Origin of the sequence: Phenylobacterium sp., from assembly GCF_013822795.1 — a bacterium.
In the GTDB taxonomy this organism is placed as follows: domain Bacteria; phylum Pseudomonadota; class Alphaproteobacteria; order Caulobacterales; family Caulobacteraceae; genus Phenylobacterium.
Genome location: NZ_PNLB01000005.1, coordinates 165,193 through 217,649, shown reverse-complemented (window position 1 = coordinate 217,649; position 52,457 = coordinate 165,193). Strand labels below are relative to the sequence as shown.

Annotated in this window: 52 protein-coding genes, 1 tRNA gene and 1 pseudogene (1 of these 54 running past the window's edge); 17 read left to right on the top strand and 37 right to left on the bottom strand. The window is 69.1% G+C overall.

Going from position 1 to position 52,457, the window contains the following annotated elements; genetic code table 11:
- The 5 genes and pseudogenes from C0481_RS06695 to C0481_RS06675 form a co-directional block, all read right to left on the bottom strand.
- Positions 1-417 (bottom strand): annotated as a pseudogene (locus tag C0481_RS06695) (ferritin-like domain-containing protein); the annotation flags it as partial.
- A 113-nt stretch (positions 418-530) separates the two neighbouring features.
- Complete coding sequence (locus tag C0481_RS06690; protein ID WP_293401916.1) at positions 531-854, bottom strand: YnfA family protein; 324 nt, start codon at positions 852-854, stop codon at positions 531-533.
- 297 nt (positions 855-1,151) lie between these two features.
- On the bottom strand, positions 1,152-2,282 hold the full coding sequence (locus C0481_RS06685) for a ferritin-like domain-containing protein (RefSeq protein ID WP_293401915.1): 1,131 nt from the start codon (positions 2,280-2,282) through the stop codon (positions 1,152-1,154).
- A gap of 141 nt (positions 2,283-2,423) precedes the next feature.
- Positions 2,424-2,831, bottom strand: a complete 408-nt coding sequence (locus tag C0481_RS06680) for a metallopeptidase family protein (RefSeq protein WP_293401914.1) — start codon at positions 2,829-2,831, stop codon at positions 2,424-2,426.
- Positions 2,824-3,414 (bottom strand): hypothetical protein, encoded by a 591-nt coding sequence (locus C0481_RS06675; RefSeq protein WP_293401913.1) that lies wholly within the window; start codon positions 3,412-3,414, stop codon positions 2,824-2,826. The genes C0481_RS06680 and C0481_RS06675 overlap by 8 nt, the downstream gene beginning before the upstream one ends.
- Positions 3,415-3,505: 91 nt before the next feature.
- On the opposite strand from C0481_RS06675, the gene C0481_RS06670 reads away from it, so the two are divergent.
- Positions 3,506-5,824 carry a PAS domain-containing sensor histidine kinase gene (locus C0481_RS06670; RefSeq protein ID WP_293401912.1) on the top strand — a complete coding sequence of 773 codons (2,319 nt, stop codon included), beginning with the start codon at positions 3,506-3,508 and terminating at the stop codon, positions 5,822-5,824.
- Positions 5,825-5,998: 174 nt separating this feature from the next.
- Positions 5,999-6,580 (top strand): sigma-70 family RNA polymerase sigma factor, encoded by a 582-nt coding sequence (locus C0481_RS06665; RefSeq protein WP_293401911.1) that lies wholly within the window; start codon positions 5,999-6,001, stop codon positions 6,578-6,580.
- Positions 6,581-6,843: 263 nt separating this feature from the next.
- On the opposite strand, the gene C0481_RS06660 is transcribed toward C0481_RS06665, so the two are convergent.
- From C0481_RS06660 to sdhC, 6 genes are all read right to left on the bottom strand, one after another.
- Entirely contained in the window at positions 6,844-7,164 is a 321-nt protein-coding gene (locus C0481_RS06660) for a 2Fe-2S iron-sulfur cluster-binding protein (RefSeq protein WP_267230849.1), read from the bottom strand.
- A gap of 20 nt (positions 7,165-7,184) precedes the next feature.
- The gene (locus C0481_RS06655; protein WP_293401910.1) at positions 7,185-8,414 is read right to left on the bottom strand and encodes an FAD-dependent oxidoreductase; all 1,230 of its coding nucleotides are present in this window, start codon (positions 8,412-8,414) and stop codon (positions 7,185-7,187) included.
- Positions 8,415-8,494: 80 nt separating this feature from the next.
- Complete coding sequence (locus tag C0481_RS06650; protein ID WP_293401909.1) at positions 8,495-9,277, bottom strand: succinate dehydrogenase iron-sulfur subunit; 783 nt, start codon at positions 9,275-9,277, stop codon at positions 8,495-8,497.
- 62 nt (positions 9,278-9,339) lie between these two features.
- On the bottom strand, positions 9,340-11,127 hold the full coding sequence (gene sdhA, locus C0481_RS06645; RefSeq protein ID WP_293401908.1) for a succinate dehydrogenase flavoprotein subunit: 1,788 nt from the start codon (positions 11,125-11,127) through the stop codon (positions 9,340-9,342).
- Positions 11,127-11,525 carry a succinate dehydrogenase, hydrophobic membrane anchor protein gene (gene sdhD, locus C0481_RS06640; RefSeq protein WP_293401907.1) on the bottom strand — a complete coding sequence of 133 codons (399 nt, stop codon included), beginning with the start codon at positions 11,523-11,525 and terminating at the stop codon, positions 11,127-11,129. Before sdhD ends, sdhA begins: the two co-directional genes overlap by 1 nt.
- Positions 11,525-11,947, bottom strand: coding sequence for a succinate dehydrogenase, cytochrome b556 subunit (gene sdhC, locus C0481_RS06635; RefSeq protein ID WP_293401906.1), 423 nt, complete (start codon positions 11,945-11,947; stop codon positions 11,525-11,527). Before sdhC ends, sdhD begins: the two co-directional genes overlap by 1 nt.
- Before the next feature lie 188 nt (positions 11,948-12,135).
- Here sdhC and C0481_RS06630 point away from each other — a divergent pair, with 188 nt between their 5' ends.
- A complete protein-coding gene (locus C0481_RS06630) occupies positions 12,136-13,020 on the top strand; it encodes a LysR substrate-binding domain-containing protein (protein WP_293401905.1) in 885 nt (294 codons plus the stop codon).
- Here the strand turns inward: C0481_RS06630 and zapE are convergent.
- Positions 13,017-14,135 (bottom strand): cell division protein ZapE, encoded by a 1,119-nt coding sequence (gene zapE, locus C0481_RS06625; RefSeq protein WP_293401904.1) that lies wholly within the window; start codon positions 14,133-14,135, stop codon positions 13,017-13,019. The two genes, C0481_RS06630 and zapE, sit on opposite strands and share 4 nt — an antisense overlap.
- 95 nt (positions 14,136-14,230) lie before the next feature.
- Here zapE and C0481_RS06620 point away from each other — a divergent pair, with 95 nt between their 5' ends.
- The gene (locus tag C0481_RS06620; protein ID WP_293401903.1) at positions 14,231-14,458 is read left to right on the top strand and encodes a hypothetical protein; all 228 of its coding nucleotides are present in this window, start codon (positions 14,231-14,233) and stop codon (positions 14,456-14,458) included.
- Here the strand turns inward: C0481_RS06620 and C0481_RS06615 are convergent.
- Both C0481_RS06615 and C0481_RS06610 read right to left on the bottom strand, forming a co-directional pair.
- A complete protein-coding gene (locus C0481_RS06615; protein ID WP_293401902.1) occupies positions 14,455-15,096 on the bottom strand; it encodes a hypothetical protein in 642 nt (213 codons plus the stop codon). The two genes, C0481_RS06620 and C0481_RS06615, sit on opposite strands and share 4 nt — an antisense overlap.
- 37 nt (positions 15,097-15,133) lie before the next feature.
- On the bottom strand, positions 15,134-16,645 hold the full coding sequence (locus C0481_RS06610) for a CoA-acylating methylmalonate-semialdehyde dehydrogenase (protein WP_293401901.1): 1,512 nt from the start codon (positions 16,643-16,645) through the stop codon (positions 15,134-15,136).
- A 117-nt stretch (positions 16,646-16,762) separates the two neighbouring features.
- Between C0481_RS06610 and C0481_RS06605 the strand changes: the two genes are divergently transcribed.
- The 7 genes from C0481_RS06605 to trxA all read left to right on the top strand — a co-directional run bounded on the left by C0481_RS06605 (position 16,763) and on the right by trxA (position 26,913).
- Positions 16,763-17,638 (top strand): 1-acyl-sn-glycerol-3-phosphate acyltransferase, encoded by an 876-nt coding sequence (locus C0481_RS06605; protein WP_293401900.1) that lies wholly within the window; start codon positions 16,763-16,765, stop codon positions 17,636-17,638.
- Positions 17,635-18,117 carry a tRNA (adenosine(37)-N6)-threonylcarbamoyltransferase complex ATPase subunit type 1 TsaE gene (gene tsaE / locus C0481_RS06600; protein WP_293401899.1) on the top strand — a complete coding sequence of 161 codons (483 nt, stop codon included), beginning with the start codon at positions 17,635-17,637 and terminating at the stop codon, positions 18,115-18,117. Before C0481_RS06605 ends, tsaE begins: the two co-directional genes overlap by 4 nt.
- A complete protein-coding gene (amgK, locus tag C0481_RS06595; RefSeq protein WP_293401898.1) occupies positions 18,101-19,192 on the top strand; it encodes an N-acetylmuramate/N-acetylglucosamine kinase AmgK in 1,092 nt (363 codons plus the stop codon). The genes tsaE and amgK overlap by 17 nt, the downstream gene beginning before the upstream one ends.
- On the top strand, positions 19,189-19,899 hold the full coding sequence (locus C0481_RS06590; RefSeq protein WP_293401897.1) for a nucleotidyltransferase family protein: 711 nt from the start codon (positions 19,189-19,191) through the stop codon (positions 19,897-19,899). Before amgK ends, C0481_RS06590 begins: the two co-directional genes overlap by 4 nt.
- A gap of 154 nt (positions 19,900-20,053) precedes the next feature.
- Complete coding sequence (gene addB, locus C0481_RS06585) at positions 20,054-23,041, top strand: double-strand break repair protein AddB (protein ID WP_293401896.1); 2,988 nt, start codon at positions 20,054-20,056, stop codon at positions 23,039-23,041.
- Positions 23,038-26,508, top strand: coding sequence for a double-strand break repair helicase AddA (gene addA, locus C0481_RS06580; RefSeq protein ID WP_293401895.1), 3,471 nt, complete (start codon positions 23,038-23,040; stop codon positions 26,506-26,508). Before addB ends, addA begins: the two co-directional genes overlap by 4 nt.
- Before the next feature lie 81 nt (positions 26,509-26,589).
- Positions 26,590-26,913: a thioredoxin gene (gene trxA, locus C0481_RS06575; protein ID WP_183771157.1), complete on the top strand. Its 324-nt coding sequence runs from the start codon at positions 26,590-26,592 to the stop codon at positions 26,911-26,913.
- Positions 26,914-26,946: 33 nt separating this feature from the next.
- Here the strand turns inward: trxA and C0481_RS06570 are convergent, their stop codons facing one another.
- The 13 genes from C0481_RS06570 to aroA all read right to left on the bottom strand — a co-directional run bounded on the left by C0481_RS06570 (position 26,947) and on the right by aroA (position 39,912).
- Entirely contained in the window at positions 26,947-27,630 is a 684-nt protein-coding gene (locus tag C0481_RS06570) for an MnmC family methyltransferase (RefSeq protein ID WP_293401894.1), read from the bottom strand.
- The gene (locus C0481_RS06565; RefSeq protein ID WP_293401893.1) at positions 27,627-28,946 is read right to left on the bottom strand and encodes a folylpolyglutamate synthase/dihydrofolate synthase family protein; all 1,320 of its coding nucleotides are present in this window, start codon (positions 28,944-28,946) and stop codon (positions 27,627-27,629) included. Before C0481_RS06565 ends, C0481_RS06570 begins: the two co-directional genes overlap by 4 nt.
- A 136-nt stretch (positions 28,947-29,082) precedes the next feature.
- Positions 29,083-30,012 carry an acetyl-CoA carboxylase, carboxyltransferase subunit beta gene (gene accD, locus C0481_RS06560; protein WP_293401892.1) on the bottom strand — a complete coding sequence of 310 codons (930 nt, stop codon included), beginning with the start codon at positions 30,010-30,012 and terminating at the stop codon, positions 29,083-29,085.
- 6 nt (positions 30,013-30,018) lie between these two features.
- Entirely contained in the window at positions 30,019-30,852 is an 834-nt protein-coding gene (gene trpA, locus C0481_RS06555; protein WP_293401891.1) for a tryptophan synthase subunit alpha, read from the bottom strand.
- Positions 30,849-30,983 carry a hypothetical protein gene (locus C0481_RS06550; protein ID WP_293401889.1) on the bottom strand — a complete coding sequence of 45 codons (135 nt, stop codon included), beginning with the start codon at positions 30,981-30,983 and terminating at the stop codon, positions 30,849-30,851. Before C0481_RS06550 ends, trpA begins: the two co-directional genes overlap by 4 nt.
- A gap of 8 nt (positions 30,984-30,991) precedes the next feature.
- Positions 30,992-32,212 (bottom strand): tryptophan synthase subunit beta, encoded by a 1,221-nt coding sequence (gene trpB, locus C0481_RS06545; protein ID WP_293401887.1) that lies wholly within the window; start codon positions 32,210-32,212, stop codon positions 30,992-30,994.
- A gap of 14 nt (positions 32,213-32,226) precedes the next feature.
- Positions 32,227-32,871 (bottom strand): phosphoribosylanthranilate isomerase, encoded by a 645-nt coding sequence (locus C0481_RS06540; RefSeq protein ID WP_293401885.1) that lies wholly within the window; start codon positions 32,869-32,871, stop codon positions 32,227-32,229.
- 41 nt (positions 32,872-32,912) lie between these two features.
- Complete coding sequence (gene mscL / locus C0481_RS06535) at positions 32,913-33,317, bottom strand: large-conductance mechanosensitive channel protein MscL (RefSeq protein WP_293401883.1); 405 nt, start codon at positions 33,315-33,317, stop codon at positions 32,913-32,915.
- An 82-nt stretch (positions 33,318-33,399) separates the two neighbouring features.
- Positions 33,400-33,681, bottom strand: a complete 282-nt coding sequence (gene ihfB / locus C0481_RS06530; protein WP_293401881.1) for an integration host factor subunit beta — start codon at positions 33,679-33,681, stop codon at positions 33,400-33,402.
- A 225-nt stretch (positions 33,682-33,906) separates the two neighbouring features.
- Positions 33,907-35,868 carry a DUF3857 domain-containing protein gene (locus tag C0481_RS06525; RefSeq protein WP_293401879.1) on the bottom strand — a complete coding sequence of 654 codons (1,962 nt, stop codon included), beginning with the start codon at positions 35,866-35,868 and terminating at the stop codon, positions 33,907-33,909.
- A gap of 173 nt (positions 35,869-36,041) precedes the next feature.
- The gene (gene rpsA / locus C0481_RS06520; protein ID WP_293401877.1) at positions 36,042-37,751 is read right to left on the bottom strand and encodes a 30S ribosomal protein S1; all 1,710 of its coding nucleotides are present in this window, start codon (positions 37,749-37,751) and stop codon (positions 36,042-36,044) included.
- Positions 37,752-37,942: 191 nt separating this feature from the next.
- On the bottom strand, positions 37,943-38,593 hold the full coding sequence (gene cmk / locus C0481_RS06515; protein ID WP_293401875.1) for a (d)CMP kinase: 651 nt from the start codon (positions 38,591-38,593) through the stop codon (positions 37,943-37,945).
- A complete protein-coding gene (gene aroA / locus C0481_RS06510; protein WP_293401873.1) occupies positions 38,590-39,912 on the bottom strand; it encodes a 3-phosphoshikimate 1-carboxyvinyltransferase in 1,323 nt (440 codons plus the stop codon). The genes cmk and aroA overlap by 4 nt, the downstream gene beginning before the upstream one ends.
- A gap of 122 nt (positions 39,913-40,034) precedes the next feature.
- Here aroA and C0481_RS06505 point away from each other — a divergent pair, with 122 nt between their 5' ends.
- Both C0481_RS06505 and C0481_RS06500 read left to right on the top strand, forming a co-directional pair.
- Positions 40,035-40,502: a TIGR02300 family protein gene (locus C0481_RS06505; protein WP_293401871.1), complete on the top strand. Its 468-nt coding sequence runs from the start codon at positions 40,035-40,037 to the stop codon at positions 40,500-40,502.
- Between the two features lie 118 nt (positions 40,503-40,620).
- Positions 40,621-40,696, top strand: a tRNA-Ala gene (locus C0481_RS06500).
- A gap of 64 nt (positions 40,697-40,760) precedes the next feature.
- Here the strand turns inward: C0481_RS06500 and C0481_RS06495 are convergent.
- Both C0481_RS06495 and C0481_RS06490 read right to left on the bottom strand, forming a co-directional pair.
- Positions 40,761-41,162: an aldehyde-activating protein gene (locus tag C0481_RS06495; RefSeq protein WP_293401869.1), complete on the bottom strand. Its 402-nt coding sequence runs from the start codon at positions 41,160-41,162 to the stop codon at positions 40,761-40,763.
- 77 nt (positions 41,163-41,239) lie between these two features.
- Positions 41,240-41,833 (bottom strand): hypothetical protein, encoded by a 594-nt coding sequence (locus tag C0481_RS06490; RefSeq protein WP_293401866.1) that lies wholly within the window; start codon positions 41,831-41,833, stop codon positions 41,240-41,242.
- A 176-nt stretch (positions 41,834-42,009) separates the two neighbouring features.
- Between C0481_RS06490 and C0481_RS06485 the strand changes: the two genes are divergently transcribed.
- Positions 42,010-42,426: an Hsp20 family protein gene (locus C0481_RS06485; protein WP_293401864.1), complete on the top strand. Its 417-nt coding sequence runs from the start codon at positions 42,010-42,012 to the stop codon at positions 42,424-42,426.
- Between the two features lie 45 nt (positions 42,427-42,471).
- Positions 42,472-42,726 (top strand): DUF1150 family protein, encoded by a 255-nt coding sequence (locus tag C0481_RS06480; protein ID WP_183772404.1) that lies wholly within the window; start codon positions 42,472-42,474, stop codon positions 42,724-42,726.
- Between the two features lie 50 nt (positions 42,727-42,776).
- On the opposite strand, the gene ptsN is transcribed toward C0481_RS06480, so the two are convergent.
- The 3 genes from ptsN to C0481_RS06465 all read right to left on the bottom strand — a co-directional run bounded on the left by ptsN (position 42,777) and on the right by C0481_RS06465 (position 44,596).
- Positions 42,777-43,241 (bottom strand): PTS IIA-like nitrogen regulatory protein PtsN, encoded by a 465-nt coding sequence (gene ptsN / locus C0481_RS06475; RefSeq protein WP_293401860.1) that lies wholly within the window; start codon positions 43,239-43,241, stop codon positions 42,777-42,779.
- Positions 43,242-43,311: 70 nt separating this feature from the next.
- A complete protein-coding gene (gene raiA, locus C0481_RS06470; RefSeq protein WP_293401858.1) occupies positions 43,312-43,950 on the bottom strand; it encodes a ribosome-associated translation inhibitor RaiA in 639 nt (212 codons plus the stop codon).
- 31 nt (positions 43,951-43,981) lie between these two features.
- Positions 43,982-44,596, bottom strand: coding sequence for an exopolysaccharide biosynthesis protein (locus C0481_RS06465; protein ID WP_293401856.1), 615 nt, complete (start codon positions 44,594-44,596; stop codon positions 43,982-43,984).
- A gap of 294 nt (positions 44,597-44,890) precedes the next feature.
- On the opposite strand from C0481_RS06465, the gene C0481_RS06460 reads away from it, so the two are divergent.
- A complete protein-coding gene (locus tag C0481_RS06460; RefSeq protein WP_293401854.1) occupies positions 44,891-45,934 on the top strand; it encodes an aspartate-semialdehyde dehydrogenase in 1,044 nt (347 codons plus the stop codon).
- A 316-nt stretch (positions 45,935-46,250) separates the two neighbouring features.
- On the opposite strand, the gene C0481_RS06455 is transcribed toward C0481_RS06460, so the two are convergent.
- The 4 genes from C0481_RS06455 to C0481_RS06440 form a co-directional block, all read right to left on the bottom strand.
- Complete coding sequence (locus C0481_RS06455; protein ID WP_293401852.1) at positions 46,251-47,054, bottom strand: MetQ/NlpA family ABC transporter substrate-binding protein; 804 nt, start codon at positions 47,052-47,054, stop codon at positions 46,251-46,253.
- Positions 47,055-47,071: 17 nt separating this feature from the next.
- The gene (locus C0481_RS06450) at positions 47,072-47,728 is read right to left on the bottom strand and encodes a methionine ABC transporter permease (RefSeq protein ID WP_293401850.1); all 657 of its coding nucleotides are present in this window, start codon (positions 47,726-47,728) and stop codon (positions 47,072-47,074) included.
- A gap of 3 nt (positions 47,729-47,731) precedes the next feature.
- Entirely contained in the window at positions 47,732-48,703 is a 972-nt protein-coding gene (locus C0481_RS06445; RefSeq protein WP_293401848.1) for a methionine ABC transporter ATP-binding protein, read from the bottom strand.
- Between the two features lie 84 nt (positions 48,704-48,787).
- Positions 48,788-50,113, bottom strand: a complete 1,326-nt coding sequence (locus tag C0481_RS06440; protein ID WP_293401846.1) for an oxygenase MpaB family protein — start codon at positions 50,111-50,113, stop codon at positions 48,788-48,790.
- Positions 50,114-50,224: 111 nt separating this feature from the next.
- On the opposite strand from C0481_RS06440, the gene C0481_RS06435 reads away from it, so the two are divergent.
- Positions 50,225-50,821, top strand: coding sequence for a TetR/AcrR family transcriptional regulator (locus C0481_RS06435; protein WP_293401844.1), 597 nt, complete (start codon positions 50,225-50,227; stop codon positions 50,819-50,821).
- Between the two features lie 147 nt (positions 50,822-50,968).
- Here C0481_RS06435 and rpoN read toward each other — a convergent pair whose 3' ends face one another.
- On the bottom strand, positions 50,969-52,457 hold the 3' portion of the coding sequence (gene rpoN, locus C0481_RS06430) for an RNA polymerase factor sigma-54 (RefSeq protein ID WP_293401842.1). Its footprint extends 5 nt past the window's final position; the window shows 1,489 of its 1,494 coding nt (coding positions 6-1,494); the start codon falls outside the window, past its right edge; the stop codon is at positions 50,969-50,971.

Sequence of the window (52,457 nt, the reverse complement as noted above, 5' to 3'; positions counted from 1 at the left end):
CTGGTTGGCGGCGTACTCCTGCGCCCCCTGATCCAGCAGCACGTGGCACAGGCTGGCCGACAGGTTCAGCGCGCCCTGCTCGCCGTGCAGGATCGAGGAAAACGAATAGAGCAGCGACTTGTTGGCGAACTGCGCCCGCAGCTCGGGCGTGTTCAGCTTGGCCTTCACGTAGTCGGTGTGCAGCGCGATCACCAGGTCCTCGCTGATCAACGGCTGGGTCTGCATGTCCCAGGGGGCCGAGAAGTCGATGTACTTCGGGTCCAGCGGATCCCAGAAGTGGTCGTGCGTCGCCGAGATGATCTTGTCGAACGCCGACGAGCGATTGTTGTAGCGGTCGAGGTCGAGCATCGACTCGAAGTCGTCCGGCGCCACGGCGTCGTAGAGGATATCCTTGGTGATGTTGCCGTCAGCGGCCATGACGTCTCTCCCTGAGCCCTTTGCCGAGCCTTTGGACGAAACTCCAACACCGATGTTCCGGAGCGTCAAAGGAAAATGACGCACCCGTCAAATTTGTAATGATCGCTGATTAGCTAGGCCGCGCGGGGCCCCAGCAGGATGATCCCGGCCCCGGCGATACACACCGCCGCCCCGATCAGGTCCCAGCGGTCGGGCCGCACGCCCTCCACCGCGAGCAGCCAGACCAGCGAGGCGGCGACATAGATCCCGCCATAGGCCGCATAGGCGCGCCCCGCGGCGGCGGCGTCGACCAGGGTCAGCAGCCAGGCGAACAGGATCAGGCTGGCGATCCCCGGCACGATCCACCAGACCGGCTTGCCTTCGCGCAACCACATCCAGAACGAAAAACACCCGGCGATCTCGGCGGCGGCGGCGGCGATGTAGACAAGCGCTGTCATGCGGGGAGATGGCCGCACCGCGCCGCTAAGCACAACCACTGTCATCCCGGTTTCGGCGCAGCCGAAGACCGGGACCCATGAACACCGGATGGCGCAGGATGCGGTTCGGCCGCGCCATTCACGCGATCTCGGGCGCGAATGGATCCCGGTCTTGCTTCGCAAACCGGGATGAGGAAACTCCACCGCTCCCCCCGGCGAAAGCCGGGGCCCAAGCTGGCTCAGCCCAAACAAAAACGGCGCTCCAGCCGAGCCGGAGCGCCGCTTGGGTCCCGGCTTTCGCCGGGATGAGCGGTTAGGTTATTCCGCCGCGATCGAGATGCTCGTCGCCAGGCGATCCTTGAAGTTGATCTCCTGGAGGTACTTGATGCCCTCTTCGGCGATGTCGTCGCCGACCATCCGGTCGCCCTCGCCGCGCAGTTCCTCGATGTCGACGTACATCGCGTAGAAGGCCTTGGTGCGGTCGGTGATGATGCCGGCGTTGAGCAGGGTCTTCACCAGCACCCGGAAGATGTTGGTCTGCTCCTTCATGTTCTCGCGGCGGGTCGCGTCGGTGACCATCTCGGCCATCTCGGCGATCACGCGGTCCGGATCCAAGCCGAACTCCTCATAGAGATCACGCTGCTGGCTGGGCGAAACCAGGTTGAACAGCAGGGTCTGGAAGCAGTGCGCGGCCCAGGTCTCGATAATCTCGTGCTCGGCCTCGGTCAGGTGCGGGATGGTCCGGTCGGCCCAGATCTTTCCGAACTTGTGGTGGAAGGCCTCGTCGGTCATCACCAGTTGGAGGAGCTTCTTCCCCATCGGGTCGCGGATGTTGTTGAAGAAGGTGGCGAAGGCGCCCATGGCCAGGCCTTCGACCAGCATCTGCATGCCGATGATCTTCTTGTAGACCTCAGGCGATCCGATGATGTCGACCAGCAGGGTCTTCAAGGTCGGGCCGCACTCGACCGGACGGCCCCAGCGGGCCTTGATGTACTTGGCGAAAGCGGTGACGTGGCGCGCCTCTTCGCGGGTCTGGTTGGCGGCGTATTCCTGCGCGCCTTGGTCCTTCAGCACGTGGCAGAGGCTGGCCGACAGGTTCAGCGCGCCCTGCTCGCCGTGCAGGATCGACGAGAACGACCGCAGGGTCGACTGGTTGATGAACCGGGTGCGGGTCTTCGGGTCGCTGAGGTGGTTCGACACATAGTCGGTCGACAGCGAGATGATCATGTCCTCGGGCAGGAGCGGCTCGTTCTCCATGTCGAAGGGCTCGTCGAAGTCGATGTACTTCTTGTCGAGCGGATCCCAGAAGTGGTCGTGCGTCGCCGAGATGATCTTGTCGAAGGCCGTCGAGCGGGCGTTGTAGCGATCCAGCTCCAGCATCGACTCGAAGTCGTCCGGGGCGACCGCGTCGTAGATGACGTCCTTGGTGATGTTGCCGTCGGCGGCCATCGGCTCTTCCTCCTGACAAGGCGCGCAAAGGCGCCCGCTGTTTCCTCGTTGGAAAAAGCCTCTCGCGAGAACATCGATCCGTCAAGAAAAATGACGGCAGCGTCACCTTTGCGAACGACTGTCAGTTTGGCGCGGTCGCGCTTAGTCCGCCGCGTCCTCGACGGCGTGGATGTCGTCGTCGCTGAGCCCGAAATGGTGGCCGATTTCATGGACCAGCACGTGGCTGACCAGTTCGGCCAGGGTCACGTCGCCACGCTCGGCCCACTCGTCAAGGATCGCCCGGCGATAGAGGAAGATCCGGCTAGGCCCCGGCGAGGGATCGAGCACCGAGCGGTGGCCGATGTGCACGCCGCTGTAGAGCCCAGACAGCTCGAAGGGGTTCTCGATGCCCAGTTCGTCCAGCACCTCGTCGCTGGCGAAGTCGTCCACCCGGAAGATCACGTCTCCGGTCAGCTTGCGGAACTCGGCCGGCAAGGCCGCGAAGGCGGTCTCGGCCAGGGCGGCGAGATCGTCGAGGGAGGGCGCGCGGCCCGCATAGGGATCACTCATCAGGCACGACTATATGGGGAGCCTCGGGCAGGCGCGTCTCGAAAAGTCCGATGTCGAGCGGCTGCTGCGGCCTCACCGCCAGCAACGGCTGACGGGTCAGGGCGCGCAGGGTCTCGCGGTCCATGTCCTCGCCGCCCTTGCGCCGGGCCTGCCGGGCCTGGGCGTCGCCCGCATGGCGCAGCGGCGCGGCGCCGATGCGCCAGTACGAGATCATCGCCCGCCACACCGTCGCCGGCGGCGGCTCGGGAGTCGGCCAGCGGTGACCGCCTTCGAAGGTCGGCTTGACCGGCGCCGGCGCGCGGGCCCGCTTCCCCGCCTTCGGCGCCAGCTGTTCGACCAGCTGCACCACCCGGTCCTCGGGCGCCAGGCTCGCCATCCGGCCCGGACGGTCGTCCTCGACCCGCCCGGCCAGGGCGTCCAGCGCCGCCTCGCGGGTCGCATAGACCGGGCCTACGGGCTCGGTCAGGAAGGCGACGTCCTCGCCGGCCAGCGCCGCAGCGTCCCGCTCGCGCGCCGCCCGCCCCTTAGGCGCAGCGAAGGCCTGCCCGGCATCGGCGGCCACGGGATAGAGGATGGCGGTCATAACCTCCCGATCATCGCCGAAATGCGCGGACCAAACTATGGTCGCTTGAGATGATTCGCCGTCTTCGACGACCTGCGGCGACGGAGCGCCGATGAGCGAGCAAGATCTGATCCTGGGGGCCGCCGCCGGCGCGGTGCTGCTCGCCCTCTGCGCCATGTTCTGGCTGGTGGACCAGCGCCGCCGCAACGACGCGCGGCTGAACGTGCTCCGCGCCCGCATCGCCGAACTGGAAGCCGGAGCCGAGGCGGCCCAGGCATCGGTCGAGGCCTTCGATTCCGCCCTGCTGTCGGTCGAGGACGGCCACGCCGCGCTGACCTCGGGCGAGGAGAGCCTGGCGGTCTGCGCCGAGGCCCTCGGCGCCGCCAGCCCAGACCCGCAGAGCGTTGTCGCCGCCCTGATGCGCGCCGACCCCGATCATGCCCGTCGCCTGCGCGCCCTGTTCGAGCGCGGCGAGGCCTGCGCCTTCGAAGTGCAGGGCCCGGCCGGGGTGGTGGCGGTCGAGGGCCGCGCCGCCGGGGCCCTGGCCTGGCTGCGATTGTCGGCGGTGATCGGCGAGGACGCCGGCCTGCCGACCGCGCCGCGCTTCGCCGCCTTCCTCGCCGCCCGCGCCGCGCCGGCCTGGATCGCCGCCGCGGACGGCGCGCCGGTGTGGGTTAACGCCGCCTGGCTGGCCGCGGCCGGCGCCGCCAGCCTGGACGAGGCCGCCGAGCGCGGCGCCTCGTTCGACAAGGGCGCCGAGAGCCTGGCCAGCGAGGCCGCCAACCTCGGCTCCAAGCGCCAGGCGCTGCGTTGGACCACGCTCGGCGGCCGCCGCCGCGCCTTCCAGGTCGTCGCCCAGCCGCTCGAAGGCGGCGGGGTCGGGGTCTGGACGGACGACGTCACCGAGACCGAAGAGTTGCGCGAAGCGCTCAAGCGCCATGTCGAGGCCCACGACGAGACGCTCAACCACATCGCCGACGCCGTCGCCATCTTCGGCGAGGGCAAGCGGCTGATCTTCCACAACACCGCCTTCGCCGAGCTCTGGGGGCTGGAGCCGGCCTGGCTGGCCGACCGCCCGACCCACGGCGAGGTGCTCGACCGCCTGCGCCAGCGCCGCCGGCTGCCCGAAACCATCGACTACGCCAAGTGGAAGGCCGCCGAGCTCGAGCGCTACGAGGACACCGCCACCGGCCCCGACGACCTCTGGAGCCTGCCGGACGGCCGCACGCTGAAGGTCGGCCGCCAGCCGCACCCAATGGGCGGGGTGGTGCTGCTGTTCTCCGACATCACCGGCGAGCTGCGCCTGAAGGCCCAGTACAACGGCCAGATCCAGGTCCAGCAGGCCACCCTCGACAAGCTCAACGACGCCGTCGCCGTGTTCGGCTCCGACGGGCGCCTGCGGCTGCACAACGAGGCCTTCGAGCTGTTCTGGAACGTCACCGGCGACCAGCTCGAGGTCGCCCACGACTTCGAGGGCGTGGTCGAGCTCTGCGTCCGCCGCCTGCACGACATGAACTTCTGGCGCGAGCTGAAGGGCCGCGTCGCCGACCCCGATCCGCAGGCCCGCGCCCCGATCTCGGGCGAGGTGAAGACCTCGGACTCGCGCATCGTCGTCTATCAAAGCCGGCCGCTGCCGGACGGCGCGACCCTGATCGCCTTCGCCGACGTCACCGACGCCCGCAAGCTGGAGAGCGCCCTCGCCGACCGCTCGGCCGCCCTGGCCGAGGCCGAGCGCCTCAAGCGCGACTTCGTCGGCAACGTCTCCTACGAGTTGCGCACCCCGCTCACCACCATCATCGGTTATTCCGAACTGCTTGAGCGCTCCGGCGAGAACCTCTCCGAGCGCGGCCGCGGGCATGCCGCCGCCGTGCGGACCGCCGCCACGCAGCTGGCCCGCTCGATCGACGACGTGCTCGACATGGCCCAGATCGACGCCGACGAGATGGCGCTGGACCTCGAGGACGTCCGCGTCGCCGACCTGCTCGGCGAGGCCGCGGCCCGCTGGCAAAAGGAAGCCGAGGCCGCCCAGGTCGTCATCAAGGTCGAGCATCCCGAAGACATCGGCCTGCTGCGCGGCGACGTGCGCCGACTGGCCCAAACCCTCGACCACCTGGCTGAGAACGCGGTGCGCCAGACCCCGCCCGGCGGGATCGTGACCATCGCCGCCCGCCGCGGCCTGGGCGAAGTGCAGCTGCAGGTCACCGACACCGGCCGCGGCATCCCCTTCCACGTCCAAGCGCACATCTTCGACCGCTTCATCGGCCGCGAGCGCGGCGGGCCAGGCCTGGGCCTGGCGCTGGTCAAGGCGCTGGTCGAGCTGCACGGCGGCTGGGTGGCCCTGGAAAGCGAACCGGGCGCGGGCGCCACCTTCACCTGCCACCTGCCCGAGGCCGCGCAGGGCGCCGCCGGCCATCCCGAATTGAGCTTCTAGCGCCGGATTTCGTCGCATTCGCGCCACATTCCTGCGCCGCGTATGGCGCAGCTTCAGCCCTTGCTGCACAAGGTTTTGTGATCGCCAATAGCCACGCCAAGCGGAGCCTTTAGGGCACCGCCGCGTTTACGCCTTAAGGGGCGTCTACGGTCCCGTCTGAACGGAGGTGACCACATGACCGAACAGGCTCAAGCGGACCACGAGTTCAAGAGCGAGCTCACGGCATTGATCCCGCAGATGCGCGCATTCGCCCGCTCGCTCTGCCGCGACGCCACCGCCGCGGACGACCTCGCACAGGACGCGCTCCTCAAGGCCTGGAACAACCGCGCCAGCTACGAGCCGGGCACCAATATGAAGGCCTGGACCTTCATGATCCTGCGCAACCAGTTCTACTCGGATAAGCGCCGCTCGTGGCGTTCCAGCCAGCTGGACCCGGAAGTCGCCGAGCGCACTCTGGAGGCCGCCTCCAACCCCCTGGCCAGCCTCGAGCTCGACGAAGTGCGCCGCGCGCTGGCCTGCCTGCCCGACGACCAGCGCGAAGCGCTGATCCTGATCGGCGCCGGCGGCCTCTCCTACGAGGAAGTCTCGGAGATTTGCGGCTGCGCCATTGGCACCATCAAGAGCCGCGTCAGCCGCGCCCGCGACCGTCTGGCGGCGATCATCGAAGATGGCTCCTACGGCCAGGACGACATCCGGCCCTCGAGCGCCATGGCGACTATCATCGCCGAACTCGACGGCCTGCGTCAGGTCGCCTAGGCCCCGATCCGGGCCCAACCAATCGCGCCGCGCCGGGCCTGCCCTGGCGCGGCGTTTCTATGTCCGCGGCCTGGGCTGCGATGTTCCGGGACAGGTGAGGCGGCGGCGCAGATAGTCGTCTATGCGGCCGCGATAAGCGGGATCGACTGGCGCTTCCCCCGCAGGGGAGGCGCCGCGCAACGACGGAAGGTGGAAGCCCGCTTCGGCGACCGTCGCGCTCGATCTCAGGGACGGGCGCTTTCCGCTGGAAAGCGCCGCGCCTCTTAGTGCTGGCTTTCCGGCATCCGCACGACCAGGCCGTCCAGCGCGTCGCTGACCTTGATCTGGCAGGACAGGCGGCTGTTCGGCTCGACGTTCTCGGCGAAGTCGAGCATCGAGTCTTCCATGGCCGAGGTGGAGCCGGTCTTGTCTTGCCAGGCCTCGTCCACATAGACGTGGCAGGTGGCGCAGGCGCAGGCGCCGCCGCAGTCGGCGTCGATGCCCGGGATGTTGTTCTTCACCGCGCCTTCCATGACCGTCAGGCCGTTCTTCACGTCGACGACGTGTTCGGTGCCGTCATGCTCGATGTAGGTGATCTTGGCCATTTACTCCCCTTCGTCGCCTGTTAAGCGGCGACCTCTTTCATGGAAACCGTTGGATCAGCAAGCTTATCGGTATTCACCGGCTTGCGGTTGGCGATGAGCTGCTTGCCCATCATGAACTCCGGGGGCGAGTTGATCGCCTCCACGGACTGCACCTGATCTCCCTTCAGGTGGAACACTGCGAACTTGCCGCTGGCCGGGTCCCCGCGCAGCAGCACGCGGTCGGCGTCGAACGGCAGGCCGGCGATCTGCAGCTTCAGGTCATACTGGTCGGACCAGTTCCACGGCACCTCCGGCGAGGGCGCCGGGCGGCCGGTGATGGCGCTGGCGGCCTGCTTGGCCTGCTCAAGGGCGCTGGGCACGCTCTCGGGGCCGAACATCCGGCCATAGTGCGGCATCGGGCGGTGGGTGACGTCGCCGATCGCAAAGACGCTGGGATCGGCCGTGCGGGCCTCCAGGTCGACCACGATGCCGCGGGCGCACTCCAGCCCCGCGTCACGGGCGATTTCGTCGTTCGGGATGGCCCCGACGCCCAGCAGCACCAGGTCACAGGGCTCGACCCGGCCGTCGGCCAGCCGCACGCCGGCGACCTTGCCGCCCTCGCCGACGAAGCCGCTGACGCTGGCCCCCAGCACGAACTGCACGCCGCGATCCAGGTGATAGCCATGGAAGAAGTTCGACAGCGGCTCGCAGGCGCTGCGCGCCAGGATGCGGGCCTCGCGCTCGATCACGACGGCCTCGGCGCCCAGGGCGCGGGCCGAGGCGGCGACCTCCAGCCCGATATAGCCGCCGCCGACGATCGCCAGCCGCTTGCCGGGGCCCAGCGCCGCCTTGATCGCCTCGGCGTCCGCCGCCGTACGCAGGGTCAGCACGCCTTCGAGGTCGACGCCCTCGATCGGCAGGCGGATGGCGCGCATGCCGGTGGCGATGATCAGGATGTCGTAGGAGACCGTCGAGCCGTCCGACAGCGTGACCAGCTTGTCCGAACGGGCCAGCTTCACCGCCTTCAGGTTCGGCCGGAAGTCGATGTTCTGCTCGGGATAGAACTCCAGCGGCTTGAGCGCCAGGGAGTCGGCGTCAGCCTCGCCCTTCAGCCAGGCCTTGCTCAGCGGCGGACGCTGGTAGGGCGGAATCGGCTCCTCGCCCACCATGGTGATGGGCCCCGTGTGGCCATACTGGCGCAACAGCGCAGCAGCGGTGCCGCCTGCGTGGCCCGCTCCGAGGATCACAATGTGCGCGTCCGATTGGCTCATATAAGCCCCATGCAGAAAAGTGACGGCGGCGTCAACTTTCCAAACACAGTTCGGATCGTTCGCCCTTTCCTAGAGAAGCGTCAGACGACGCGATCCACCAGCATCTTCTTGATCTCCGCGATCGCCTTGGCGGGGTTCAGACCCTTCGGGCAGACCTGGGCGCAGTTCATGATGGTGTGGCAGCGGTAGAGCTTGAAGGGGTCCTCAAGGTCGTCCAGGCGCTCGCCGGTGGCCTCGTCGCGGCTGTCGATCAGCCAGCGATAGGCGTGCAGCAGCGCGGCCGGGCCGAGATACTTGTCGCCGTTCCACCAGTAGCTCGGGCACGAGGTCGAGCAGCAGGCGCAGAGAATGCACTCATAGAGGCCGTCGAGCTTCTCGCGGTCCTCCGGCGTTTGGCGCCACTCCTTCTGCGGCTCCGGCGTCTCGGTGTGCAGCCACGGCTCGACCGAGGCGTACTGCGCGTAGAACATCGTCAGGTCCGGGATCAGGTCCTTGACCACCGGCATGTGCGGCAGCGGGCTGATCTGGCAGGCCGAGCCGTGCGTCTCGTCGTGGCCGTGGGTGCAGGCCAGCGTGTTGCGCCCGCCGATGTTCATCGCGCAGGACCCGCACACGCCTTCGCGGCACGACCGGCGGAAGGCCAGGGTCGGATCGACCTCGTTCTTGATGTGGATCAGAACGTCCAGGACCATCGGGCCGCAGGCGTCGACGTCGACGTCGTAGGTGTCCCAACGCGGGTTCTCGTTCCCTTCCGGGTCGTAGCGATAGATCCGGAACGTCTTGACGTTCTTGGCCCCAGCCGGCGCCGGATGGTGCCGGCCCTTCTGGACGCGGGAGTTCTTGGGCAGGGCGAGCTGAACCATCAGACGCTTTCCTTGACGGCGGACGCGTTGAGCAGAGTGTGGAGGGCGATCATCGACAGGTCCTAGTAAACCCGCGCCTTCGGCGGGATGTAGGCGATGTCGTTGGTCATGGTGTAGCTGTGTACCGGCCGGTCATCGATGCGCACCTTGCCGGTGGCGTCGTCGAACCAGGTCAGGGTGTGCTTCATCCAGTCCTGGTCGTTGCGGTCCGGAAAGTCCTCGTGCGCGTGGGCGCCGCGGCTTTCGGTGCGGTTGTGCGCGCCGACCACGGTGACCGTCGCCTGGCCGATCAGGTTGTCGAGCTCGAGGGTCTCGAGCAGATCGGTGTTCCAGATCAGACCGCGGTCGGTGACCTTCAGGTCCGGACGCTTGGCGTGCACGGCTTCCAGGCGCTTGACGCCCGAGGCGAGGGCCTCGGTGGTGCGGAACACCGCGGCGTCTTCCTGCATGGCCTGCTGCATCTCCAGGCGCAGGTGCGCCGTCGAGGTGCCGCCGTTGGCGTTACGCAGCTTGTCGAAGCGGGCGAGGTGACCGTCGGTCATCGAGGCCTTCAGCTCCGGCTGGGTCGCGCCGGCCTTGATCGTGTCGGCGCAGCGCAGCGCCGCCGAACGGCCGAACACCACCAGGTCGATCAGCGAGTTGGAGCCGAGGCGGTTGGCGCCGTGCACCGACACGCAGGCCGCTTCGCCCACCGCCATCAGGCCCGGAACCACCTTGTCGGGGTTGTCGCCCTCGCGGGTCACGACTTCCGAGAAGAAGTTCGTGGGGATGCCGCCCATGTTGTAGTGCACGGTCGGCAGAACTGGGATCGGCTCCTTGGTCACGTCCACGCCGGCGAAGATCTTGGCGCTTTCCGAGATGCCCGGCAGGCGCTCGGCGAGCATCTTGGGATCCAGGTGATCGAGGTGCAGGAAGATGTGGTCCTTCTTCGGGCCCACACCGCGGCCCTCGCGGATCTCGATGGTCATGGCGCGGCTGACCATGTCGCGCGGCGCCAGGTCCTTCACGGACGGCGCATAGCGCTCCATGAAGCGCTCGCCCTCGGAGTTGGTCAGGTAGCCACCTTCGCCGCGGGCGCCCTCGGTGATCAGGCAGCCGGCGCCGTAGATGCCGGTCGGGTGGAACTGCACGAACTCCATGTCCTGCAGCGGCAGGCCGGCGCGCAGAGCCATCCCGCCGCCGTCGCCGGTGCAGGTGTGCGCGCTGGTCGCCGAGAAGTAGGCGCGGCCGTAGCCGCCCGTGGCCAGGATCACCTGTTGGGCCTGGAAGCGGTGCAGGGTGCCGTCGTCGAGCTTCCACGCGGTCACGCCGCGGCAGACGCCTTCGTCCATGATCAGGTCGAGGGCGAAGTACTCGATGAAGAACTCGGTGTCGTGGGCCAGGCTCTGGCCGTACATCGTGTGCAGCATCGCGTGGCCGGTGCGGTCGGCCGCCGCGCAGGTGCGCTGGATCGGGGCCTCGCCGAAGTTCTTGGTCATGCCGCCGAAGGCGCGCTGGTAGATCTTGCCCTCGGCCGTGCGCGAGAACGGCACGCCCCAGTGCTCCAGCTCGTAGACCGCGGCCGGCGCGTTGCGGCACAGGTACTCGATGGCGTCCTGGTCGCCAAGCCAGTCCGACCCCTTGACGGTGTCGTACATGTGCCAGCGCCAGTCGTCCTGGCCCATGTTGCCGAGGCTGGCCGAGATGCCGCCCTGCGCCGCGACGGTGTGCGAGCGGGTCGGGAACACCTTGGTGATGCAGGCCGTCTTCAGGCCGGCTTGCGCGCAGCCCAGCGCCGCGCGCAGGCCGGAGCCGCCGGCGCCGACGACGACGACGTCGAACTTGTGGTCGATGAAATTATACTCGGCCATCAGAAGGCTCCGGAGAAGGCGGCCTTGAGGATCGCGAAGACGCCCAGGGCGCCGGCGAGGACGCAGACAGAATAATTGAGCAGCAGCAGAGCCGCCTTGGTGACGAAGCGGCCGATGTAGTCCTCGATGACCACCTGCATGGCGTTCTTCACGTGCACCAGGGTGCAGACCAGCAGCACCGCCAGCAGCACGGCGTTCACCGGCTTGGAAATCCAGTAGGCGGCCGCGTCATAGCCTTGGCCGGCGAGCTGGATCGCCACCCAGGCGCCCCAGAGCCCGAGCGGCACGAGCATCACCGCGGTGACGTGTTCGACGATGAAGTGACCCACCCCGTGGTGCGCCGAGCCAAGGCCAAGAGCTTGGGAGCGGGGGGTGCGAAGGGTCGGACCCGTGGTCATCACAGCACTCCCAGGATGAAGAGGACGGCCCAGAAGGCCAGGGTGGTCGCGGCGGCGAAGGCGATGATCGCCACCGAGCCGGCGTTGGCCTGCGCGAGCTTGAAGCCCTTGCCCATGTCCCAGAAGGCCTGGCGCACGTTGTAGGCCAGGTTGAAGAACAGGGTGAAGGTCAGGCCGAACAGCACCAGCAGCCCGAGCGGAGATCCGAGCACGCCGGTATAGACGGCATAGCTGCCCGGCCCGCCGGCCAGCGACAGCAGCCAGCCCGCCAGCAACAGCGCCGAAAGGTAGAGCCCGAAGATGCTGACCCGATGGAAGATCGAGGTCGCCATGGTGATGTGCCAGCGCCAGAGCAGCGGCGAACCGATGCCCCCTGTCATCAGGTGCGGTGAGAGCGGGCGTGGGCGAGGTGCGTCGGACATGACGGGTCGTAATTCCTGAATAGGAAGAGGCGGCACCGCTTTTAAGCCGCGGCCTTCGAGTGTCAACGAAGGCGCAGTCCCGCTCTCTACAGAGCAGCGACCTCCCCTTCGCCAAAGCCGAAGTTTCCGACCTTTTTCTTTTGATGCAATGCGTCTTTCCCGTATGCATCCTTCGCAGGAGACGAAGGATGCGGTTCGACCTGATTGATTTGCGGCTGTTCTGCGAAGTGACGGACGCCGGATCCATCACCCGCGGGGCCGAACGTTGCGCCCTGGCGCTGGCCGCCGCCTCCACCCGCATCCGCAACATGGAGGACGCGCTGGGCGCGCCTTTGCTGGAGCGGTCGCGACAGGGCGTCACGCCCACGCCCGCCGGCCGCACCCTGATCAAGCACGCCCGCACGATCCTCGCGCAGACCGCACGCCTGCGCGAAGACCTCGGGGCCTATGCCGGCGGCCTGTCCGGAGAGGTGCGGCTGCTGGCCAACACCAACGCCCTGACCGAGTTCATTCCCGAGGCGCTCAGCCGCTTCCTGGCCGACCACCCGCACGTCAGCATCAATCTGGAGGAACGGCTCTCCGACGAGATCGTCGGGTTGGTGGCCGAGGGCGTCGGCGACATCGGCATCGTCGCCGGCACGGTCGACATGGGCAGCCTGGAGACCTTCCCGTTCCGCTCGGACCGCTTCGTGGTGGTGACCAGCGCCATCCACCCGCTGGCCCAGCGCCAGGCGATGACCTTCGCCGACGTGCTCGGCTGCGATCTGGTCGGCCTCGACCGCGCCTCCTCGCTGCAGCGGTTCCTGTCGGCCAAGGCCGTGCGCGAGGGCCGGCCCCTGCGGCTGCGCGTCCAGCTGCGCAGCTTCGACGCGGTCTGCCGGCTGGTCGAATGCGGGGTCGGGGTCGGCATCGTGCCCGAGACCACCGCCCGCCGCGCCGCCCGCACCATGTCGCTCGGCATCGTCGACCTGACCGACGACTGGGCCCAGCGCGAACTGACCATCTGCGTGCGCAGCCTGGAGGGCCTGGCCCCCTACGCGCGGGACTTGGTGGAGAGCCTGCGGGGCGCCTAGCCGGCGTCCTCGGCCAGCCAGTCGGCCGAGCGCATCTCCTGCAGGCGCGAGGCGGTGCGCTCGAACTCGAACGCGCCGTCGCCTTCCGGGTAGAGCTTGGTCGGCTCGGCCTGCGCCAACACGATCAGCTTGGCATGCGCCTCGTAGAGCGCGTCGATCAGGATCACGAACCGCCGCGCCTCTTCGCGCCGGTTCGGCGTCAGCTCCGGCACGTCCTCGAGGAACAAGGTGTGGAAGCGCTCGGCGATGGCGATGTAGTCGTTCGGCCCCAGCGCCACCGAGCATAGGCTGGCGAAGGTCGCGCGCACCATGCCCCCCTGGGCGTGCGGCAGGTGCACCTTGCGGCCCAGCACCTCCAGCGTTTCGCCCACCTCCGCCTCGCCGCCCAGCATGTCCTTCCACAAGGCGTCGAAGCTGCGGGCGTTGTCGGGGTCGTTCGGGCTGAACCAGGTGCCCGCCGCCCGCAGGCGATCGAGCCGATAGTCATGCGGTCCGGCGACGCTGACCACCTCGACCTTGCTCTTCAAGAGCTCGATGAACGGCAGGAACAGCTGGCGGTTGATGCCGTCCTTGTAGAGCTGGTCGGGCAGCCGGTTGGAGGTCGCGACCAGGGTTACCCCCCGCGCGAACAGCGCCTCGAACAGCCGGCCCAGGATCATGGCGTCGGCGATGTCGGTGACCTGGAACTCGTCGAAGCACAGCAGCCGCGCCTGGCCGGCGACCACGTCGGCCACCGGCGGGATCGGATCATCGCCCTTGTGCTGGCCGAACTTCGCCTTGCGAGCGGCCGGGTCGCCCTTGCGCCAGGCGTCGATCAGCCGGTGGATCTCGCCCATGAAGACGTGGAAGTGGATGCGCCGCTTCTTCTCGACCGGAGCGCTGGCGAAGAACAGGTCCATCAGCATGGACTTGCCGCGCCCGACCGGGCCGATCAGGTAGACGCCCTTCTGGCTCTCGGCCTTCTTGAAGAACGAGGCGAAGCCGCTGGGCTCGGCCCGCGCCAGGTCGCCCTCCAGCCGCACCAGCGCCGCCAGGGCGGCGGCCTGGGCCGCGTCGGGACGGATATCGCCCTGCGCCAGGCGGGCGTCGTAGGCGGCTTGCAACTGCGAGGGCATGGCATCCGCCTAGACCCTCAACGCGCGCGCCTCAAGCACGGAACGGCGCGCGTCCTTAGCGGTTGACCTAGTCGGACCTAGATGAGGAGCTTGCCATGGCCGGAAAGACCCGCGACGCCACGCCCGACCCCGTCATCGACGACGAGACCGATCCCGAGCTCGAACTCACGCTTGAACTCAGTGACGCCGATGACCTGGAGGACGAGGCCAGCCGCCAGAGCTTTGGCCGGCGCGCCGACGGCCATCCCGCCGACCGCGAACACGGCATGAAGACCCGGGCGCGCAGCAAGCAGATCGTCAGCGGACGGCCCTACGCCAGCTAGCTGGCCAGGCCCAGTTCCTTGCGCACGAACCGGTAGGTCTCGCGCTTCTCGCAGGCGCAGGCCCGCATCTTGCCGTCCTTGGTCCACCAGACCAGGGTCGGATAGGCGAACTTGACGCCGTTGGCCTTCAGCAGCGGCCGCAGGTCGTCGACAAGCTTGCGGCCGGCCTCGACCACCGCGGTCCGGGCCATGTCGCCGTCGGCCGGAGGGATGCCCTCTGCGGTCCAGGCCTGCGCCGGGGTGTCCTCCCAGCGCTCCATCAGCGGCCAGGAGCGGGTGAGCCACAGCTCGGCCACCGTCGCCCGCTCGGCCGGGGTCGACTTGGCCACGCCGTTGACGTCGCGCCGCGCGATCTCGATCACCCGGGTGTCGACGCCGGCCGCCTGCAGCAGCGGGAACTCCTCGGCCTTGAAGCGCACGCAGTCGGGGCAGGTGCGGAACGAGACCATGTAGAGCTTGGGCCCGGTCTTGCCCGGCGACACCCAGCCCGAGGTCTCGAGCAGCCTGGCGATTTCGTCCTGATGCTTGGTGATCGTATGGGGCCGCCAGCGTAGGTCGTAGTTCCACCACGCAAAGCCGCCGGCCCCCGCCAGGGCGAGGACCAGGACGACGATCGCCCACAGCTGGAACCGCTTCATCGAACCTCCACCGCAAACTCGCGGCAGAGTAGTTCCATCACCGCATGGTGGGAATGACGAAGGCGCTGTCCTCGGTCATGCCCTCGGGCCAGCGCGCGGTGATGGTCTTGATCTTGGTGTAGAACTTCACGCCCTCGACGCCGTGCTGGTTCACGTCGCCGAAGGCGCTGCGCTTCCAGCCGCCGAAGGTGTGGTAGGCGACCGGCACCGGGATCGGCACGTTGATCCCGACCATCCCCACATTGACCCGGGCGGCGAACTCGCGCGCGGCGCGGCCGTTGCGGGTGAAGATCGCCACCCCGTTGCCGTACTGGTGCTGGCTGGGCAGGGCGAGCGCCTCCTCGAAGCTCTCGGCGCGGACGATCTGCAGCACCGGGCCGAAGATCTCCTCCTGGTAGGTCTTCATGCCCGGCTTGACCTGGTCGAACAGGCTCGGGCCGATGAAGAAGCCCTTCTCGAAGCCTTGCAGCGCGAAGCCGCGGCCGTCGACCACCAGCTCGGCGCCCTCGTCGACCCCGATCTGGATGTAGTCGGCGATCTTGTTGCGATGCGCGGCGCTGACCACAGGGCCGTACTGGGCCGCGGCGTCGGTCGAGACGCCGACCTTCAGGGTCTCCAGCTCGGCCACCACGCGCTCGCGGATCGCATCGGCGGTCTTGGCGCCGACCGGCACCACCACCGGCAACGCCATGCAGCGCTCGCCGGCCGAGCCATAGGCCGCGCCGACCAGGTCCTTGACCGTCTGGTCGAGGTCGGCGTCCGGCATGACGATGCCGTGGTTCTTGGCCCCGCCCATCGCCTGCACGCGCTTCCCGTGCGCGGTGCCGGTCGAGTAGACGTAATGGGCGATGTCGGACGAGCCGACAAAGCTGACCGCGGCGATGTCCGGATGGGTCAGGATCGCGTCGACCGCGACCTTGTCGCCGTGCACCACGTTCAGCACGCCCTTCAGGTCCATGCCGAGGTTAGCGCCGGCCTCCATGAACAGCTGCGCCAGCCGCACCGGCACGCTCGGGTCCTTTTCCGACGGCTTCAGGATGAAGGTGTTGCCCACCGCGATGGCGATGCCGAACATCCACATCGGGATCATGCCGGGGAAGTTGAACGGGGTGATGCCCGCCGCCACGCCCAGCGGCTGGCGCATCGAATAGACGTCGATGCCAGGGCCTGCACCCTCGGTGTATTCGCCCTTCAGCACATGCGGGATGCCGCAGGCGAACTCAATCACCTCCAGCCCGCGCTGGATGTCGCCCTTGCTATCGGCGATGACCTTGCCGTGCTCGGACGATAGCAGGCCGGCCAGCTCGTCCATGTGCGCCTCGACCAGGCGCTTGAACTCGAACATCACCCGTGCGCGGCGCTGCGGGTTGGTCGCCGCCCAGGCCGGCTGCGCCGCCAGCGCCGCCTGCACCGCGGCGTCGACCTCAGCGGCGGTCGCCAGGGCGACTTTTGCCTGCACCTCGCCGGTGTTGGGGTCGAAAACATCGCCGAACCGGCCAGAGACGCCAGGCTGAGCTGCACCAGAAACGAAGTGTTGGATGTCACGCATACCGGCGTTGTATGCCCTCCAAAGGGGCCTGGGTAGACTTCACCCAACGTGAGCAGGGCAGTGTTTTTTGCCCCCCGCTTGCTCCGGTGCGGCGGGCCGTCGCATTCTGCGCGTCCGATGACGAGCCTTTCGCCCACCGCGTCCGCCCTGCCCGCGCGCAGCGCCTACCACGACCACATCGTCGACACGCTGATCGCCGAGCGGGCGCCGCGGCTGTCGGGCGGCGCGCTGTGGCCGCTGATCCGGCCGGCGCTCTACCGGATCCTCGACTATCGAAAGGCCCGCGCCATGGCCGACGCCATCGCGCCGATGCCCGGCCGCGCCGCCCTCGACTACGTCTCCGACCTGCTCAGCGTGAAGGTTCAGGTCCGCGGCCTGGAGCACGTCCCCGCCGCCGGCCGGGCGATCTTCATCTGCAACCACCCGACCGGCATCGCCGACGGCATCGCGGTGTTCGATGCGCTGAAGGGCCTGCGCCCCGACATCTGCTTCTACGCCAACTCCGACGCCCACCGCGTCGCGCCGCACTTCGACGAGGTGCTGATCCCGGTCGAATGGGTCGAGGAAAAGCGCACCCGCGAGCGCACCCGCTTGACCCTGCAGCTGACCCGCGAGGCGATGGAGGCCGAACGCGCCCTGATGATCTTCCCGGCCGGGCGTCTGGCCCGCCGCGGCCCCGGCGGCGTGCTCAGCGACCCCGAATGGATGCCCAGCGCCATCTCGCTGGCCCGCAAGTACCAGGCGCCGGTGATCCCCATGCACCTCGACGGGCCATCCTCGACGCTGTTCCACTTCTTCAACCGCTTCTCGAACGAACTGCGCGACATCACCCTGTTTCACGAGCTGCTGAACAAGCGCGGCCGCGAGTTCTCGCTGCTCCTCGGACCACCGGTGGCGCCCGACGCGCTCGACGCCGACGCCGTCGCCGCGACCGAGGCGCTGAAGGCCTATGTCCGCACCCTGCCGCAGCACCCCGAAAGGCCGTTCGCATGATCACCCCGGCCGAAGGCGACTTCCGACTCGATGACGAGGCCGCCACCGGGCGGCTGGGCGCGGCCATCGCCGCCGAACTCAAGCCGGGCGAAGCCATCTGCCTGACCGGGCCGCTGGGAGCCGGAAAGTCGACCCTGGCCCGCGCCCTGGTCCGCGCCCTGACGACGCCGACCGAGGACGTCCCCAGCCCGACCTTCACCATCGTTCAGTTCTACGAAGGCGCGCGGCTGAAGGTCGCGCACTTCGATCTCTACCGCCTCACCTCGGCCGACGAGGCCTATGAGATCGGTCTGGACGAAGCGCTTGAGGACGGCGCGGCGGTGATCGAATGGCCCGAGCGCCTGGAGGGCCATCTTCCCCCCGACCGACTTGATGTAGAGATCGTCGTCGATGAGTCGCCAGAAGGCGGGGAGGCGCGGCGCGCCCGGCTGACGCCGGCGGGCGCCTGGGAAGGACGTGGGCTTGAATTCCGATCGTGACGGCCGCAAGGCCGAGTTCCTGAAGGCTGCGGGTCTGGCTGACGCCCGCCGTGAGCTGCTGGCCGGCGACGCCTCGACGCGCGCCTATGAGCGCCTGCACCGGGCCGACGGCTCAACCGTGATCTTCATGGACCAACCGCCGGCCGCCGAGAGCGCGGTCTGCCCGCCCGGCGCCACCGAGGCTGAGCGCCTGGCTATGGGCTACAACGCCGCCGCGCGCCTGGCCGCCGGCTCGGTCGCCGCCTTCGTCACCACCGCCGCCTGGCTGCGCGACCACGGTCTCTCGGCGCCGCAGATCCTCGCCCACGACATCGACGCCGGCCTGGCCGTGCTGGAAGACCTGGGCGATGGCCTGTTCGCCACCCTGATCGCCGACGGCGAGGCCGAGGCCCCGCTCTACGAGGCCGCCGTCGACGTCCAGGTCCAGCTGCAGGAAACCGCACCGCCCGACGTGCTGACCGCCGACGGCGCCGCCTGGCCGCTGCTGACCTACGACGCCCTGGCGCTGAAGGTCGGGACCGACACCTTCCTCGAATGGTGGCCGAAGTTCTCGGGCCTGCCGGAATTCTCCGCCGACGCCGTGGCCGAGTGGGACGCCCTCTGGGCGCCGATCTTCGCGCGCGGCGAAGCGGGCGCGAGCGTCTTCACCCATCGCGACTTCCACGCCCAAAACCTGCTCTGGCTGCCCGATCGCGCGGGCGCGGCCCGCGTCGGCCTGCTCGACTTCCAGGACGCCCTGCGCGCCCACCCGGCCTGGGACCTGACCCACCTGTTGCAGGACGCCCGCCGCGACGTCTCGCCGGAGCTGGAGAGCGCCATGCTCGACCGTTTCCTGGCCGCCCGCCCTGGCCTGGACCGCGAGGCCTTCATCCACGCCTACCGCGCGCTCGCCGCCTCCAACGCCGCGCGCATCCTCGGCCGGGTCTTCGCCCGCCAGGCGCTGCTCGGCCGCCGCCAGTACGAGGCCTTCATGCCCCGCACCTGGCGCTACCTGGAACGCAACCTGACCGACCCGTCGATGGCCGGCCTCCAGGCCTGGTTCGACCGCCACGTCCCCGCGCAGGCCCGCCGATGAGCCAAATCAAGACCGCCATGGTCCTGGCCGCCGGGCTTGGCACCCGGATGCGACCGCTGACCGACGACCGCCCCAAGGCGCTGGTGACCGTCGCCGGCAAGGCGCTGATCGATCACGTTCTCGACCGGCTGGTCGCCGCCGGCATCGAGACCGCCGTGGTCAACGTCCATCACTTCGCCGACCAGATGGAAGCTCATCTGGCGACTCGGACCGACATCCGCATCGTCATCTCCGATGAGCGCGCCGCCCTGCTCGACTCCGGCGGCGGCATCAAGCATGCGCGCGCTCTGCTCGGCGACGATCCGATTCTGATCGCCAACATCGACTCGCTGTGGATCGAGGGCGAGACGCCGGCCCTCGAAACCCTCAAGGCGACCTGGAATCCGGAGGCCATGGACCTCTGCCTACTGCTGGTCCGCCGCGGCCACGGCATCGGCTTCGAGGGGCCGCAGGGCTTCTTCATGGACGAGGCCGGCCGCCTCACCCACTCGGCCCAGCCCGAGCCGCCGACCCCCTACGCCAATGTCGGCTTCCAGATCCTCAAGCCGCAGATTCTCGACGGCGAGCCGGACGGCGCCTTTTCGATCGTGCCGGTCTGGTGGCGGCTCTCCGAACAGGGCCGCCTCTACGGCGCGGTGATGGACGGCTTCTGGATGCACGTCGGAGACCCCGCCGCCCGGGAGGCGACCGAGGCGAAGCTGCGGTGAGGCGCGTCCGCCCAGATGCTCCCCCACTGGGGGAGCTGTCAGCCACTTGGCTGACTGAGGGGGACTTTGACTCACACGAGTTGAGAGCAGTCCCCCTCCGTCTCGCTGCTGCGCATCGATCCACCTCCCCCAAGAGGGGAGGATCTAACACCCCATGAACCTCTTCGCCCATCCCGGCCCGCGCTGGTTCAACATCCCCGCCCACCGGCCGTTCGTGCAGGACCTGGCGGCGGGCCTCTATGACGCCCTGACGCCGCTCGGCCCGGACGCGCTGTCCCAGGCGATCATCCTCACTCCAACGCGGCGCGGCGCGCGAGCCCTGGCCGACGCCTTCATCGCCGCGGCCGGCGGCAAGGCCGTGCTGCCGCCGCAGATCCGCCCGCTCGGCGACCTCGACGAGGGCGAACCGCCGTTCGAGCCCGGCGACCTCGCCGTCGAACTGCCGGCCGCCATCGGCTCGCTGCGCCGCCGCTTCGAGCTGACCCGCCTGGTCAAGACGCACGAGAAGCAGCTCGGCCGCGAGCTCGACGCCTCGGCAGCGCTGGAGTTGGCCGACGCCCTCGGCTCCTTCCTCGACAGCCTGCAGATCGAGGAGGTCAGCGGCGACGGCCTAGCCGAACTGGTCGGCGCGGATCTCGCCGAGCACTGGCGCATCAGCCGCGAGTTCCTGGAGATGGCCCAGGTCGCCTGGCCCGCGCGCCTGGCCGAACTTGGCCTGGTCGACGTCTCCCAGCGCCGCGTGGCGCTGCTGCGCAAGCTGGCCCAGGCCTGGACCGATCGCCCGCCCCAGGGTGTGCTCATCGCCGCCGGCTCGACCGGCACAGCGCCGGCCACCGCCGACCTGCTGGCCGTGGTCGCCGCCGCGCCGCAGGGGGCTGTGGTCCTGCCCGGCCTCGACGACAGCCTGGCCGAGAGCGCCTGGATCGAGGTCGGCGAACAGCATCCGCAGGGCGCCATGCGCCGCCTGCTGCATCGCGCCGGCATCGAGCGCCGCGACGTCATGGAGTGGCCCGCCTCCTTCACCCTCGACTCGCGCGGCCGCTGGCGCCGCCGGGTGATCAACGAGGCCCTGCGCCCGGCCGAGCGCACCGCCGACTGGCTGTCGGTGATCGAAAAGCTGCGCGAGGAGGGCGAGGCCGACGGCGTCGACGCCATCGCCGAGGGGCTGTCCGGCCTCTCCGTCGTCACTGCCCGCGCCGAGGAGGAGGCGGCGACCGCCGCCGCCCTGCTGCTGCGCGAGGCGCTGGAAACCCCCGGCCGCACCGCCGCCCTGGTCGCGCCCGATCAGGCCCTGGCCCGCCGCGTCGCCGCCAAGCTGGCCCGTTGGGGCGTCGCCGCCGACTCCTCGGCCGGCCTGTCGCTATCTGGCTGCGCCGGCGGGGTGCTGGCCGGCCTGGTCGCCAAGGCCGCCATCGATCCGCTCGACCCGGTGACGCTGCTCGCCATCCTCAAGCATCCGCTGGTGCGGCTGGGCCTCGACCCCGAACATCTGATCGAGGCCCGCACAGCGCTGGAGCGCGAGGGTCTGCGCGGCCCACGCTGCACGGCCTGGCCTGCGCTGGAAGCCAGGCTCAGCAAGTCCGAGATCGCCCTGTCGCTGTCCCGCACGCTGCAGGCCGCGCTTTCGCGCCTGGAGATCGAAGATCCCGCCCAGTCACCGGCCGACGCCGCCCGGCGCCTGACGCAGACCCTCGAAGCCCTGGCCGTCGATCCGCTCGGCGATCACGGCGACCTCTGGGCCGGCCATGGCGGCGAAGCGCTGGGCCGGCTGCTGGCCGGGCTGATCGACGAATCCGAAGGCCTGCCGCACGTCACCCCGCGCGGCTTCGCCGACCTGTTCGCCCGGCTAATGGCCGGCGAGAGCGTGCGCACCGGCGGCTCGACCCATCCGCGCCTGCGCATCCTCGGCGCCATCGAGGCCCGCCTCACCCGCGCCGACCGCCTGGTGGTCGCCGGGCTGGAGGAAGGCGTCTGGCCGCAGGGCGCCCCGCTCGACCCGTTCCTGTCGCGGCCGATGCGCGAGCGGCTGGGTCTGCCGCCGCCTGAGCGCCGCGTCGGCCTGGCCGCCCACGATTTCGCCCAGGCAGCCTGCGCGCCTGAGGTCATCCTGCTGCACTCCGAACGCCGAGAGGGCGCGCCGGCCGTGAAGTCGCGCTGGCTCTGGCGGCTGGAGACCCTGGCCCGCGGCGCCGGCGTGCTGCTGCCCGGCCGTCCCGACGTCATCGACTGGGCCCGCGCCCTCGACGCCGCCCAGGACTACAAGCCCGCCAGGCGTCCGTCGCCCAACCCGCCGATCGCCGACCGGCCGCGCGTAATGGCGGTCACCCGCATCGAGGCCCTCACCCGCGATCCCTACGCGGTCTGGGCGCGCGACATCCTCAAACTGTTCCCGCTGGAACGGCCCGATGAGGCGGTCGAGGCGCGCGCCCGCGGCACCGCGATCCACAAGGCCTTCGAACGGCTGGCCGAGGATCACCCTGACCAGTTGCCGCCCGACGCCGCCGCGATCTTCGAAGGCTTCTATGTCGCCGAGCTGGAAGCCGCCGGCATGCCGCACGAGGCTCTGGCCCGCGAGACCGCCCTGGCCAAGGAAGCCGCCGCCTGGGTCGCCGACCTGGAGCGCCGCCGCCGCGCCGACGGCCGCAGCATCCACGTCGAGCTGAAGGGCGAGCTGACCATCGAGGCCCCCGCCGGCCCGTTCACCGTCAACGCCCGCGCCGACCGCATCGAGATCGACCCGCAGGGGTACGGCCACATCCTCGACTACAAGACCGGCAAGGCGCCGTCGAAGAAGGTGGTGGAGACCGGCTTCTCGCCGCAGCTCACCCTGACGGCGGCGATCCTCCAATCCGGCGGCTTCCCGACCCTCGGCCATCCCGAGCCGGGGGAACTGACCTATCTGGAGATCACCGGCCGCAAGCCGGCCGGGCGCGAGGAAGTCCGCGCCCTGCCGGGCGACGACAGCGCTCTGGCCGCCGCCAACGCCTATGAGGGCCTGGTCAAGCTGATCAGCCAGTTCGACCACGGCCGCCCCTACGCCTCGCGCGTCGCCCCGCAGTTCGTGAAGCTGCACATGAGCGACTACGACCACCTGGCCCGCGTCTTCGAGTGGTCGACCAGCGGCGAGGAGGACGGCGAATGAACGCGATCCCGCCCGCCGTCGACCCGCAGCGCCTGGCCGCCGACCCGGCCATCTCGGCCTTCGTCACCGCCAACGCCGGCTCGGGCAAGACCAAGACCCTGATCGACCGGGTCGCGCGCCTGCTGCTGGCCGGGGCCAAGCCCGAGACCATCCTCTGCGTCACCTACACCAAGGCCGCCGCCGCCGAGATGCAGCGCCGGCTCTACCACCTGCTGGGCGGCTGGTCGGTCTATGACGACGCCAGCCTGCGGACCGAGCTAGCCAAGCTCGAGGGCCGCGGCGTCGACAGCTACGACGCCCGCAGCCTGTCCAAGGCCCGCGCCCTGTTCGCCAGCGCCCTGGAGACGCCTGGCGGGCTGAAGATCCAGACCATCCACGCCTTCTGCGAAAAGCTGCTGCGGCGCTTCCCGCTGGAGGCCGGCGTTTCGCCCGGCTTCCGGGTCATGGACGACAGCGCCAGCGCTGCGGTCGCCGACGCCGCGCGCAAGGCCGTCGCCCGCCACGCCCTCCGCGGCGAGGGCGTCGTCGCCCAGGCCTACGCCCGCTTCTCGGTGGCGCTCGACTTCCAGAGCTTCCAGGGCATGTTCGCGACCTTCGAGAGCCAGCGCGGCGCGCTCGGCGCCTATTTCGACCGCCACGGCGGCCTGGAAGGCGTGATCGAGCATGTCTGGCAGGTCTGCGAGTTCGACGCCCCGACCGAGCCCGAGGCGATCGAAGCGCAGGCCCTGGCCGAAATGAACCGCTCGGCCTGGCGCGATTGCGTCGAGGTGCTGGCCCAGGGCGGCAAGGCCGACATCACCAACTCCGCCAAGCTGGCCGCCGCGCTGGCCGACGGCGCCGGCCTCGACGAGGCTCTGGCCGCCCTTTTCACCGAGAAGGGCGAGAGCACGCCCGTCGCCTGGGTCGCCAAGACCTCCGGCCTCAAGGCCCGCGAGGACCTGCGGTTCTTCCTGCTGGCCGAACAGGACCGCCTGGAGATCGCCCGCGAGCGCCGCCGCGCCGCCCGCGTCGCCCACGACACCCACGGCGCGCTGATCCTCGCCAGTGCCTACCTCGCCGCCTACGCCATCGAGAAGACCGCCTCAGGCGCGCTGGACTTCACCGATCTCATTGAAAAAACACGCGATCTTGTCGCCTCGCGCCCGATGGCCGCCTGGGTGCTCTACAAGCTCGACGGCGGGGTTGATCATATCCTCGTTGACGAAGCCCAGGACACCGCCCCCGAGCAGTGGGAGATCGTCCGCGCCCTGACCGAGGAGTTCTTCTCCGGCTCCGGCCAGCCGACCGAGCGGATGCTCGAGCGCAATATGTTCGTCGTCGGCGACGAGAAGCAGTCGATCTACTCGTTCCAGGGCGCGCGACCCGAGCTGCTGATCCAGGAGTTCGAATTCCACCGCGAGCGCGCCACCGGCGCCGGCTTCCGGTTCGAGCGCGTCGACCTGCTGACCTCCTGGCGCTCGACACCCCAGGTGCTGCGCTTCGTGGACGCCGCGTTTTCCCCGCCCGAGCTCGCCGCCGCCATCCTGCCCCGCGTCGAGGCCGAGGCCATCGTCCACCAGGCGGTGCGCTCCGACGCCGGCTGCGTCGACCTCTGGCCCTTGGAGCGCGAGGAGAAGGGCGACGTCCGTGACGCCTGGGACGCGCCGCTCGACGAGGAAGGCCAGGCCAGCGCCAACAAGCGCCTGGCCGAGAAGATCGCCGCCGAGATCGGCGCCCTGATCGAACGCGGCGACGCCGTGCTGGACAAGGACACCCGCCAGCCGCGCCCGGCCACCGCCGGCGACGTGCTGATCCTTGTCCGCCGCCGTAAGGCGCTGTTCGAGGAGATCCTACGCGCCCTCAAGCACCGCAAGATCCCGGTCGCCGGCGCCGACCGGCTGGCGCTCAGCGAACACATCGTCTTCGACGACCTGCTGGCCCTGGCCCGCTTCGCGCAATATCCGGCCGACGAACTGACCCTGGCGGCGCTGCTGCGCAGCCCGTTCTGCGACCTCTCCGACGACAACCTCTACGCCCTGGCCCACGGCCGCGGCCGCGAGAACCTCGCCGCCCTGCTGCGCCGCCGCCGCGAAGAGAAGCCGCAATGGGCCGCCGCTGCGGACCTCGTCGAATGGCTGGTCGCCAACCGCGCCGCGCGGCCCTTCGAGTTCTATTCGCACCTGCTGGCCCTGCGCGACGAGCGCGGCGTCTCGATGCGTCGGCGGCTGATGGAGCGGCTGGGCGCCGAGGCCGAGGACGCCCTCGACGAGTTCCTCGCCCAGGTGCTGGCCGCCGAGGGCCGCGGCGTCGAGGACCTCGAAAGTCTGGCCGCCGCGCTCGCCAGCCTCGACATCACGGTCAAGCGCGAGATGGAGGCCGGCCGCGACGAGGTGCGGGTCATGACCGCCCACGGCGCCAAGGGCCTGGAGGCGCCGATCGTCTTCCTGCCGGAGACCACGCTGGGCCGCACCGCCCGCGGCTCGCCGTTGATGCGGACCCAGGAGGGCGGCTTCCTCTGGAGCACCTCGAAGGGGACCGACTGCGCCGCCTCGCTGGAGGCCCGCGAGTGGCGTGCCCGCAAGGATGAGGAAGAGGCCGCGCGCCTGCTCTACGTCGCCCTGACCCGCGCACGCGATCGCCTCGTGCTGTGCGGCCGGGTCTCGGCCACCGCCAAGGAAGAGAACATCAAGGGCTGGTGGGGCGCGGCGGTCGCCGCCTTCGACCACGCCGACGTCGGCGGTGAGAAGCGGAACATCCGCGGCGGCGGCCGCGAGTTCGTGCGCTTCGGCCCCGATCCCGTCCCCCTGGGCGCGGCTCTGGTTCGCGCTGAAGCCACGGCGCCCCTGCCCGCCTGGGCCCAGATCGCGCCGCCCGCCGAGGCCTTCGCCCGCTACGCCTCGCCCTCGCAGCTCGGCGAGGACGTTGCCACGCCCGCCACCTCGCCGCTGATCCGCACAGAAGGCCTGGGCCGCTTCCGGCGCGGCGACCTGATTCACCGGCTGCTGCAGATCCTGCCCGATCTGCCGCCCGCGGAGCGCGAAGCCGCCGCCGCCCGCATCCTCTCGCGCGAACGTGATCTGACCCCCGAACAGCGCGCCGAGATGATCGCCGCGGCCATGGGCGTGCTCACCGACTCCCGCTTTTCCGAAGTCTTCGGGCCCGGCAGCCGGGCGGAAGTCTCAGTCGCCGGGACCGCTCGCGGCTTGCCGCCGGGCCTGGCGATTTCCGGCCGCATCGACCGGCTGGTGGTGCTGCAAGACCGTGTCCTGGTGGCGGATTTCAAGACCAACCGCCCCTCGCCCGACCGCATCGAGGACGCCGACCGCGCCTACCTGCGGCAGATGGCGATCTACGCCGCGGTGCTGGAGGATATCTTTGAGGGCCGGCGCATCGAGGCGGCCCTGGTCTGGACCGATGGCCCGAAGCTGATGGCGGTTCCAGAAAACCTGTGGCGTCAGACCCTTGCCGACCTCCATCGTGAAGGTTGATACCAGGGCCATGCCCGCCTACATCGGCGGATCGAGAGCCGCAGCCACGCGTTTTTCAGGCTGGGCTATAAGGAGCTTTTCATGAGCACCGTGACGGTCACCGACGAATCCTTCGACAAGGACGTCCTGCAGGCGTCAAAGCCTGTGCTGGTGGACTTTTGGGCCGAGTGGTGCGGCCCCTGTAAGCAAATCGCTCCGGCCCTGGAGCAGATCGCCGCCGAACTCGGCGAGCAGGTCACCGTGGCCAAGCTGAACATCGAAGACAGCCCGACGACCCCGTCGCGCTACGGCGTGCGCGGCATCCCGACGATGATGCTGTTCAAGGGTGGTCAGATGGCCTCGATGAAGGTCGGCGCCATGCCCAAGCAAAAGATCGTCGAGTGGCTTAACGAAGCCGGTATCTAAGCTTCTACGGCGCAGCCGGGCCTCCCGGCTGCGTCAGCCTTTCGCGGGCGCGGTCGCCATCCAGATGACGTGCCGCGCGCCGCGCTTGCCGCCTGTGGCGCGCACCCCGACCTCCTCCACATCGTAGCCGGCCTTGCGCAGCCGCTTGGTGAAGCGCTCGTCGCGGGCCGACGACCAGACGGCCAGGATTCCGCCCGGCCGCAGGGCGCGCCGCGCCGCCGCCAGGCCGCTGTCGTTGTAGAGCCTGTCGTTCTCCGCCCGGCTCAGGCCCTCGGGCCCATTGTCGACGTCCAGCAGGATGGCGTCGTAGGTCTCGCGGCCCGACCGGATAAGATCGCCGACATCGCCTTCGACGATCGTCAGCCGCGGGTCCTGCAGGCACTCGCCGGACAGATGCGCCATCGGCCCGCGCGCCCAGGCGATGATCTCGGGCACCAACTCGCCGACCGTGACCTGCGCCGATGGGCCAAGGTTCTCCAGGGCCGCGCGCAGGGTGAAGCCCATGCCGAAGCCGCCGATGAGGAAATGCGGCCTGGGGCGATCTTTGAGAGCCTCGCAGGCCAGGGTCGCCAGCGCCTTCTCCGAACCGCTGAGCCGGCTGCTCATCAGCTCGATGGGCCCCGACATGATCGAGAACTCGGTCCCGCGCTGCATGAGCCGCAGTTCACCGCCGTCGCCGGGCACGACCGCCGTTCCCAGGTGAACCCAGGGGATCATGTCGGCCAGGTCTCTGGGCTCATGGCCAGCACCTCGCCGGCGAAGTGCAGCCCGCCGCAGATCAGGATGTGCGGCGCCGGTCCCGGCATGGCCAGGGCGCGGCGCACGCCCTCCGTGACGTCGGCGACCTCGTCCACGGCCAAACCGGCCTGGGCGGCGGCGGCGGCCAGTTCGTCGGCCGGGGCCGCATTCGGTGAATCGAAGGTGGTGGCGAACACCGTCGGCTTGAGGTCCGCGAACGGCTGGAAGAAGCCCAGGGCGTCCTTGCGGGCGAACATCGCGGCGACCAGCACGAGCGGCCGCGGATCGCGCGCCACCAGCCGCCCGGCCGCCTCGGCCAAGGCCCGGCCGGCATGCGGATTGTGCCCGCCGTCCAGCCACAGGTCAGAGCCGCGTGTCGCCGCCAGCCGCGCCATCGGCCCCTCGGTCAGGCGCTGGAAGCGCGCCGGCCAGACAGCGCTGGAGACGCCCTTGGCCAGGGCCGACTCGTCGATGCGCGGGTCGCCCAGCGCCAGGGCCGCGGCCACCGCCAGCCCGGCGTTGGCGAACTGATAGCCGCCGAACAGGCTGGGCGGCGGCAGGTCGTAGAGCTGGTCTTCCATCTGCACCAGCAGCCGCCCACGCTCTTCCCAGGCGTCGAAGTCGCGGCCCATCAGGGTCAGCGGCGCATCGAGCTTTTCCGCCTCCTCCAGGATGACGGCTTCGCCTTCCTCCATCTGCCGGGCGACCACGACGGGGCGGCCTTGCTTGATAATGCCGGCCTTCTCCCAGGCGATCTTGGAGAGCTCGGGCCCCAGCATCTCCAGGTGGTCGTAGTCGACTGGGGTGATGACGCTGACGGCAGGCGCATCGAAGATGTTGGTGGCGTCGAACCGCCCGCCCAGGCCCACCTCGACGATGCAGAGATCGGCCGGCGTCTCGGCGAAGGCCTGTAGCGCCAGCACCGTGGTGATCTCGAAGAAGCTGATCGGCTCGCCGGCGTTGGCCGCCTCGAGCTTGTCGATCAGCTCGCTCATCCGCGCGTCGCTGATCAGTTCGCCGGCCACCCGGATCCGCTCGGCGAAGCGCACCAGGTGCGGCGAGGTGATGACGTGGACCTTCAGGCCGGCGGCCTCGGCGATCGCCCGCAGGTACGACACCGTCGAGCCCTTGCCGTTGGTGCCGGCCACATGGATCACCGGCGGCAGTTTCCGTTCGGGATGGCCCAGCGCCTCCAGCAGGCGCTCGACGCGGCCGGTCGTCAGGTCGATGAGCGAGGGGTGATGCGCCCGCAGCCGCAGGATCGCCTCGTCCGACGCACGGATGGGATCATACATGTCTAATTCCTCCCCTTTTAGGGGAGGGGGACCACGAAGTGGTGGAGGGGGCCGCAGCCGCCGCAACGCTCGGAGTCAAAGTCCCCCTCAGTCAGCTTCGCTGACAGCTCCCCCAGAGGGGGCGCAATGACAAGGCCTAGGCGGCTTTCGAACGGTCGCGTCCCATCATCAGGGTCTTGAGGAGCGAGCCCAGCACCGGGCGCATCTCGGCGCGGGTCACCACGCGGTCGATCTGGCCGCGTTCGACCAGGAACTCGGCGCGCTGGAAACCCGGCGGCAGCGTCTCGCGGATGGTCTGCTCGATCACCCGGCGGCCGGCGAAGGCGACCATGGCGTTCGGCTCGGCCAGATGGATGTCGCCGAGCATCGCGTACGAGGCCGACACCCCGCCCGTGGTCGGGTCGGTCAGCACCACGATGTAGGGCAGGCCTGCGGCCTTGACCTCGTTGAGCGCCAGGGTGGTGCGGGCCATCTGCATCAGGGCCAGCGTGCCCTCCTGCATGCGCGCGCCGCCGGCGGCGGTGAAGATCACATAGGGCACGCCGCGCTTCACGGCTTCCTGCGCGGCCTTGATGAAGGCCTCGCCGACGCCGACGCTGAGCGAGCCGCCCATGAAGCTGAAGTCCTGCACCGAGACGACGCAGGGCACGCCCTCGATGGTCCCGTAGCCGGAGCTCATCGCGTCCTGCGCGCCGCTCGCCTTCCGGGCCGCCTTCAGCTTGTCCATGTAGGGCTTGGTGTCGGGGAACTTCAGCGGGTCGTCGACCACGCCCTTGGGCGCTTCCAGCTTCTCATAGTGGCCGTCGTCGAAGGTGTAGCGCAGGCGCTGCTCGGCGCCGATCCGCATGTGGTGGCCGGACGGAGTGACCCAAAGGGCCGCTTCCAGGTCCGAGCGGTAGATCATCTCGCCGGTGTCGGGGCACTTGACCCAGAGGTTCTCCGGGGTCTCGCGCTTGGCGACGAGGTTGCGCACGCCGGGCGCAATCCGAGAGAGCCAGCCGCGGCGTTCGCGCGGGGCCTGGGGGCTTTTGCCCGGTTTGTCGTTTCGCTGTTCAGCCATCGCCATGGGGTTCTACACCGTGAGGCTTTCGACTCGCGCGGAGCGCACAGCCTTAGCCAAGGATTCCACTTTGGAAAGAACCCTGGCGGTCACAGATTCGTTCATTGCCAAGCCTGTTGCGACCTCTTCGACGAGCGCCGAACCGACCACCGCCGCGTCCGCCACCCGGGCGATCTCGGCGGCCCGTTCGGGCGTCTTGATTCCAAAGCCCACCGCCACCGGCAGGCCGGACGCGGCGCGGATGCGCTCGACGTTCGGCGCCACCGCGGCGGCGTCGGCTTCCTTCACGCCGGTCACCCCGGCGACCGACACATAGTAGACGAAGCCCGAGGTCCGACGGATCACCACCGGCAGCCGCTTGTCGTCGCTGGTCGGCGTCGCCAGGCGGATCAGCGACAGCTCGCTCGCGTCCAGGGCGTCGGCCAGCGGATCGGCCTCTTCCGGCGGGATGTCGACGCAGATCACGCCGTCGACCCCGGCCGCGGCCGCGTCGCGCGCGAAGGCGTCATAGCCGTGGTGCACCAGCGGATTGGCGTAGCCCATCATGATGATCGGGGTGGTCTGGTCGGCCTTCCGGAACTCGGCGACCATCGCCAGGGTCTTCTTCAGCGTCTGGCCGTTCGCCAGCGCCCGCTGGGCGGCGCGCTGGATCGGCGGGCCCTCGGCCATCGGATCGGAGAACGGGAAGCCGACCTCGATCAGGTCGGCGCCGGCCGCGGGCAGGCCCTGCAGGATCTCCAGGCCGGTCGCGTAGTCGGGATCGCCGGCCATCACATAGGCCACGAACGCCGCCCGGTTCTCCGCCTTCAACTGGGCGAAGCGGGCCTCGATACGGGATTTGGTCATTGGGACGCCCTGTGCACCGTGGGGGTCGGGTCGCGTTCGACGTTCACCTTGACGACGCCGGTCGCCCAGGCTGCGCCCAGCAGCAGCGCCACGGCGGCGACGACTTGCAGGGCGAACTTCAGCCGATCCATCGAGACGGTCAAATCTGGCGGCCCAGGTGGTCGGCGACGGTCTGCACGTCCTTGTCGCCGCGCCCGGACAGGTTCAGCACCACGATCCCGTCCTTGCCGACCTCCTTGCAGATCTCCGGCAGGCGAGCCAGGGCGTGCGAGGATTCGATCGCCGGCAAGATGCCTTCCAGCTCGGCCAGCAGCTTGAAGGCGTCGAGCGCCTCCTGGTCGGTGCAGGTCAGGTACTTGGCCCGGCCGACGTCGTGCAGCCACGAGTGCTCGGGGCCGATGCCCGGATAGTCGAGGCCCGCCGAGATGGAGTGCGCCTCGGTGATCTGGCCTTCGTCGTCCTGCAACAGATAGGTCATATTGCCGTGCAGGACGCCCGGACGGCCGCCGTTGATCGCCGCCGCGTGACGGCCGGTCTCCATGCCCTCGCCCGCCGCCTCGACGCCGATCAGCTGCACGCCCTCGTCGTTGAGGAACGGGTGGAACAGGCCGATGGCGTTGGACCCGCCGCCGACGCAGGCGACGACCGCGTCAGGCAGACGGCCCTCCAGCTCCAGGGTCTGCTGCTTCACCTCATTGCCGATCACGGCCTGGAAGTCGCGGACCATGGCCGGATAGGGGTGCATGCCCGCCGCCGTGCCGATCAGGTAGTAGGTGTCGTGAACGTTGGTGACCCAGTCGCGCAGGGCCTCGTTCATGGCGTCCTTCAGCGTCGCCGAGCCGGCGGTGACCGCCTCGACCTGGGCGCCCAGCAGGTTCATCCGGAAGACATTGGGCTTTTGCCGCTCAACGTCGACCGCGCCCATATAGACCACGCAGGGCAGGCCGAAGCGGGCGCAGACGGTGGCCGTCGCCACGCCGTGCTGGCCGGCGCCGGTCTCGGCGATGATCCGGGTCTTACCCATCCGCATGGCCAGCAGGATCTGGCCCATGCAGTTGTTGATCTTGTGCGAGCCGGTGTGGTTGAGCTCTTCGCGCTTCAGATAGATCTTCGGCCCGCCGTAGTGCTGCGTCAGCCGCTCGGCGTAGTAGAGCGGGCTCGGGCGGCCCACATAGTGCGTCAGGAAGCTGCGCAGCTCGGCCTGGAAGGCCGGATCGTTCTTCGCCGCCGTGTAGGCCGCGTCCAGGTCGTGGACCAGCGGCATCAGCGTCTCGGGCACATAGCGCCCGCCATAGTCGCCGAAGCGGCCGGAAGCGTCCGGATAGGCGGTGTAATCGTTCGGTTTCGCTGGGGCGTTCACAGGAATCTGCAACTTCAAGCGCGAAGGACGGCGTCGAGAAACGCCTTGATCAAGGCCGGGTCCTTTAGTCCGGGACCGCGTTCCACGCCAGAAGAAACGTCCACGATGGGCGCGCCCGACAGCTTGACCGCCTCGGCGACGTTCCACGGATCGAGGCCGCCGGCCAACAGCCAGGGCCGCTGAAAGCGCCGCCCGGCCATGATCGTCCAGTCGAACCGCGCGCCGGTCCCGCCCGGCAGTTCGGAGTCCTTCGGCGGCTTGGCGTCGAACATCAGGTGCTCGACCACCGGCTCGAAGGCGCCCGCCGCCGCGACATCGGACGCGTCCGACACCGACAGCGCCTTGATGACGCCCACGCCGGTGCGCTCGGCGACTTGGCGCGCGCGCGCCGGCGTCTCCTTGCCGTGCAGTTGGACGAGATCGGGCTTCAGCGTGGCCATCAACCGGTCCAGGAACGCGTCGTCCGGATCGACCGTGACCGCCACGATCTTCACTCCGCGCGCCCGCGCCGGCGGGGCCAGCATCGCCGCCGGCTCGAGTTCGACATAGCGCGGGCTCTTGGGAAAGAAGTTGAGGCCGATGTGGCTGGCGCCGCCGTCAATGGCCGCGCGCACGGTCTCGGGCGTCGAAAGTCCGCAGATCTTGGCGCGCACGGTCATGGGCCGCAGTTATCCCCGCTGGCGCGCCAAGCCAAGCCGGATCAGGATTTGGTCTTCAGAAGGTCGCGGATTTCGGTCAGCAGCGCCTCGCTCGCGGTCGGCGCGGCGGGGGCGTCCTCCTGCTTGCGGCGCAGCGTGTTCACGCCCTTGACCAGCAGGAAGATCACCCAGGCGACGATCAGGAACTGGATCAGGGTGTTGATGAAGGCGCCGTACTGGATGGCGACCAGTTCGCTGGCCGCGGTCGCCGGATCGTCCGGCTTGAGCACCAACTGCAGCTTGGAGAAGTCGAGCCCGCCGAGCATCAAGCCGATCGGGGGCATCACCACCTGGGTGACCAGGCTGTCGACGATCTTGTTGAACGAAGCGCCGATGATCACGCCGACCGCAAGGTCGATGACATTGCCGCGCGCGATGAACTCGCGGAATTCAGAGAAAATGCCCATGGATCACCGTTGACCGTCGAAAAGAAGGCTCAGGATCGACTGAGCCCTTCCTTTAGGTCAACCGCAAACCTCTATGGGGCGACTAGTCGGCGTTGAGCCGTTCGCGCAGTTCCTTGCCGCTCTTGAAGAACGGCACGTGCTTGGCGCGCACGTCCACGGACTCGCCGGTGCGCGGGTTGCGGCCGGCGCGCGCGTCGCGCGAACGGACCGAAAGGGCCCCGAAACCGCGCAGCTCGACGCGGCCTTCAGTTTCCAGGGCTTGGATCATCCGCTCCAGGATCACCCCGACCACGCGCTCGACGTCGCGTTGGGTCAGGTGCGGGTTCTCCTCCGACAAGCGGGCGATAAGTTCCGACTTGATCATGCCTATTTCCGGGTCCCCGAGCCGTGGGGAGACGGCTCATAGGCGTTCAACTAGAGCAACAACTTCGCCAGATCGGCGCGCCTTCCGAGAAATCGCTGGAAGCGAGCGGGACCATGGTCGAGTCCGATTGGATGTTCAAGGCGCAAAGAAGGTTGACGCCCCCTGCACCAGCCCCGTTCGCCGGTTTTTCAACCGTCAGGTGACGTCAGGTAAGTGAACGCGACGTCATTTGGGCGCCCGCACGAAGTATTCCTGGGCCGCAAGCGAGCGCAGGCCGCGATTCGCCGTCTCGATATCGGCCGCCGGAATCTCGGGCGCAACCGCGCGCACCTGGGTCGAGAACCGCGCCACTTCTCCCTTGATGATCGAGGACTGGCGCACCTCGTAACCGCCGATCGTCTGGTCGCCGTTGGGGCCGCGGATCGTGAAGCCGCGCCCGCCGCCGGGCAGCACCACCTCGGTCACCGACTCACGGAAGGTCGGAAAGGCCACCGCATAGGGCGCATCGCGGTTGGGGCCCGGCTCACGCCGCGGATAGACGGCGACGGCCCCGCCGCCGCCCGGCAGCTTGAACTCGCGCACGCCGAGGTCGGGGTTCTCGCGCCAGTCGACCTCGGCCTTGCCGGTCATGACCAACGAGAAGCTGTTGTCGCCCGGCCGGCTGTCCCAGCTGACGCTGTCCAGTTCGATCCAGCTGTAGCTCGACGAGAAGGCCTGGCGGAAGGTGCGCTCCAGGTCCGCCTTGGGCGCCCGCGCGGCGATCTGCCGGAAGCCGGCCGCCGCATCGCCCTGCATGCGCAGCTCGACCCGGGCCGGCGCCGCCTCCGAGAGGCCCTTGGAGGCGTCGAGGCGGATGGCGGCGACGATCTGCGGCTGGCTCGGCGGGGCCTCGGCCACGCGTTCCAGTTCGGCCCCGGCCGCCCGCAGCGGCAGCGCCCAGCGCCATCCGGGCGCCGGCAGGTCGTCGAGCCCGCCGCGGTCGCCGGTGCGGGTTCCGTCCAGCCAATAGGTCTTGCCGCCGATGCTGGCCCGCACCAGCACATGGTTGAACGCCGAGAGCGAGGGCAGGCGCTCGTCCAGCCCGTCGCCGCCGCCGAGCGACACCAGCGCCGGCTCGGCCTCGATCCCCAGCTCGTTCAGCAGCGCCAGCAACAGCACGGTCTTGCCCTTGCAGTCACCGAAGCGCCGCTGCCAGGTCTCGTCCGCCGCGGCCGGCACGTAGCCGCCCTCGCCCATGCCCAGGAACAGGTAGCGGGTCTGGTCCTCGACCAGCTGCAGGGCCGCGAAGGCGCGTTCCTTCGGCTCTCGATGCGCCGCGGCGATGACCGCCGCCTGCACCTTCACGTCGGAGCCCGGGCCCAGCGCCCCGGCCTTGACGAAATGCGGATGCATGATGCGCGAGACGTCGCCCCAGGCGCCGTAGCTGGACACTTCGAGGTCGCCTAGCCGCTGGAAGCGCAGCGGCGCGCCCAACGGCGGCTTGGGCGCGGTGGCCAGGGCCTGGTCGCGCTCCAACAGCGTCCAGCCGTTCTTGCTGACGAGCGTCGGCGCGCCGAAGCCCTCCGTGCCCTGCCAGCGCACCGTCTTGTCCTGCGGCCAGGAGACCCGCACGCGGTAGCGGCCGGCCGCGCCGGGGAACTGCATGCGTTCATAGTCGTAGGAGTGGCCCTCGACGATCGGATCGCGGCGGGTGATGGTCCAGGCCATGTCGACCAGGTCGCCGACCTGCAGGCCCTCGATCTGGCGGCTGGCGGTCAGCCGTCCGTCCAGCATCGCCCGCTCCAGATTGGTCTCGCGGCGCAGGACCAGCAGGTCCTTGCCCCCTTTCAGCAAGTCGATGGTCTTGCCGTCGCGAACAATGCGCAGGGTGTGCCAGGCCACCTGCTCGACCGACGGATCCCAGGTGACGTTGCGCGACTGGAAGCCGGTCAGCCCCTCGGGCCGCGCCACGCGATAGACGCGCCGATTGTAGTAGGCGTCGCCGTCCGGCGAGAGCCGCGTCTGGTTGTCGTCCAGCACCACCTGCACCGCGGCCGCGCCATCCTCCGGCGGGGCCGGCGGGATATCCGCCACCGCCACCCAGGCGGACGGCGGACTAAAGCTTGGCCGGTCGGCGGCCATGGGTGCGGTCGAGACGGCGGCGAGCGGCATGGCGACAAGCGCCGCCAAGGCGGGACGAAACGACAAGCACGGACCTCCAGGCGATACGAGCCGGACAGGCCCTCGGCGGCGCACGATACCGGCATGCCCAGAAAAGAAAACGGCGGACCGGTCGCCCGCTCCGCCTGGCCCAGAAAAGAAAACGGCGGACCGGTTTCCCGATCCGCCGTCAGCTTCAAACCGCTATGCGGCTATGAGGCTTATTCCTTGCCGGCCTTCTCGCGAAGGGCCGCGCCGAGGATGTCGCCCAGCGAAGCGCCCGAGTCCGAGGACCCGAACTGCTCGATGGCTTCCTTCTCGTCGGCCATTTCCAGCGCCTTGATCGACAGCGACACGCGGCGAGCGGCCTTGTCGATTTGGGTCACTTGAGCGTCGACGCGGTCACCCACGGCGAAGCGCTCCGGACGTTGGTCGGTGCGGTCCCGCGACAGGTCCGACTTGCGGATGAACGCCGTCATCGGGGCTTCGTCGTCGCCGAACTTCACTTCGATACCACCGGTGGTGATCTCGGTGACGGTCACGGTGACGGTCTGGCCGCGACGGTAGGTGTCGCCTTCCATCGGATCGCCGGCCAGTTGCTTGATGCCCAGCGAGATGCGTTCCTTCTCGACGTCGACGTCGAGAACGCGCGCCTTGACCACGTCGCCCTTGTTGTACTTGGCGATCGCTTCTTCACCCGACACGGTCCAGTCGAGATCCGACAGGTGCACCATGCCGTCGATGTCGTTGTCGAGGCCGATGAACAGACCGAATTCGGTCGCGTTCTTGACTTCGCCTTCGACGGTCGAGCCGATCGGATGGGCGGCCACGAAGGCGTCCCACGGATTGGCCATGGCCTGCTTCAGGCCCAGCGACACGCGGCGCTTGGACGGATCGACGTCCAGCACGACCACGTCGACTTCTTGCGAGGTCGAGACGATCTTGCCCGGATGGACGTTCTTCTTGGTCCAGGACATTTCCGAAACGTGGACCAGACCTTCGACGCCCGGCTCCAGCTCCACGAAGGCGCCGTAGTCGGTGATGTTGGTGATCCGGCCGGTGAACTTCGCGCCCACCGGGTACTTGGCTTCCACGCCGTCCCACGGATCGGACTGCAGTTGCTTCATGCCGAGGCTGATGCGCTGGGTGTCCGGGTTGATCTTGACGATCTGGACCTTAACCGTGTCGCCGACCGCGAGCACTTGGCTCGGGTGGTTGACGCGCTTCCAGCTCATGTCGGTGACGTGCAGCAGGCCGTCGATGCCGCCCAGGTCCACGAACGCACCGTAGTCGGTGATGTTCTTGACCACGCCTTCGCGGACTTCGCCCTCTTGCAGCTGGCTGACCAGCTCCGTGCGCTGTTCGGCGCGGGCTTCTTCCAGGATGGCGCGACGCGAGACGACGATGTTGCCGCGCGGACGGTCCATCTTGAGGATGGCGAAGGGTTGTTCCTTGCCCATGAGCGGGCCGACGTCGCGCACCGGGCGGATGTCGACTTGCGAACCCGGCAGGAAGGCCGAGGCGCCGCCCAGGTCCACGGTGAAGCCGCCCTTCACGCGGCCCACGATGGTGCCCATGACCGGCTCGTTCTTCTCGTAGACGCCTTCCAGACGGGTCCAGGCTTCTTCGCGGCGGGCCTTGTCGCGGCTGATGACCGCTTCGCCCATGGCGTTTTCGACGCGTTCCAGGAAGACTTCGACGGTGTCGCCGACCTTCAGGGTCGCCTTGCCGCTTTCGTCGACGCCGAATTCCTTCACGGACACGCGGCCTTCGGTCTTCAGACCGACGTCGATGATCGCGAAGTCCTTTTCGATGCCGACCACGGCGCCCTTGACGACGGTGCCTTCCATGAAGTCACGGCCGCCCATCGAGGCGTCGAGCAGCGCGGCGAAATCGTCACGCGAGGGGTTCAGGCTAAGATCGTCAGCCATTGATGTTCTTTCGTCTTGAATGACGTCGGTTCCCTTCGGAAAGGGCATGACCCCAGCCGAACGGAGTTCGGACGGAGTCCCGGCGTCAGGTTGAGGGTTGCGACCGATGACGCGGGAGACCCCGCGCCGGTGATTTGCCCGCAGCCGTGCGAGGGAAAGGCGCGGTTGGATTTGCGGGCCGGTTGCTCCCTCTAGGAAAGCTCCCAGCGCGCGCGCGCCGCCTCGACGATACGGCGGGCCGCATCGGTGGCCTGCTCTATAGTCATTTCGCTGGTATCCAGCAAGACGGAGTCGTCGGCCGGCCGCATCGGGCTGTCGGCGCGGCCGCCGTCGCGGGCGTCGCGCTTGAGAATGTCGGCGAGGATGTCCTCGTAGGCGACCGCTTCGCCCTGGGCCACGAGCTGCTTGAAGCGCCGCTCGGCGCGGACTTCGGGGCCGGCCGTGACATAGAGCTTGGCCGGGGCCTGCGGGGCGATCACCGTACCGATGTCGCGCCCGTCGATCACCGCGCCGCCGGGGCGGTGGGCGAACGTCTGCTGCATCTCGCGCAGGGCCTCGCGAACCGGCGTGTGGACCGCCACCCGGCTCGCCGCCTCGCCGGCCTCCCGCGTGCGGAAAGCCGGATCGGTCAGCATTTCGGCGGTCAGCTCACGCGCCACCTGCGTCGCGGCCTCGACGTCGTCCAGGTCGCCGCCATGCCGCGTCAACAGCACCCCGACCGCCCGGTAGAGCAGGCCGGAATCCAGCATCGGCATGTCGTAGGCCGCGGCCAAGCGGCTGGCGATCGTGCCTTTGCCCGAGGCCGCCGGCCCGTCGACCGCGATGACGAACGGGGCCTTCACGAGATCTCCGCGCCCATGCCGCGCATCAGCTCGACGAAGCCCGGGAAGCTGGTGGCGATCATGCCCGGCTCGTCCACCGCGATCGGCGCGTCGGCGGCCAGGCCCATGACCAGGTGCGACATGGCGATCCGGTGGTCGCCCTTGGTGGTCACCTCGGCGCCGCCGGCGACCGCATGATTGCCGCGCGCCGCGCCGACCACGATCAGCCCCTCGGGCTCCTCCTCGACCCCGACGCCGCAAGCCGCCAGGCCCGCCGCCATCAGGGCGATGCGGTCGCTTTCCTTGACCCGCATCTCGCCGATGCCGCGCATGGCGGTGGAGCCGTCGGCGAAGGCGGCGGCCACCGCTAGGATCGGATACTCGTCGATCATCGACGGCGCCCGTTCCGGCGGCACCGAGACGCCCTTCAGCATCGAATGGCGGGCGGTGATGTCGCCGACCGGTTCGCCGCTCTCCTCGCGCACGTTCGAAATGACCAGGTCGCCGCCCATCTCCTGCAGGGTGGTGAAGAGGCCGGTGCGCAGCTCGTTCAGCAGCACGCCCTCGACCGTCACCTCCGAGCCCGGCGTCACCAGCGCGGCCACCAGCGGGAACGCCGCCGACGACGGATCGCCCGGCACCCGCACCTTGGTCCCGGTCAGCGTCTGGCCGCCCGGCAGGGTGATCCAGCGGCCGTCAGGCTTGTCCTGCACCTCGACCACGGCCCCAAAGGCGCGCAGCATCCGCTCGGTGTGGTCGCGGGTCGCCTCGGGCTCGATCACCTGGGCGCCGCCCTGCGCATGCAATCCGGCCAGCAGCACCGCCGACTTCACCTGCGCCGAGGGCTCGGGCAGCCGGTAGGACAGGTGTTTCAGCTCCCCGCCCTGCAGGGTCAGCGGCAGGCGGCCGTTCGAGCGGCCCATGAAGGTCGCGCCCATCTGGCTCAGCGGCCCCAGCACGCGGCGCATCGGCCGGCCGCGCAGGGATTCGTCGCCCGTGAAGGTCGCTGCGAAGGGGAAGCCCGCCATCGCGCCCATGATCAGGCGCACGCCGGTGCCGGCGTTGCCGCAGTCGATCACGTCCGAGGGTTCGGAAAACCCGCCCGCGCCCTCGACGCGCCAGCGGCCTTCGCCGAGCCGCTCGACCTTGGCGCCGAAACTGCGCATCGCCGCGGCCGTCCGCAGCACGTCATCCCCTTCGAGAAGCCCTTCGATCTCGGTCGTTCCCCGCGCCAGCGCGCCGAGGATAAGTGAACGGTGGGAGATCGATTTGTCGCCTGGGGCGCGCACGCGGCCCCGCAGCGGGCCGCCGCGTTTCGCGGTCAGTCCTGCTGACGTCATAGGATTGCCAAGCCTCCTTAAGGCCTTGCTGTTTTTCGAAAAGGGGTTTGCTTTTGACAGCGCTCCCCGCCCATGGCAAGGGAGCCCGCTTCAATTCCAACCTCTCTAAGAGGCTACGCCCCTTGGCCAATCCAGAACTGGGCGCAAAGCAAATTTGCCCCAACTGTCAGGCAAAATTCTACGACCTGACCCGCCGGCCCGCCGTCTGCCCCAAGTGCGGCACGGAGTTCGACCCGGACGAAGCCGTCCGTAACCGCCGGGTTCGCGCCCGCACCTCGCCCGTCGACCACGAACACGACGAGGCCGAAGATCAAGTCCGCGGCAAGGCCAAGGACGAGGACGAAGAAGACGAAGACGAGGCGGCCACCCCCGAACTCGACGAAGTCGCCAATGAGCCGCCGCTGGTCTCTGACGACGACGACGAGGCGCCCGACGCCACGCCGGAAGACCAACTCTCCGAGTTCACCGAGGACGACCTCGAGGACGAGGAAAGCGACGACGTCCCGTTCCTGGAAGACGAGGACGAGGACGATTTCGACGACACCGAAATCGAGGGTCTGCCGGGCGAAGGGGACGACGACGACCGGTAAAATCAGGGGTGCGACAACCCGCTCAAATTTTTCTTTCAGGGTGGGTTGATCGCACGAAACTCTCAGACTAGGTTCCGCGCCTCTTCGGGGGGCGACCACTGAAGAGACCCGAGACCTCGGGGCTATAGCTCAGCTGGTAGAGCGCTTGAATGGCATTCAAGAGGTCAGCGGTTCGACTCCGCTTAGCTCCACCATGGAGGCCCGCAGGACACCCTGCGGGCCTTCGCCTTATCTAGGCTCCGGCTCGGCGCGCCCGCCTCACCAGTTGTTGCGGCCGTCCACCTTCTCCACGGCGATCGCCGACCAATCGAGATCATCGACCAGCCGCAGGTTCAGGGCGTGGATACGCGCGCTCGGGAACGCGCCCGCCTCAAACCCCGGCTTCGGCGTTCCGTCGACATTGTAGACCGAGCCCCAGTCAGGCGAGTCGCCCCAGGTCTGCATCCCGCAACGACCGCAGAAGTGATGGTCGTTGCCGGCGTCGCTGGCCGAGTAGGTCCGCTCGCCGTCCTGCGAGAGCATCTGCAGCTCGCCAGGCTTGTAGTAGGCCCACACCGCGCCGGTGCGGGCGCAGTAGGTGCAGTTGCATTCGGTGGCGCTGGTCGGGACCGGCGCCTCGATCTTGGTGGCGCCGCAATGGCAGGTGGCGGTGAGGGGCATAGGACTCGCTCCGTGGACAATAGGACCTGCCACGGCTAACGCGCCGAGGGCCGAAACCTGTCAGCAGCGAGTCAGCGCTAGCTCGCCCCACCCTCGCCTGCACGGCAAGCGTCGAGGTCATTCGGCGCCGCTTCCAGCGCACGCAGGTCTATCGCCAGCAGCCGGCGTTCGAACTCCGACAATACCGCCGCCCGTTCACGATTGGCCGTCCGCCCCCGCGCGGTCCGTGCCAGTTGCACGTACGCGTCGACCTTGTCGGCCGAAACGACGGTCTGGCAGGCCTCCTCGCGCTGCTGCCCCGGCGAGTGGAAGAGGACCCCTTCCCACGCTGCGGTCGAGTAGCTGGCGTCCCAACGGTTGTTGTTTCTCGAGCCGTCGAAGCGATCGCACATCGGCTCAAGGGCCAAGGACGCTTTCACCTGCCCGCCGTAGGCGTCCCAGTGCACCGAGCCGCCGCCGACATCCTCGCACCAGGCCCAGCTCAAGCCGCTTCCCTTCCAGTGGTAGTCGGCGCGCGCGCCCTTCATTGGGACCACAGCGGGACGCTGCAGAACGTCGGACACCGCCGGGGCCAGCAGCGGGAAGAAGAAGATCGGCATCGAAAGCCACAGCACACCGGCGCCGAATAGGGCGAACACCACAACGATGCTCCAGCCGAACGCCTTGCCCATCGATCACCCCTTCCGCCCCGGTTAGCGTAGTTTCGCGCGGCGCCGCTTCACAAGCCCGCCCGACCGGCTGCACCGTTGAAATCGCGTGGCCTAATCGCCACATGAAATCCAACCGGATCGCCGTGCCGAGCTTTGGGCGGAGGTTCCGGGGAGTCGCTTAAACTGAGGACTCTGGAATGAACCGGTCGCTTGTCTTCGACAGCCCCTTTCTGCTGGGTTTCGATCATACCCGCAGCCTGATCGAGCGCGCGGCCAAGGCCGCCGCCGAAAGCTATCCGCCGTACAACGTGGAAGACCGCGGCGACGGCGCCCTGCGGATCACCCTGGCTGTCGCCGGCTTTACCCCCGACCAGCTGCAAGTGACGGTCGAGGACGATCGCCAACTCGTCGTCGCCGGCAAGCGCGAGGGCGGCTCGGAGGAGGCCTATCTGCACCGCGGCATCGCGGCGCGCGGCTTCATCCGCACCTTCGTCCTGGCCGACGGCATGAAGGTCGACGGGGCGGTCCTGGCCCATGGCCTGCTGCACATCGACCTGATCCGCCCAGAGCCGGAGCGCCTGGTTCAGCGGATCCCGATCAAGACGGCCGGCTGAACCGGCGGCCGTTCGAAGCGTTGAGTTTTACGGAGGTGGTCAATGATGACGCCCAATCTTACGACTGAAGCTTTCGCCGCCCTCGGGGCCCCGGACCTGGTCTATGTCCGTCCGATCAAGGCCGCCGAGATCATGGCGAGCACGCCCGCTGCACAGATCCAGGGGTTTCAGCTCGATCCCGATCAGATTTTGTATGCGGTCCACCGCGCCGACGGCGAACGCCTAGCGGTGCTGACTGACAAGGACTCGGCCGTCGCCGCGGCGCTGGCCCACGAACTGGCGCCGGTCTCGGTGCACTAAGCGATAGCAACATGCGCTGGTCGGGCCCGAGGCCCCGGCCAGCCGCCCCATCAGGCCGCTGCAGACGGCCGTTCCTGAACCAACAGCGCGTGAATAGCGTCGGGCGTCCTGGCCTGGCGCAGGTGCTCGCGCAGGTCGCCCTGACGCAACATCCGCGACACCCGGGCCAAGGCCCGCAGGTGTTCCGAACTGGCGTTCGGCGGGGCGAACAGCGCGAAGATCAGGTCGACCGGCTGCTCGTCCACCGACTCGAACTCGACTGGCTGGTCCAGGCGCACGAACAGGCCGCGCATCTGGGTCAGCCCCTCGAGCCGCGCATGCGGTACGGCCACGCCGTGGCCGACGCCGGTCGAACCGGCGTTCTCGCGCTCGATCAGCGCGTCCAGCACGCTGCCGGCGTCCAGCCCGAATTGCCGGGCGGCGATCTCCGCCACCACGGCCAGGGCCTGACGCTTGCTCGGCGCGCTCGCACGCGCCGCGATCGCCGCGCGGTCCAGGATGTCGCCTATTTGCATAATCTCGTGACGCCCAAACTCGAACAAAGCCCGACCGACGTCCGGCTCCGGGACGGCGGGATTCCAGCGCCTAGACGCTGGCTCCGTTTACGCCGTTCCCATCGAGCGACTTCGTACGTTCGGGATCGATCCAGCCGATATTCCCATCCGGCCGGCGGTACACCACGGACAAGCCTCCGTGAGCGGCGTTCCTAAACACGATTGTTTGAGATTCCGTCAAGTCCAACTCCATGACCGCCATAGAAACGGTCATCTCGCGGACGGGCTTTTCGGTTTCTGCAATCACCATCGCCGAAGGCGGCGCGTGCGCGGACTGCGACGTTTCGCCGTCGTCCCAGTCGACGTCCTCCTCGCCCTCCGGCGCGCGGATGACGAAGTAGGACGCGGTTTCCGCCTGCTTGGCGTTGGCCGCGGCCGAATGACTCTTCAGCCTTCGCTTGTAGCGACGGATGCGAGTCTCGATCTTGGCGAGCGCGGCATCGAACGCACCGTGCGCGTCGCTCCCCAGACCATGGGACTGCAACGCCTGGCCTGAGGCCAGCTTCACCGCGCAGTCGACTCGGAAGGAATGGCCCTCACGGCTGACTACGACGTCGGCGTCTCCGCCACGTTCGAAGTACTTCCCGATGGAACCGGTGATTTCGTCGGTGACCCGCTCGCGCAGGGCCTCCCCAACGGCGACATGCTTGCCAGAGACTAAGACTTGCATGAGCTAACAACGCGCCCGTGCGGCTTGGGTGTCAAGCACCCCCGAGCCAGTTCACGAGAAGGCGAACACCGGCGACCACCGCGTCGGCCGCGACGTACAAAAGAAAGGCGCTGAACCCCGCCAGCACATAGCCGGCGACCGCAAAAAAGCCATCCCGCTGGAACAGCGAGAACCCGAACACGCCGATGGTCAGGCCCGGCAGCAGGTTGCCCAGCGGGATCGGAAGGATCAGCACGAAGGCCAGCAGCGTGCAGATCGTCCCGATCAGCCGCTGCCCCCAGACGCTGAACAGCAACCCGATCCGCGGGCGGGAGACCTTCTCGAACCGCTCGACCCAGGGCAGCAGCGGCCCGAACACCTTGTTGAGATCGGCCCCGCTGATCCGGCGCCCGTCGACCGAGCGCGGCAGCCAGGGCGCATCGACGCCCAACGCCACCTGCGGCGCCAGCAGCAGCAGCGGCGCGCCGAGGATCGTCGAGGAGCCCGGCGGCAGCGGCAGAAGGTTTGGCAGCGCGAAGATGAACAGCAGCGCGCCGAACGCCCGCGTCCCGAAGCGATCGACGATCTCGCCGATGCTGACGCTCTCGCGCTCGGTGAACTCACGAACGATGGCGGAGATGGAAGTGTGGTCCGGTTCGTCGTCCATGCCTCGCCGCAGCGGCCCCTTCAGACTTCCTGGCGCGACCACAACGCCCGAGCCTCGTTTTGGATTTGGCCTACATTTCACCATTTACAAGCAGGCTGTCTTTGCCATATCGGAGCGCCATGCGTCGTTCGACCATTAAAAGCGCGATTAAAACCACCATGCCCGCGGGGCTTGGGGGTTCGCGCGTGCTCGCCGCGTAAGACCCCAAGGACCCCGCCGGCAGGCTGGGGTCGCATTCTCGAAAAGCGAAAGACCTCGGCCTACCGGAACTCACCCACCGGAGACGATAGAGTCATGCTTTCCACCGAAGTCGCCCGCTCCGCCGGCCAACGCCTGTTCAACGTCGCCATCGTCGGGGCCACCGGCGCCGTCGGCGTCGAACTGATGGAGTGTCTCGAGCGCCGCAATTTCCCGGTCCGCGCGCTGAAGCTGCTGGCCTCGCCGCGCTCGGCCGGCCGCACCTACACCTTCCAGGGCCGCCAGGTGGCCGTCGAGGCGTTGACCGCCGACTCCTTCACCGGCGTCGACATCGCCCTGTTCTCGGCCGGCGCCTCGATCAGCCGCGAGTTCGCGCCGATCGCCGCGGCCAAGGGCTGCGTCGTGGTCGACAACTCCTCGGCCTTCCGCATGCAAGCCGAGATCCCGCTGGTGGTTCCCGAAGTGAACGGCGGCCTGCTGGGCGAGCAGCCGCGGATCATCGCCAATCCCAACTGCGTCGCTGCGATCGCGGTGATGGCGCTGGCGCCGCTGCACGCCAACAACCCCATCCAGCGGGTGATCGGCGCGACCTACCAGTCGGCCTCGGGCGCCGGCGCCGCGGCCATGGCCGAACTCGAACAGTCCACCGCCGCCTACCTGGCCGGCGAAGCCTTCGAGCCCAAGGTGCTGCCGCACCCCTACGCCTTCAACCTGTTCAGCCATAACGCCGGCGTCGACGCCGAGACCGGCTACAACGGCGAAGAGCTGAAGGCGATGGAGGAGATCCGCAAGATCATGTCCACGCCGGACCTGCGCCTGTCCTTCACCTGTGTGCGGGTGCCGGTGCTGCGCGCCCACTCGATGTCGCTGACCGTCGAGTTCGAGAACCCGGTCACCCCCGCCCAGGCCGAAGAGTGGCTGGCCGCCGCGCCGGGCGTGAAGCTGGTCAACGACGCGCTGCGCAACCACTTCCCGATGCCGAACGAGGCTTCGGGCGCCGACGACGTCCTGGTCGGCCGCATCCGCGCCGACCTCTCCGACCCCACCGGCCGCACGCTCAGCCTGTTCGTGGTCGGCGATCAGCTGCTGAAGGGCGCGGCCCTCAACGCCGTCCAGATCGCGGAGGTCGTGGCGCGGTAACGGAGCCTCCCCATTGGGGAGGTGGCGGGCGAAGCGCTCTGACGGCCCGCCCGCCCAGACCGCTCCCCCGCCCCCTTGGGGGAGAGGGTCGAGGGACCTTTCAGCTCTGGACCTGCCACGCCCAGGCGGCGCGCACGCCAGGAAGCCCTCCGCCCGCCGCGCCACAGACCGCTCCCTCGCCCCTTGGGGGAGAGGGTTGGGGTGAGGGGGTCTACGGCCGCCGCCGCAATGCGCCGCTCCGCGCCGCCACCCCCTCACCTAACCTCTCCCCTCAAGCGGGGCGAGGAACTTCTAGGTGCGGCCCCCAGGTTGGTCGTCAGAACGCCGGCTGCACCGCGCCGGCGTACTTTTGGGCGATGAACGCCTTCACCTCGGGGCTGGTCAGCGCCTTGGCCAGCTTCTGCACCCTCGGGTCGTCCTTGTTGTCGGGCCGGGCGACCAGCAGGTTCACATAGGGGCTGTTCCCGTCCTCCAGGATCAGCGCGTCCTTGGCCGGGTTCAGACCCGCGTCGAGCACGTAGTTGGTGTTGATCACCGCCAGGTCCAGTTCGCCCAGCACCCGCGGCAGAGTCGCGGCCTCCAGCTCCTTGAACTTCAGGCCCTTGGGGTTGGCGACGATGTCGTTCAGCGTCGACAGCGGGTTGGCCGGGTCCTTCAGGGTGATCAGCCCGCCCTTCTGCAGCAGCAGCAGCGCCCGCCCGCCGTTGCTCGGCTCGTTGGGGATCGCCACGCTGGCGCCCTGCGGCAGCTCGGCCAGGCTCTTGAACTTCTTCGAATAGGCCCCGATCGGCTCGATATGCACGCCGACCACCTTCACCAGGTTGGTGCCGCGGGCCTTGTTGAACTCGTCGAGATAGGGCGCGGTCTGGAAGTAGTTCACGTCCAGCTGCTTCTGCGCCACCTGCAGGTTCGGCTGCACGTAGTCGTTGAACACCTTCACATCCAGCTTCACGCCCTCCTTGGCCAAGATGGGGCGCACGACCTCCAGGATCTCGGCGTGCGGCACCGGGGTGGCGGCGATGACCAGGGTGTCGGCGGCGGCCGTGGCGGCCGGCTTCTGGCCGCAGGCGGCCAGCGCCAGGACGGCGGCGGCCAGGATCAGGGTGCGCTTGTTCAGCATGGACTTCCTTTCGCCGCTCAGCGGCGGCTGAGCTTGATGACCAGGCGGTCGCCCGCCCATTGCAGCCCCTGAACCAGGGCCAGCAGCAGCAGCACCGTCACGACCATGACGTCGGTCTGGAACCGCTGGTAGCCGAAACGGATCGCCAGGTCGCCCAGGCCGCCGGCCCCGACCACGCCGGCCATGGCCGTGTAGGAGACCAACGCGATCGCCGTCACCGTCGCGCCGGCCACGATGCCGGGCAGCGCCTCGGGCAGCAGCGCCCCGAACACGATCTGGCGCGGGCTGGCGCCCATCGCCTGGGCCGCCTCGATCACGCCCTTGTCGACCTCGCGCAGCGCGGTCTCGACCAGCCGCGCATAGAACGGCGCCGCCCCCACCACCAGCGGCGGGATGGCTCCGGCCACGCCCAGCGAGGTGCCGACCAGCAGCATGGTCAGCGGAATCATCACGATCAGCAGGATCACGAACGGCACCGAGCGCAGCACGTTGACGCCGAACGACAGCGCCGCGTGGGCCGGCCCATTCTCCAGCAGCTTGCCCTTGCCAGTCAGGAACAGGATCACGCCCAGCGGCAGGCCCAGCAGCACCGAGAAGCCCAGCGACCCGGCCAGCATGACCAGGGTGTCGAGGCTGGCCTGGCCGATGTCGGCCCAGTTGATGTTGGCGAACATGACTTACGCCTCCTCGACCCGAACGCCGGCGGCGCTCAGCCGCTCGCGCGCCGCGACCACGTCGCCGCCGACTAGGCTGACCAGCAGCTGGCCATAGGGCTCGTCGCGGATCCGGTCGATGCGGCCGGCCAGGATCGAGTAGTCGACCCCGGTGTCGCGGGCGATGCGGCCCAGGATCGGCTCATAGGTCGCCTGCCCACGAAAGGTCAGCCGCAGCGCGCCGGGCGTCGCCGCCGCGCCCAGGCCGGCCGCGTCGGCCACCAGCGCCCGGGTCACGGCATGCTGCGGATGCAGGAACACCTCCGCCACGTCGCCGCTCTCCACCACCGATCCGGCGTCGAGCACGGCGACGCGATGGCAGACTCGGCGGATCACCTCCATCTCGTGAGTGATCAGCACGATGGTCAGGCCCAGCTCGCGGTTCAGTTCGCTGAGCAGGTCGAGGATCTGCTCGGTGGTCTGCGGATCGAGCGCGCTGGTCGCCTCGTCGCAGAGCAGGATCTTGGGGCCATTGGCCAGGGCCCGGGCGATGCCGACCCGCTGCTTCTGGCCGCCCGACAGCTGGGCCGGGTACTTGTGCGCCTGATCGCCCAGGCCGACCCGTTCCAGCAGCTGCTCGACCTTCGGGCCGATCTGCGCCTTCGCCACGCCCGCCACCTTCAGCGGATAGGCGACGTTCTGGGCGACAGTCTTCGACGACAGCAGGTTGAAGTGTTGGAAGATCATCCCGACCCGGCGGCGCAGAGCGCGCAGGCCCGCGGCGTCCAACGCCCCGACGTCCTCGCCGTCGGTGAGCACCTTGCCCGCGCTCGGCCGCTCCAGTCCGTTGATCAGCCGGATCAGGGTCGACTTGCCGGCGCCTGACTGGCCGATGACGCCGAACACCTCGCCAGCCTGGACCTGCAAGGTGACGTCATGGAGCGCAGGCGCGGTCGCGCGCGCGAAGGTCTTGCCGACGGATTGAAAGCTGATCACGCGGGCATCCCTAGCCGGACGCCCACGAGGCTCAAGACAGAATTTCTCGCAAAGCCTGCAGAGCTGGGCGCGTTCTTGCCGAAATCAGGCCGCCGCGCGCACGCCTTGGGCGGGGCGATAGGCCTCGGCGTTGGACGTGAACTCCGCATGGCCATAGCGGCGCAGCAGCGCGCGGATCTTGCGCACCAGCGCCGCATCGGCCGCCCCGCGCAGGCCCGGGATCCGCGCCGCCCAGCGATAGGCCGCCATCCGCAGCCCGACCGCCACCGCCACCAGCGCGAACACCGCCCGGTCCAGCCCGCTGACCGGCACGCCCATGCGGTCCGCCGCCGCCCGGTCGCCCTTCAGGAACTGGCGCAGGAAGAACGCCTTGGCGAAGCTCTTCTCGATCACGTTGTGCAGCCGCGCCGCCGGCGAGCGGCTGGCCGGCAGATAGGCCGACAGCGTCGCGCGGATCAGCTCGCCGCAGGTCTCGTCGTCGAACCCTTGGCGCAGCGTGCTGCCGCGTGCGGTCATGATCCGCACGATCCCCTCAGGCGTGGTCGCCAGCAGCTCTTCGGGCAGCCCCAACAGGAAACAGCGATAGCGGGCCAGCTCGACCTGCGCGCGCTCGGCCGCGGTGAACGTCCGCCGCCCCTGGCCCATCAGCTTGAAGGCCATCAGGAAGATCGGGATCAGCCCGGCCGGCATCTGGTCGACCTGCGGGATCGGCACGCCGTAGACGGCGCTGTCCCAGCGGCCCGAGCGCAAGGCGTTGAACCGCACCATCGAGTGCATCAGCCGCACCATGGCCGCGGCCTTGAACCCCTCGCCGTGGCGCTCCAGCGCGCCGGGCAGCACCGTGGTCGCAAAGAAGGTCGCGGTCTCGTTGACCCGCCGCGCGGCGGTGTCGTTGCTGAGCGTCCCGGTCAGGGCCATCGGCAGGGCCGAGTACTTGTTGAGGAAGGTGGCGATGAACGCCCCACGGATCGCGAACGGCGCCAGGTTGGCGGTGGCGTTGCGGTCCAGCCGCGCGCCCTCGTCGACCAGCGCCATGTCCACCCAGTCAGGCGTCGCCTCCATCGCCGCGATGAACGCCGCCAGCTCCGGCGGGGCGTTCTCCACCGCCTCCACCCCGTGGTCGCAGGCCTGGACCAGCATGGCGATCAGTCCGCGAAATCCGTGCTTGGGGATCAGCGCCGCATAGGCGTCGGCCACCACGTCGCCCAGCATGGTGTAGGCGCGGACCAGCTCGATCTCCTCGTCGGTGACCTGCAGCCCCAGCGGCGCGCGGTCGCGCACCCCTGCGAAGGCCGGATCGTCGGTGAACCGCTCCGGCTGGCGGTCGAAATCCACGCTCGCATACATCTGCGGCAGCAGGGCCTTCTGGGCGGCGATCCGCTGGCGGGCGCGCTCGACGGCGGGGCTCATGGACGTCTCCAGGCGTTGAGGTCTTGGACTGCCACGAACGTTATGTAAGCATTCCTCACATTCCTACTCGCGTTCACGCGGCCCTGCGCCGCCGCTTCACGGTGCCGGCAAATGCCTGAAAGAAAACGCAGAACGCCGCGCCAGGCGCGCGCCGAGTCGACGATCAAGGTGATCCTGGACGCCACCCTTCAACTTCTCGAAGCCGAGGGGGCCGAGCGGCTGACCACCAACCACATCGCCGCCCGCGCCGGGGTCAGCATCGGCACCGTCTACCAGTACTTCCGCGATAAGGACGACATACTCGCCGCCCTCGCCGAACAGCGCGCCAGCGCCGTGCGCGACGACATCGCCGACCTGGTGATCAGCCCGCCGGGCACGAACGCCGTGCGCGCCATCGTCCAGGCCCTGACCCGCAGCTTCGACGACGCCCCGCGCGGCCGCGCCGCCCTGCTTGACGCGATGTATCGGCGGCGCGGCGGCGACGGCGGGCTGGCCCAGCATCACCAGGCGTTCCTGGCCGCCATCGAGGGCAAGGCTCAGTTCGCGATGGAGCTGACGCCGGAGCGCGCCTTCGTGCTCACCCACGCGCCGATCAGCCTGCTGCGCGCGGCCGCGGCCGAGCCTGACCTGGCGCTTGATCCCGCTGCGCTCGAGGACGAGCTGGTCCGCCTGCTGGAAGCCTATCTCGGGGCGCTGCCGGCGAACTAGAGGTGTCATCCCGGTTTGCGCAGCAAGACCGGGACCCATTGACGCCGTATGGGCGGAAGGAGGGCGCGGCGCTGAGGCGTGCGAGATCTGGTGTTCATGGGTCCCGGTCTTCGGCTGCGCCGAAACCGGGATGACAGCGGCGGCCGGCTAGACCGCTTCCTTCAGCACCCGCCGGCGCTCGACCGACGAAGGAATGCGCATCGCCTCGCGGTACTTGGCGACGGTCCGGCGAGCGATGTCGACGCCGGTCTCCTTGAGGATCTCGACGATCCGGTCGTCCGAATGCACGTCGCGCTCGCCGCGCTCGGTGTCGATCAGCTGCTTGATCTTGTGGCGCACGCTCTCGGCCGAGTGCGCTTCCCCGCCCGAGGTCGAGGCGATCGAGGAGGTGAAGAAGAACTTCAGCTCGAACATGCCGCGCGGCGTGGCGATGTACTTGTTCGAGGTCACCCGGCTGACAGTGGATTCGTGCATGCCGATGGCGTCGGCCACGGTCTTCAGGTTCAGCGGCCGCAGGTGCTCGACCCCGAAGGCCAGGAAGCCGTCCTGCTGGCGCACGATTTCGCTAGCCACCTTCAGGATGGTCTTGGCCCGCTGGTCCAGGCTCTTCACCAGCCAGTTGGCGCTGGCCATGCAGTCGGAAACGAAGACCTTTTCCTGGTCGGTCCGCGCGCCGCCGGCGACGCGGGCGTGATAGCGCTGGTCGATCAGCAGCCGCGGCAGGGTGTCGGTGTTCAGCTCCACGTGCCACAGGCCGCCCAGGCCTTCGCGCACGAATACGTCCGGCGCCACCGGCTGGCTCGGCTCACCGCCGAACGCCGCGCCGGGCCGCGGGGTCAGGCCGCGCAGCTCGGCGACCATGTCGCGCATGTCCTCGTCGTCGACGCCGCAGACCTTGCGCAAGGCGGCCATGTCACGGCGGGCGAGCAATTCCAGATTGTCGAGCAGCGCCACCATCGCCGGATCGCAGCGGTCGCGTTCCTTGAGCTGCAGCATCAGGCACTCGCGCACGTCGCGGGCGAAGACGCCGGTCGGCTCGAAACCCTGCAGGGTGGTCAGCACGCCCTCGACCGCGGCCAGTTCGCAGCCCAGCCGCTCGGCGGTTTCGATCAGGTCGACGCGCAGGTAGCCGCCCTCGTCGACCCCGTCGATCAGGATGGCGGCGATGGCGTTCTGCGTCGGCGTCAGTCCGGCCACCGCCAGCTGGTCGTGCAGGTGTTCGCTCAGCGTCTTTTCGCGGGTCAGCCGGCCTTCGAAGTCGTCGGTGTCCTCGAAGCCGCCGCCCTTGCCGGCCTTCGACCAGTCGACCGCGCCGCCCGCGTGCTGGGCTTCCTGCGCGTCGCCGGTGGCGTGCTCGCCGGGCGAGGCCTGGTCGTGCGAGGTGTCCATGTCGGCCGCAGCGGCGTGGTCGCTGATCTGGTCGGCCGAGTGATCGTCGGCCTCGCTGCGCGGCTGCTCCTCGCGGTCGGGCTCTGATTCGCGCTCGTCGCGCTGCAGCAGCGGGTTGCGCTCCAGCTCGCCCTCGACGAAGGCTTCGAGCTCAAGGTTCGAGAGCTGCAGCAGCTTGATCGCCTGCTGCAGCTGGGGCGTGATGACCAGCCCCTGCCCTTGCCTCAGCTCCAAACGCGCGCCGAGC

What these genes read in the sequence shown, in the direction of transcription:
- C0481_RS06690 (WP_293401916.1), bottom strand. Translation starts at nt 854, where the DNA reads ATGACAGCGCTTGTCTACATCGCCGCCGCCGCCGCCGAGATCGCCGGG.
- C0481_RS06685 (WP_293401915.1), bottom strand. Translation starts at nt 2,282, where the DNA reads ATGGCCGCCGACGGCAACATCACCAAGGACGTCATCTACGACGCGGTC.
- C0481_RS06680 (WP_293401914.1), bottom strand. Translation starts at nt 2,831, where the DNA reads ATGAGTGATCCCTATGCGGGCCGCGCGCCCTCCCTCGACGATCTCGCC.
- C0481_RS06675 (WP_293401913.1), bottom strand. Translation starts at nt 3,414, where the DNA reads ATGACCGCCATCCTCTATCCCGTGGCCGCCGATGCCGGGCAGGCCTTC.
- C0481_RS06670 (WP_293401912.1), top strand. Translation starts at nt 3,506, where the DNA reads ATGAGCGAGCAAGATCTGATCCTGGGGGCCGCCGCCGGCGCGGTGCTG.
- C0481_RS06665 (WP_293401911.1), top strand. Translation starts at nt 5,999, where the DNA reads ATGACCGAACAGGCTCAAGCGGACCACGAGTTCAAGAGCGAGCTCACG.
- C0481_RS06660 (WP_267230849.1), bottom strand. Translation starts at nt 7,164, where the DNA reads ATGGCCAAGATCACCTACATCGAGCATGACGGCACCGAACACGTCGTC.
- C0481_RS06655 (WP_293401910.1), bottom strand. Translation starts at nt 8,414, where the DNA reads ATGAGCCAATCGGACGCGCACATTGTGATCCTCGGAGCGGGCCACGCA.
- C0481_RS06650 (WP_293401909.1), bottom strand. Translation starts at nt 9,277, where the DNA reads ATGGTTCAGCTCGCCCTGCCCAAGAACTCCCGCGTCCAGAAGGGCCGG.
- sdhA (WP_293401908.1), bottom strand. Translation starts at nt 11,127, where the DNA reads ATGGCCGAGTATAATTTCATCGACCACAAGTTCGACGTCGTCGTCGTC.
- sdhD (WP_293401907.1), bottom strand. Translation starts at nt 11,525, where the DNA reads ATGACCACGGGTCCGACCCTTCGCACCCCCCGCTCCCAAGCTCTTGGC.
- sdhC (WP_293401906.1), bottom strand. Translation starts at nt 11,947, where the DNA reads ATGTCCGACGCACCTCGCCCACGCCCGCTCTCACCGCACCTGATGACA.
- C0481_RS06630 (WP_293401905.1), top strand. Translation starts at nt 12,136, where the DNA reads ATGCGGTTCGACCTGATTGATTTGCGGCTGTTCTGCGAAGTGACGGAC.
- zapE (WP_293401904.1), bottom strand. Translation starts at nt 14,135, where the DNA reads ATGCCCTCGCAGTTGCAAGCCGCCTACGACGCCCGCCTGGCGCAGGGC.
- C0481_RS06620 (WP_293401903.1), top strand. Translation starts at nt 14,231, where the DNA reads ATGGCCGGAAAGACCCGCGACGCCACGCCCGACCCCGTCATCGACGAC.
- C0481_RS06615 (WP_293401902.1), bottom strand. Translation starts at nt 15,096, where the DNA reads ATGAAGCGGTTCCAGCTGTGGGCGATCGTCGTCCTGGTCCTCGCCCTG.
- C0481_RS06610 (WP_293401901.1), bottom strand. Translation starts at nt 16,645, where the DNA reads ATGCGTGACATCCAACACTTCGTTTCTGGTGCAGCTCAGCCTGGCGTC.
- C0481_RS06605 (WP_293401900.1), top strand. Translation starts at nt 16,763, where the DNA reads ATGACGAGCCTTTCGCCCACCGCGTCCGCCCTGCCCGCGCGCAGCGCC.
- tsaE (WP_293401899.1), top strand. Translation starts at nt 17,635, where the DNA reads ATGATCACCCCGGCCGAAGGCGACTTCCGACTCGATGACGAGGCCGCC.
- C0481_RS06590 (WP_293401897.1), top strand. Translation starts at nt 19,189, where the DNA reads ATGAGCCAAATCAAGACCGCCATGGTCCTGGCCGCCGGGCTTGGCACC.
- addB (WP_293401896.1), top strand. Translation starts at nt 20,054, where the DNA reads ATGAACCTCTTCGCCCATCCCGGCCCGCGCTGGTTCAACATCCCCGCC.
- addA (WP_293401895.1), top strand. Translation starts at nt 23,038, where the DNA reads ATGAACGCGATCCCGCCCGCCGTCGACCCGCAGCGCCTGGCCGCCGAC.
- trxA (WP_183771157.1), top strand. Translation starts at nt 26,590, where the DNA reads ATGAGCACCGTGACGGTCACCGACGAATCCTTCGACAAGGACGTCCTG.
- C0481_RS06570 (WP_293401894.1), bottom strand. Translation starts at nt 27,630, where the DNA reads ATGATCCCCTGGGTTCACCTGGGAACGGCGGTCGTGCCCGGCGACGGC.
- C0481_RS06565 (WP_293401893.1), bottom strand. Translation starts at nt 28,946, where the DNA reads ATGTATGATCCCATCCGTGCGTCGGACGAGGCGATCCTGCGGCTGCGG.
- accD (WP_293401892.1), bottom strand. Translation starts at nt 30,012, where the DNA reads ATGGCGATGGCTGAACAGCGAAACGACAAACCGGGCAAAAGCCCCCAG.
- trpA (WP_293401891.1), bottom strand. Translation starts at nt 30,852, where the DNA reads ATGACCAAATCCCGTATCGAGGCCCGCTTCGCCCAGTTGAAGGCGGAG.
- C0481_RS06550 (WP_293401889.1), bottom strand. Translation starts at nt 30,983, where the DNA reads ATGGATCGGCTGAAGTTCGCCCTGCAAGTCGTCGCCGCCGTGGCGCTG.
- C0481_RS06540 (WP_293401885.1), bottom strand. Translation starts at nt 32,871, where the DNA reads ATGACCGTGCGCGCCAAGATCTGCGGACTTTCGACGCCCGAGACCGTG.
- mscL (WP_293401883.1), bottom strand. Translation starts at nt 33,317, where the DNA reads ATGGGCATTTTCTCTGAATTCCGCGAGTTCATCGCGCGCGGCAATGTC.
- ihfB (WP_293401881.1), bottom strand. Translation starts at nt 33,681, where the DNA reads ATGATCAAGTCGGAACTTATCGCCCGCTTGTCGGAGGAGAACCCGCAC.
- rpsA (WP_293401877.1), bottom strand. Translation starts at nt 37,751, where the DNA reads ATGGCTGACGATCTTAGCCTGAACCCCTCGCGTGACGATTTCGCCGCG.
- aroA (WP_293401873.1), bottom strand. Translation starts at nt 39,912, where the DNA reads ATGACGTCAGCAGGACTGACCGCGAAACGCGGCGGCCCGCTGCGGGGC.
- C0481_RS06495 (WP_293401869.1), bottom strand. Translation starts at nt 41,162, where the DNA reads ATGCCCCTCACCGCCACCTGCCATTGCGGCGCCACCAAGATCGAGGCG.
- C0481_RS06490 (WP_293401866.1), bottom strand. Translation starts at nt 41,833, where the DNA reads ATGGGCAAGGCGTTCGGCTGGAGCATCGTTGTGGTGTTCGCCCTATTC.
- C0481_RS06485 (WP_293401864.1), top strand. Translation starts at nt 42,010, where the DNA reads ATGAACCGGTCGCTTGTCTTCGACAGCCCCTTTCTGCTGGGTTTCGAT.
- C0481_RS06480 (WP_183772404.1), top strand. Translation starts at nt 42,472, where the DNA reads ATGACGCCCAATCTTACGACTGAAGCTTTCGCCGCCCTCGGGGCCCCG.
- ptsN (WP_293401860.1), bottom strand. Translation starts at nt 43,241, where the DNA reads ATGCAAATAGGCGACATCCTGGACCGCGCGGCGATCGCGGCGCGTGCG.
- raiA (WP_293401858.1), bottom strand. Translation starts at nt 43,950, where the DNA reads ATGCAAGTCTTAGTCTCTGGCAAGCATGTCGCCGTTGGGGAGGCCCTG.
- C0481_RS06465 (WP_293401856.1), bottom strand. Translation starts at nt 44,596, where the DNA reads ATGGACGACGAACCGGACCACACTTCCATCTCCGCCATCGTTCGTGAG.
- C0481_RS06460 (WP_293401854.1), top strand. Translation starts at nt 44,891, where the DNA reads ATGCTTTCCACCGAAGTCGCCCGCTCCGCCGGCCAACGCCTGTTCAAC.
- C0481_RS06455 (WP_293401852.1), bottom strand. Translation starts at nt 47,054, where the DNA reads ATGCTGAACAAGCGCACCCTGATCCTGGCCGCCGCCGTCCTGGCGCTG.
- C0481_RS06450 (WP_293401850.1), bottom strand. Translation starts at nt 47,728, where the DNA reads ATGTTCGCCAACATCAACTGGGCCGACATCGGCCAGGCCAGCCTCGAC.
- C0481_RS06440 (WP_293401846.1), bottom strand. Translation starts at nt 50,113, where the DNA reads ATGAGCCCCGCCGTCGAGCGCGCCCGCCAGCGGATCGCCGCCCAGAAG.
- C0481_RS06435 (WP_293401844.1), top strand. Translation starts at nt 50,225, where the DNA reads ATGCCTGAAAGAAAACGCAGAACGCCGCGCCAGGCGCGCGCCGAGTCG.